The organism is Acinetobacter sp. WCHAc060033 (assembly GCF_004209125.1).
Taxonomy (GTDB): domain Bacteria; phylum Pseudomonadota; class Gammaproteobacteria; order Pseudomonadales; family Moraxellaceae; genus Acinetobacter; species Acinetobacter wuhouensis.
This window is the reverse complement of sequence record NZ_SGSW01000006.1, coordinates 1-57,671: the sequence shown is the minus strand read 5'-3', so window position 1 is coordinate 57,671 and position 57,671 is coordinate 1. Positions and strand designations below refer to the sequence as shown.

The window sequence follows — 57,671 nt, the reverse complement described above, 5'->3', positions numbered from 1 at the left end:
TTCCATATCATCTTGTAGTAGCGCCGTGGACTGCTGACCTGTTGCATTGGTCACCACCTGCACCGTTGTCCCCTCAGGAATTTCAATGCCTGCTTGGCTCAGTTTGGTGATGTAGCGAATCGGTTTGTCATAGTTGACTAAATAGCCTTCCTCTACAGCACGAGTAAAACTGTATGTGAATACAGGCTTACCAAAAATCTCTGTTGTATGTAGTGCTGGCGTTGCTGTTAAACCAATTAAGGTTGCATCAAAATAATCTAGGACACGTTTATAGGTCGACAAATACTGTGCTTCATCACGAATCGCTTCTTCACCCTCGGTCATTTCCTTATCTAAAGTATAACCTCGGTGTGCTTCATCAATGATAATACAGTCATAGTAATCAATCGGTAGTGGCTCATCACCATTGAATAAGCGATGTACCAAGCTTTGCACTGTAGCCACTTGGACCTCAGCACGTTTTCCTGTGTCTACACCTAAATCCGCAACTGTGTAAATTTGAGAAAGTGTTTGACCTTGCTCAATCACTTCTGCGCCAAAAGCATCAAATGCTTGTGTACCTAAGGTTGAACGATCTACCAAAAATAAAATATGCTTAAAGCGTTGGCTTTTAATCAGACGATACATCAAACCAGTAGCCAAACGGGTTTTACCTGTACCTGTCGCCATTGCGAGTAAAATACGTTGCTGATCCCGAGCAATCGCATGTTCAACTGCTTTAATCCCTTCACGCTGATACTGACGATCATTGAATGGCAGGATCTCGGTCTGTTCTAAATATTCATCTGCACGTTCAATATCTTGCTCAAGTTTCCACTTCAACCCTTCTGGGGAATGGAAACCTTGTAATACCTTAGAAATATTGGATGGATGTCGTACATCACGGAACCAGATTCCGCCCTCATCAGCTAAACGCTTAGACTGCTTTTGACCATTGCAGGCATAGACAAAAGGAATATGGTAATGCTTATCTTCCGATACCCACGGCGTATTGGCATAGGGCTTTTCTAAGTCATCAGCAAATCTAAAACCCTGTGAGTATCGCTCTGCCTGAAGAATATATTGGCTCACAGTTTTATCGAGCTTTTTTGATTCAACTACAGCAACAGGTTTTAAGCCCTCAAACAGTATGTAATCTGCAAAGCCCTCTTCACCATCAAGCAATGTTGGATATTCTGCAATTGCAAGGTTTAAACCTTTTTGTGGACGCACGCCGTGGCTATATTTGAGAAGTTGTGTATCTGCTTGCCAACCTGCCCTTATCAGTTGTAAATCAATGAGCTCACGTGTCTCAGCTTCAGACAATTTAAATGAAGCATTAGCTGTGCTGAATTGCTCATCTTCAATAGGCGTTGTTAAAGTCATTGTAGATGCTTGTTCTTCAAATACTTTAACCTTGGCTTCATAAGCAGCCAGTTGAGCCTGCAATGCCTGTTCTTCTATCTGTTGCTGTTGCTTTAACTGTTGGTTTTCAGCTTCAAGCATTGCGAGCTTGTGTTGAATTTCTGTATTAACGGCTTGTTTATCTTGTGCTGTACGTAATTTCTGTTGTAGCTCCATGAGTTCAAAGCGCATACGCCTTGCTTCAAGCGTTGGGTCAATTGGTGCTTGAAACTCTGGGAACACTTTGGTTTTTTGGGTAGTCAGAATATAAAGCCACTGCGCCATGCGATATGACAATCTTAGTGAGGTCAACGCATCACTATGATTGGTTTCAGCATCATGTGCGCCTTTATTGCCATTCATACGTAAGGTATGCAATACCGCAATAAAATCAGTTTTGAGCTGAAGTTTGTTTTCTAGTAAACGTATACGTGAGTGAAAATCGGCTTGTTCAGGTATTTCAAGTTGATTGGCTTGGGCTACTTTATTAACCAGAATCTCAGCAAATTTTCGGGTCTGTACAAGTGTATGTGCTGGTGCTGTGTAATATGCCGCTTCTGCACTGACCAATAAAGCATGCATCAAAGGATCTACATCCTTTAAGAAATCAAACTGAGACTCAGCCAAATTCATCATATTATTTACAACTATCTGTACTTTATTATGCTTTTATACAAAGCTCCCCTTCAAACAAGCATATCAGTTCACATTATTTTTATTAAGAAAAATCTTTTGTACATAAGTCTAATTCAGGATTAAAAAACCACCCGAAGGTGGTTAAATAAATTACCAATAGTTTTTATCCCATAAGCGCCAATTGTCAGCACCTAATCGTTTTTTAGCTTCATCTTTTAAGAACCATAAAAAATTGTTGTAATTTTCAGGATCTTTCATAAGACATCCAGCACTGAACTGATGACAATTATCCATGAAAACATTGTAGTTCCTTGTATTACCAATCTTTGATTCAGCAAAATCGGCAGCTTCGTCACATCCTACTGCCTGCACTATCACCTTGGCAAGAAACATAAATATTAAATCCTGTAGTCCACCCAGATAGAAACTCTTTCGGGCTAACAGCTTCAATAAAGCCATGCCTATTTAAATGAACAATTTCATTATTACCAATATAGATCCCAGTATGTTCAGCTATTCCATTTCCCAAGGTTAAATCGCAATAAACTACAGAACCTCTTACTGGCTGCACTCTCCCTTTTATTTCATCAATAACATACTCACCAACGTGCTTCACGGCATGAGCAACAAGTACACCTTGTGCAACAACGGGAGCTGCAACCGTTGTTTTTGTTGCAATTACAGCAGCGGAAGTAACCAACCCTGTCGATCCAGCTATTGTCGCTCCTGTCACTGCTCCAGTTGCTGCACCTGCAGTAGTTGCAGCAGTAAGCCCCATCACGCCAGCTGTAGAAACACCTGTGACAGCAGCAGCCCCAGCCATCACTCCCAAAGCTGCACCACCAGTTGCAGCAACAGCCGTTACTGTTGCAATTGTCGTTAATGATAACTTTCTAAAAATAAAATTGGTCACTAGCAAACTTATACGCACTAGATCAGATAAATTTCAAATCTTAGATTGCGACAAAATGTCGCTGTATTATCTGAAAGTTTATAATGTGTAAGATAAAAAAATTAGAACTGATTTTAATTTTCCCAAAATAAAGATGATTAAAAAATAATCAAAACCACTTATTTAACAGTCCTTTTTAAACAAATCCATATAAAAACTTAAAATTCTGTTTATTTTTTATACATCTCTACCGTTACACTATAAAATTAACAAAATTTATGTGCGTTACACTATAGAAAACGCTGCGTTACACTATAAAATTTTAGGCGTTACACTATAAAAACGGGTTTATTTCATGTGCGTTACACTATAAAAATTGGTGCATTACACTATTTTCGACGATCCGTTACACTATAAAAAATAGTGCATTACACTATTTTCGACGATCCATTACACTATAAAAATAGTCGTATCTTGTTTAATTTTTAATTTATTTTTTGGCTTAGATTGACACAAAATGGCAGAGGTTTGACTCAAAAATGCCGCCTATCTACCACTAAAAGGAAGTTATTGACAACGATTGGCTATTTTTGTCTTGTGAATAGCACAAAAGTGTTTAAGAATGGCTAATTCATGAAGATTTTTGGCATTTATTGGCATTAAAAATATAGTTATTACCAAAAAACAAAACCCTATTGTCTATGGATGGCATTGATTCGAAAGTAAACGTATTTTGATTTTCAGAAATCGAATTCTCAACATGGAAATAATAATTAAATAAATTATTATTCTGAAAATATCTATTCAATTATCTCTTGAATCTAGAACAAGAATTCACAGAATGAAGTAGTAAAAAATTAAACTCCATTCTCTCAGAAGAAGAAAATATTGCATTTCTATATTCTTCGATTCATAGCAATTTCGCTATGCACACGAAGGATACCCTCATGTACATCCAATACAATCGCCCGCCCTCATCCCATCCTGGCCCTGGTGGCAATTGGCCCAGCACAACAGGTCGCCCATCAGGTGGTGGCCGTGGTAATGCCAAGTAATTATTAAGGGGAGCAATCCCCTTAATCCAGGATTACCGATGAAAAAGTACAGTAATAACAAAGAACTGAACAAATTTATTCGGCAGCTTATCAAGGATGGTATCGCATCTTTTAGACCTGGCAAAAAACATGATTTTTTGCTTGTAAATCAGATACAAAGGATTACGATACCAGGCACACCTAGTGACCGAAAAGCCTATTTAAACTTTAAAACAGACATACGCAGAGCTTTACAATGCCAAAGAATACCTTTCCAACAACTATAGAAATTATTCGTGATTTATTTAGTCACATGGATACTAAGAGCCAACTCTCAGAGACGAACTCTAAACACTTAGATGGTTCATCAAACAAACTATTCACTTCACACTATGATGTAGACTTATTTTTAGATCAGTTATGCCCAAAAGAATTTTCTGATCGCACAGATTTACAATTCATAACATTGCTTAAACGTAATGTTTTAGACCGCTATAATGCAATGCTAATACATGCTCGCTTAACTGCATTGATGAATGTTGATTCTATTCGAACTTCACTATGGTCGAATTACTTAGTTCCATCTCTTCATCAACTCATAACCTTTTGCATTACACAAATGGGTATCACTAAGCACTGGAAAGGCGAAAACTTTATTCAAGAAAGCTTAAGTTATCTAAAAAATAATGATGAGAACTTTGCTCATTTTTGGAAAAGTGACGTATTAAGTCCTGATGACAAAAATTACATTAGTAAATTTGGTCGCCCAGATGCATTACCTACGCCGTCGACCTTAAAACGCCTATTTTTGACCGATACAGAAGCATCGCAGGCACATTATGAGCTGTTGTGTTTTGCGCGATTACTACAAGCCTTAAAAATTAAATATGGGTTCTCCTTGCAACATGGAAACTTTATCCAGTTTTTAGCCGAACAACACAACCAAAAATTGAAGTCTCATCGTATTTCGCAACATGACACCCAAGCACTTACATTTAGAGCGATGGCTATTGCCAATGCACAAACACATTTTCCTTTTTTGATGGAAATCCCTCTTTCATATCAAAAACTAACTCAAGTATTTTTTGATAAAACGCATGTTAAACGTATTGATCAAACCGATGCTCGTTTAGCATCAATGGTCTATAGCTCAACAGGTGAGACAACTTTTCAACTAAATACATTGATGGTAAATCAAATAGATAAGTACCTTACTGAGCACCAAGAAGTCGGTCATCTTCTTCCATATATACATTGGGCTAAAGCAATTAATTTGGTATATCAATATCAATTTAAAGAAGCACTCACTGAATATAAACTGTGCTTAGATGGTTTGTTATATCGTGATATGCGTTACTTAGAAGTACTGCTGAATGAGATGCTTTGCATTACTTCACTTGTGGAAAGCCAAAATAAACTCATTGGAAAGATTTCAAATTTAGCGATCCTATTTGACCTTAAAGTTGGAATCTTTGACCCAATCGAGCGCCCTGACCGCTTTAAAACTGACTTTGTTTTTGAAGAATGGGAAAAAGAGGCAACCCTGGTTGGATTCTTTAAATATTTTACTGCCGATACTTTTAGCGACAAAGGTACGGAAATTAAAAAATTAATTCCAAAAATCGGCAGCCTTGCAGTTCCTATGGATATTAGCCCTGACTTTAAAAAAGTGAATGCAAGCATTTACATTGATATTGAACAAAGACGTAAATGGCCTCAACTTCACTACTTTGTCGCTATCGGAGATTTTTCTACGGCTAGAAAGCTCATTGAAGCTGGTGCCAACATAAATGCTTTAACTTCAAATAACGACAGTATTGTGCTATTGGCATTAAACCACATTACAGCTAAATCAGATGAAACATACGCATTCATCCAATATGTATTCAAATGTGGTTTTGATAAAGAGCTTTTAAATGAACGCACAGCAAAAAAGCAGACCTGCCCCTTAAACCTCGCTGTTGAGAAAAATCTACCAAAACTGGTAAAACTCTTATTGGAAAATGGGGCTAATTCTAATAATACAGGTCTTTATGGTATTTCCATGCTTTACCAGAATTTAGGTGTGATTGGCATATTGAATGGTCATAAAGTTGAACAAGCCAATGATAAATATCATGCAGATTCGATTAAACGTCATTCTAACGGAGGCAGTGATATCGAAAGCTACAAACAACTTCAAAGCCTACCAAACAGTGATCCGAGAAAGGCCTTATTTGAAGAGGTGAAAAAAATGTCTCTTGGAGACAAAAAAGTTTGCGATGCATACGAGATTTTTGAATTACTTTTACAATATGGTGCCGATCCAAATCAAAGCACAGTTCAGCATCCAATTAAAGGCTATACCCCCTTCATGTTAGCTGTTGAAAAAGATAATGCTTATGCTATCGATCTTATGCTAAAGCACGGCGCTCAATTGGAACAAAGCTATGTAAAAGCAGATGAGGGACGCCGTATTTTTTTAAATGACATCGCTGACTTCTTCAAAGCGAATCAAGCAAAAGGACTAATTTATCAACACTAAATAAACAAGGCAGTACCCTAACTTTATTTAGTTAGGGTACTGCCTGATACTTAAGCTGCAAAATGCTCTAGTAATTTAGTTTTCACATAAGCATGATTTTTACTAAAATCAGTCACAGTCCAAGTGGCGTATTGCTGAAAAATTCTTATTGAATTACTGAATAATTCAATATTTCCTTGGAAATATTTTTGCTTTTTATCAGCGTAATCTCGGTTATTTTGAGAAGAGTTTTTTCGTCTCGACAGTAATACTAAATTACCCAGTCTGTCTTTAGCATAATCCCTCTCCTCCTCAGTAAAATCGTGTAACCATTGGCTATCAACCTTAGGTGTTTGAGGAAGAATATGCTCAATACTAATGGTACTTGGGAAATCTAATTTAGTAGTATGACCATGCAAGATACAGTCCAATTTAAGCATAAGATATTTAGCAGCTCTCCTACCATAAATTTTCTTATCTAATTCATGAGCTAATTCTGTTTGATCTATATGTTCTTTCAATAATGCAATAACTTCTTCACTAGTTTTAGAATCTATAGTTTCCATCCAATGATTTACATTTTCTATTCGGCTTGTGGGGGTCAAACCTATCAACCAATCATAAGCAAACGCATTGTCTAATGATTTTACAAAATCGATTAATTCATGATTACCAAATTTATCGTAATACTTTAATAACGGCGCAATCCAGAAATCTGACTCAAATCCTGCTTTCATCATGATAAGTAAGTTATTCAATTCAAAGCTTTTTGATAGTTCATAATGGTGATTATCAAAAATTTCTATGTAATGCTTTCTGTATTTATCAACGAAGTTAAAAGTATCGATACCCTTATTTAACAAAGGAGGTAAATTTTTAGTAATTTTATTTGATCGATCATACTCTTTGGGTGCATAAATATTGTCCTCATATTCTTTCAGAAGACTAACAGTGGCTTTCTTTTTAACTAAAATAGAACGTAGATGAGATAAAAACTCATCAAAATCCTCACCAAAATAATTTTCGGCTTCTTCCCAGTTTTTTGCAGCTTTAACTCTTTCATCATCCGAGACGAGAGCCAAGTTACTTGCTTTTAAAATATCGCTACTACGAAGTTTAACACCGCGATTATTCATGACTGTAAATAGTCTAAAAGCATCATCCAACTCTTCTGATCCGACATAAATCATCAAAACATTATTAAGTAAGAATTTAACAAACTGATCAAAATTTTGATTATGTTCAAAAAACTCTCGTATTTGGACAATATTTTTCGACATATTGATTACAGAAAGATCTGTGTCTTTACCATAACCCTGAATGAGTGATGAGTTAAGCTTACGTGTGGTGCCATCATCCTTCACATAAGTATTAATAAAATCTTTCACCTCCTGCCTAATATCGAAAACTATTCTCAATCGTTCAGGAATATTTTTAAATGTATTTTTCTTTTGAAAAATAATTTCTTTACATGTTTCAAAACAATCCTTATCACTAGTTAAATCGCGAATTACAGCAATAAGTAGAAAAAGTGTAGTTAATCGTTGTTGCCCATCCAGAACATCATACTCATCATAATGAGTATTGTTTTTTTCCAAAGTTTTCTTTTGTAAAACCATTGATCCTAAAAAATACTGAGAATTTTCATCACGATTCATTGCATCACACAAATCCTGTAAAAACTCAGCTATTTGATCCTTACCCCAAACATATGGTCTTTGATACTCAGGTACTCTGTACCATTTTTCAAAAACTTTACCAACGAATAGTTTTTCACTTTCAATCATTTTATATCTACTTTTTCAACAAAATTAATTAATCAAGCCATATGTAAAAGAGCTTTAGTACTAAGATGCTTAGCACACTTTTAACTAGCTTAATTACAGTATTCAGCTATCAGTATTCAAGATAGGTAGTTTGACGAGGGCATCAAGTACAGGTAAACGCTTACTAGAGATATACTTTATATCACCCACCAAATACACTGCGTCACGAGCTCGTGAAATCGCTACGTTAATACGACGGTCATCAGCATAAAAAGTTGCAGGCCCAATGTTACGTACAAACGAGAAGAAAACAACATCAGCTTGACGTCCTTGAAATGCATCAACAGTATCAACCTCTACTGCAAGTAGTTCCCCATAATCACATTTCTTTAATGCTTGACGTAAAGCTTTGCATTGAGCACGGTACGGTGTAATCAGTGCTACACTAATCTTTCTCTTTACTGAATTATTTTTTAAGCGGTTACTCATTTCAGTCAATTTTTTCAAGATAATGTCTATCTCAAATTCATTGATCAAGATTTTCTTTTCTTTACCTCTTTGTGCTGGTACTCGATATCCCGGAGACTTATAAGTTAGCCAACCAAAATCCTGAAATTCATGATTAGTTTCCTTTCTATAATGATCTAACTCACCTTTATAAAAATGCTCAGAGATAAATTGGCCAATGTGTGGAAGCATCCGAAATTGCTTTCCTAATGTTCCTTTCATATTAATTGGCAAGTTATCAAATAAGCGGTCAATTACACCATTACGAATTAAACATTCCTTTTGTGCATCCATTTTTTCCAGAACTTCAGACTCTTCTGTACAAAAGGTAGGAGGTAATTGTTTATGGTCCCCCACCAAAATACATTTCTTAGCAACACTCATAGCCATAAGCCATTCAGGCATAGTTGCCTTGGAACATTCATCAACGATTGCTAAATCAAACGTCTGACTTTCACTATCCATCAAATGGTCGATCTGATTACACGTAACACCTATCACTTGGTGCATTTCTGCTAAATTCCGTGCTTGCCAACGAGCAATGGATACAACATCGTCATCATTATTGGTTTTAGAGGCATTTAGCCCATTCCATAATTCCATAGTCAGTTCTGGAGCTACGCCATAAGCCTGATGCCAAAGAGTATCTGCCCGTGTCAGAGCATCTGCCTCTCGAGCTTTTTCAGATTCGAATTCAGTAATACTAAATTTTGGATATCGTAAAATTGATTTTATAAGCTCTTGACCAATTTCATTCGACAGACGATCTATTGCATTATCGACAGCCACATGTGTTTCAGAACTAATCAAAATTCGAGCATTGGGTTTAGCCTTAATTAGTTGCAGAATTATCTCTACAATTGCTGTCGTCTTTCCCGTTCCTGGTGGACCTTGGATAAAAAAAAGATCTTCACTTGCCAAAGCTTTTTGAATTAACTCAAATGCAGCATCATTTGGTTCATAGCTTTTCTGTATTGGTTGAGTTGCACAAATAGACATAGACGAGCATTCACGTGCTTGAAATTCAGCAATAAACTCATCAATTTTTTCTTGTGCATTTGAACCTTGTTTATTGTTTCTTTTATTAACATCAATATTAGATTGATCATTCATTAAAGTAAAAAGCTTATCCCCATCAACGGCGTTATTGTTGTAATAATAATGCAGGATTCGATTATGATTGATATTACAATTGGTGCCTGCACGGAAACCTAACAAGCACCGTATTTGACGCTCAAGCTTGGTTCTAGTAGCCCGATCAACATTAACAAGCAACTCTGTAAGATATTCCAACCAATGATCAATGTGATCAATAAAGTCAATTGCCTGTTTAGCTTCAACGGACAATTGAGAATTATGTAGCCCCATTTATGCCTCGACGAATTTTGTATTTAGAAGCATTTCTACCCCTGCAGGATTTTTACAGCCCAATTTATTAAGAAGTAAACGGCGTATACCTGGAGTCTGTATCTCATCAATAGATAAAGGCAACTCAAATTTATTGTTCAGCAATTCAAAGATAATATTCATATCTGTATGGATAGTGAGTTCACCAAGATTATTTTCCAACATATCTGCTGTGATCAGGAGATCGATAGCTAAAGCAATTCTATGAAGTGAGAACTGAGGTAATACAGAAAGAAGTTTATCTTTGGTGTTATATCCACTCATCACTGCTTTCGTGACTGCAAAGACAGCTTCCTCAATAGCAAAGTGTCTCCAATAAAGCTGTAATTCGACTTTAGACATATTTTTCACTCCTCTTTTGTTTTTGTTTATTCTCCCAATGTCTAATTTTTTGTTTGGTGGTATTAATTCCAAAGATAAACCAAGCTTCTGATTTATGATCTAATGCTAGCATTTCATATAAAGTATCTATCATAGTATCTGGATGGAAAGGTTTAATGCGCTCAATATAACCAAGTAGTTCGTTGCGTCGATCATATAAAAAAGAACGAGCTGCTTTAAGTTCTTGTCTTTTATTATAAGCTTCGTCATGCCTTTTTTTTAATTGATCACGCTTTGCTTTATCACTAGAAAAGCTATCTGAATACACCTTAGTATCATGTGCAATTTTTACCAAATCTTTATACAATTTGAATTCTTCTTTAATATCATTAAAGTCACGATTGGCATCATCTACAGCTGAGTTTGCGATACGAAGGACTTGTGTGATCTCTTTTAATGTCCCACCTTCACGAAGATGTCGCATCCACATATTAACGTATTCAAGATCACAATCTTTAAAGGCATAATAAGCTTCAAAACCTTTAGAAATATAATTCCACTTCTCAACACATAGCTCATATTCTTTTTTTAAAGTATTTTTATTATTTTCATGCTCTTCTTTAGCCTCTTTCTTCTTTACAGATAAATCGCTATATTCTGCACGCAGCTCATTAGCTTGCTTTAAAAGCACACTACGATGACTTTGAAGACGTCTAAGCTCATTTTTAAACTCTTCGTAGTTAGATTTAGAAGTACGCTCAATACGTTCATTCGTTTTTAAAATAAAATTATTTTTAACTGTAAGCTCACGATTGGCTGTTAATTCTCTCCATGCGTGTCTTTCCTGGCTCTGAGAGAGCTTCTTTAGCTCAAACATATACGCATCAAGTAAATTAATTGTGGAAAATAAATTATTCATTTTTTTTGAAAGGATATTTAGCTCTTGTTGGTAGAGATCCATATACATCCATGAATCCACACAACAAAACATCAAATCTTGAAAATTATTAAGTTTAGGCAAATAACCAGTTGTAATAGTTAATTGTTGATTCATAAACTCAATATGTTCTTTAAGCTCTATATTTCTCTTCTCTTGATGAGATTTTATCTTCTCCGAATAGTCTCTTTTTTTAACTTGAAGTCGCTGTTTTACAGCCTCTTTTTCACGATCTAACTCACGAATTAGAGATTTAGTACGGGCCTCTTCTTTTTCCAACTTTGAGCTAGCCCACCAATGAACAAAAGCTTTAATCATAATTCCCCCTTATTGCATTTCTAAAAATTCACAGGCTAGATCCCAGCCAGTCCTATGGGGAATAAGTATTTCCATACGTGTGAGAATCGTTTGTTGCATCATTTGCTTTATAGCGGCATCTGTTTGATCCGAGATAGTCAAATCTTTAATTTTCTTTTGTAGTTCTTCAAGTTCATCTGCAAAAGCTTCTGAACGTTGTTGATCTTGTTGTTGCTTACGCAGCTCAACATCCATTAACTCCGTATGCTCGATATAAGTCTTACGCACAGATGTAAACATTAAATATTGCATTTCAAGATGTTGATTAAGATCTTTACTCATTGCATCAAACTGATCAAATGCTTGCTGTGTTATGCTCGCTCTAGCCGTTTCATACTGTAAGTCGATGGTCGTAATCGCATCCTCATATTGCCTAGCTAACTCTTCCATCATTTCACGTTCTTGTTCAGGCAGAGCATTAAGCTGGGCATATATGCTACTTTGAACAGCTCGCAATTGATTCTTACGAACTCCATATTCTGAAATTACAGAAATTGCACCACTCAGTGGTAGCATGTCACTCCAATTAAAAGTCAACTCTGACAGCTTGCCAACTTTACCTACATAAGTGGTAAGATCGATTTGTCCACCATTTAGCAATTCAAGAGCAGATTTCAGTTCAGTATTGGCAATCGCAACACCCTTAGATGAGAAATGATTAACATATGCACCAGCTGCAACAGCAAATCCAATCGCAAATACAGTGCCACAAGCCATTACACCTAATGCACCTAAAGTAGTTCCCCCAATTGCATAACCAGATATCGCCGCTGGTATAACAGCACCAAGGTAAGAACTTGCTCCCACTCCCAAGCTAAATGCCAAACTGCTACCAACGACCTGCACAGTACTGCCAATCGTGGATGAAGCAAATTGAAGATTGTCAATTTCACCTTTTGAAAACTTATAGATGTTTTGAGCTAGCTGAAATGTAATTTGGGCTACGGCGGCTGCAACGTTGCCTTTAACAAGTTGCTTACCGAGTGTTTGCCCTATCGCCTTACCCGTTTGCTGAGTTGCCGCATCAACCATGGCTTGGCCTGCATGCTGAATACTAGTGACCAACAATGCATTACCAGCCCCTTTGACTGAGCTAGCTACAATACGCTGTGCTATCTCCATACATTGATCCATCGTTAAAGGATCATCGCTACGCAAAACTTCTAGCAAGATCGTTGCTGATTCACTAACAGCACCACCAATCGCCCCTGCCTTTGCTGCATTACGATATTGCATTGCGTTAAACTCAGAACGTACTCGCTGCTTATCTTTGTATTCAGGCCCTTCTTGATTTTTTTTAGTTTCCTGTACCAATTCTTCAGCACTACCTTCACCCTTCCGATTCAGACCTGTGCTGGACACTTTACCATCACTCGATGTCAGTTTATCTGTCGCATTATCAGCAGTATCCTGATAACTCTTAGAGACTTCAGGACGTATTTCTTTATTTCTCAGTGCCTGTTTACGTGACGCCGCTTTTACAGAGTCAACCTGATCTTTTGGTACAATTTTACCAACACCATCGTATTTTTCTGGTGATAGTGCACCTGCTGTCTTTTCACCATCTTTATAAAATTTAACTTGATGTTTCGTTGTACCATCTGGCGTTACTACATGGATATCTGCGACAGGATCGTTATGCATTCCAACATCTAGTGTAGCCCGATGATTATTATGCCCCTTAGCTGCAGCTTCAATATTAAATGAGCCGGCATGATGTGCTTCCGATGCAAAACCTTGCTGAACATCAATTGTTTGACTGGTAAATCCCCCATTTTTATAAGAGATTGCATCTTTTATCCCTTTACTATACTCACTCAAAGCTTGGTTTAAAGCATCACCCTGTACTTGGTTCCATGCGCCCTGAAAATAAGAAATACTCTGTCCTGTAATATCCTGTGACTCTTTGTTTTTTTTCATAAAGCTCTATCTATGCTATTTAACTTTTATACTGCTCAATATTAATTATAAGTAATATCATGTGTATCTACGATCTATCTCACCAAATTCCAATATAGTTGATCTTCTAATTGTTTTAATTCAGTAATATTCATATTCGTTCCAAATAAATTTAATCTGCTTATCCTCTTTGAGCAGTGATTGTTCCAGTTATGCTTTTTGCAAAGACAAGATGAATTTCTGAATCATCTCTCTCTCCAACTCAGGTAACTCTTGAATTGATTTAGCAATTGGATCGTTACCTACATCTGAACAACGTTCTATACGCCCTAGTAGATAGTCAGCAGACACATTTAAGACAACCACGAGCTTATAAAAATTTTCTAAAGAGGGCTTGCGAGAGCCAGCTTCAATATGGGAAATCGACGTAGATGGAATACCAGACTTTTCAGCAAGTTCTTGCTGAGTCAATTTTCTTTGTTTTCTTATTTCTTTGAGCCGAACACAAAACAACTCAGAATCCATTTCAGCCAGCATAAAACACCATAAATCGACAATAAAACTTGACTATATAGACAATTTTCAATATATATATTGTCAGTATTTTATTGTCTATTTCGACAAAAAGACATCATCAAAAGAAATTAAAAGAGGAAATTTAATATGAAGAATAGTGTATGTGCATGAGTGCCTTATCTCGACAATAAAGCACTCATGCTTTTCATCTCACATCACTGAAATGAAAGAATGTAAAATTTCGACGTTTTACCTTTGCATTCTTTCATAACAGACCATTGAAGTAAATTCACTTTAGGAGTCTAGTATGAGCAACTCACCAAGCCATCTACCTACTTTTATCCACCCAGCAATTCAAAACTTAAATATACGTCATATCTCTAAGATGATTGCGACCAAGATTATTGAGAATACGGCGCTTCAAATTCAATTTAATAGGTCTTTCTGCCAAGAACTTGGAGTTGCTGAACACCTTAATACTTATCAGGCTGTTGCATACTTCACAGACAACCAATATTTTGAAAAATATGGTTTTAATAGATCTGGACTCATCACTATGCAGGAAGTCTACAATGAGGTTTTATCAATGTTTTACACAGCCATACAACATGAATAAATCCTAGTTATTAGAATCAAGAGCATCCTTAATCCCTTTCCCAAATAAGAGTGCCCTTTATACTTAATATTAAAATTAACCTGAATCCTGGTTAAGCCAATGATTCACTACAAGGATGAGACATTCTGCAGGTCATGCATTTGATCTTACAGCCGGAGTTGCAGATACTGTTTCCTAAGATTGAAAATACTCTCATCAGATTGCAGATGCTATGAAAAAGCAGTTTTAGGACTTAATGTCTCAATTGATTTGGATGGAGATTGGAAGAGGTTTAAAGATGAACCATATTTTGAATTAACATGATCTAAGTACCCTGAGTGAGAAGACAGCCTTTAGCCTTAACAGGCTAAAGGCTTTTATTTAAAGTGGTTGGCTTATAAAGTAGAACTTTGTCTTTTGCTCATCCAGTAACTTATGCAACCATGCAGGCAAAGAGGACTGATAAAGCAATATCCACTCTTCAGATATAAGCTTCTTCTCAAGCTTTTTAATCATATTCAAATCAACAATCTCTTTTCCCAAAAAGAGTAATGCTGATATAGCCACTCCTACACGGCTGTCAAATGGATGTTGGAAAAATTTGCTGTTTTTAGTATGCAGCAATCTTACCCGAGTGCCGCCAATCTTAAATTCACGAGAGTTACCTGAGGTATAAAACACATCCATCACTGGAACCTGAGTGCTTAATTCAAGACGATTTGCGGCCATACCCCCATGAACTTGGATGAGTTCACCATTTTTTTCAGCAATCACTTTGACCACTTCATAAACATCAGGACTCAAGTATCGCCCCTTCAACATACGGTTTGGTTCAGGTCTATAATAAACACCGTGCTGAATGCGATTAATCACGCCTTGCTTAGTTAAACGATGGAGCTCCTGATAAACCACCTCAGTCTTACCAAGCTGTGTAAATTCGTCCACAGAAAAGACATGTCCAAGGTGAAATCCTTTCACTCGTTCTTGAACCGCTTTTGCAATATTAAACATAGCTTAAGCCCCAAACAGACTATAAAAGGTGGTTGAAACCATAAGGGAATTACCGCACAACCTATGTCTTCAACGACCAGGTTCGATTTTACACATTTCTTTTACATGATTGGATCAAGAAGGATTCAGGTTAAATTAATATATTTAATATCCCTTACCAGCCCAAATCTTTTTTATCTACTTTTTTCATCGCCGTTGATTTTGAAGCTTTCCGCCTCTCCTTTCCTTTTAGTTTTAAAAGTTGTATTGGTGATAAAGGTGGTTCTGGCAAAAAACTATCCAAATCGTCTAAGGCATTTAGTGTATAGAGAATTTGAATAAGATTTTCGAGCGTCACATTCCCAATTTCGGCATTCAGAATTATTTTACGAGATAAACCCGAATGTGCAGCCACATCAATTTGACGCAAATTTTTATTCAATCTTAATCTTTTGAGTCTTCTTCCAAACTCTTCTGCAATATATCGAGGAGAATCTGACTTACTTAACATGCACCCTCCCTGAGTCCCTAAAAAGGTACTTAATAATCTATTTTTAAGCTTTAAGTACCATATTGGGAACTTTGTAGAAGTTAGTAAAAAGGCATAGAATTCCTATGCCTTAGTCATTCCCAACTCAAGAATACCTTATTTTGAGTAACTGTTCTTTGTCTTCTTCAGTTAACTCTCGTTTTCCATAGAGTTGCTGAAGTATCTCATCCATTCCGACGTATTTGAGATGCAAGTACACGCAAAGCGCCGTATTACCAACAAAGATATAAGTCTTTCCCTCTATTTTCAGCCAAAAACCATCCCCCAATATCAATGCTTTCTTATCAATATTGAAAATAATATCTTCTATATCGACTTGGTTTACTTCCATATTGATATACGGCTGATATAGCTTGGTTACTAATGCATATTTCTTATTAATGGAACCTTTTCCAGATTTTTGAGCCATGTTTAAAATCCTTTTTAGTTTTTTAAATTTTCTCATTTTGACCTCGGCATCTTTCTTTAAACCCTTGATACCAGACTTCAATTTCTTCCCGATCAAAATAGACAGCTGCTTGACGAGATTGCCCCATTTTCAAGGGTTTTGGGAAGCTGTCATCTTTCTTCATTAAATTTCGCAATGCGTTTCTTTCTATACCTAGAAGCTTACATACAGTGTTGTAACTCAATAAGAAAGGCTTTATCTGAACAATGCTGAATACTTCAGATTGTTCAATTTTTTCAGTTAATTCAGATTCATTTTTATTAATCACACAACCCATTTTTAATCTCAAATAAAGACATTAAGTAAAGCGTAGCAAAGACCAAAAATTGAAAATTATTTTGAGATAAAACTGTAAAAAAAAGTCACTATGAAAAGTGACTTTGAATATTAAAAATAAAAAATTAGACAAAAGAATTGATGTAATCAGACCACCATTGCATCAATTCTATTCTTTCTTCAAAGTGCTCAGCATTGTCGTATATACCTTTTGTTCCTTTTTTGACATGTGCTAGAGCTGCTTCAATTACTTGTAATTTACTGCTTAAAGCTTCATTAAGCGCAGTTGAGGCAAGATGTCTAAAACCATGAGGGTCTTGTTTACCCCCATAACCTAAAGACGCCAAAGCTTTATTAAATGCTCCATCTGAAAGTGGTTTCGTTCGTGTACCCCTTCCTGGAAAAAGATAATCCGATTCTCTTTGAATTTGCTTTAGCCGATAGATAAGCTTTACCGCTTGCTCAGATAATGGCACTTTATGTATTTTTCTAGTTTTCGTAAGCTCTGCTGGTTTAATCCAAATTCTTTTGTCTAAATCAAAATGCTTCCATTCAGCCAACCTCAGCTCTCCAGGTCTTGGAAACAAAAGCAACATTAATTCCAGCCCTATGGCAATTGACTCATTTGTATATGATCTTATACTTTTTATTAGGTTTGGTAATTCTACAATATCAACAAAATTAAAATTATTGCTTTGATATTTATCTAAACGTTTTTTTAAATTTTTAACAGGATTTTCTTTAAATCCATGGCTCACCTCAGCCCAATCATAAGCATCTTTAATATAATAAAATAGTTTTTCAGCTTGGCTCTTAATTCCTACTTCTCTTTGTAAACTCTGAAAAAAATCAAACCATTTTTTAGCTGAGATATATCTAAAATCATGCTGACCAAAGTTGCTATAAATATGGTTTTGAATAGATGCCTTTGCTTTTTGATAGGTTTTTTTGTCCCAGTTTATGAGCTTTGTATTGAGCCAACCTTCCATTAATGTCGTCAGAGAATATGTTTGGGCTTCCTCTTCTCTATTTTTGAAAAATGTACCTTCTTCTATTTCATTTAAGAAGGTACGTGCAATTTTTCGAGCTTGGCTAGACTTCACTTTCGGATATTGACCTAGTCCTTTCCAAGTCCATATTCCAATTTCATTCTTATATCTGAACTGCCAACTTTTACTGCCATTCGCCTTTACTAAAAAATATAAATTTGGACTGTCCCATAATCGATAGTCTTGCATTTCCACTTCTAGTGCAGTAAGAACTGTATCTGCCAAATAACCTTTTTTCTTTAACTCGGTACGTCTCATTACTATGTCTGAAAAATTACGTTAATAGCAGTTGATCACAGCTCTTAAAATCTCCAGAGATTTTTTATTCTAAGTTCAAGAAAAAGGTTTACTTTTTAATTGACCAATTCATCTAAATAATCAGCCCACCACTGCATCAACACACGGCGTTCATCTAAATGCTGTGATTTATCATAAACACCCTTGACGCCTTTTTTCTTATGCGCCAAACATACTTCTATCACTTGTTCTTGATTACTGAATTTGTCATTCAAAATGGTACTTGCAAGATGTCTAAAACCGTGAGGATTTTGTTTTCCTTTATACCCCAAGCGATTCAGAGCTAAATTAAATGTCATATCACTAATCGTTTTATTGACAGAAAGACGGCTCGGAAACAAGAACTCAGACTCTGGCTGAATGGATCTTAACTCTGTGAGTAATGTAACTACTTGCTTAGATAGTGGAACTTGATGTTCCTGACGTGTTTTGGTCATTTCTGCAGGTTTGGTCCATAAGGCTTTTTTAAAATCGAATTGCTCCCACTTTGCCATCCTTAACTCACCTGGACGTGGGAATAGTATAATAAGCAACTCAAGACCAATGCCGATGGCGCGCTTTTTATTATTACGAATTTTCTTAAGTAAAGCTGGTAATTCATCAACAGTCACGAAATTCATGTTCCCTGACTCGTAGGCATCTAGATGTTTGCTCATGCCTGCTATTGGATTTGAATTTATCTTGCCTTTAAACTTTGCCCAGTCATAGCAACCACGTACGTATGAAACCAATTTCTCAATCTGAGTATGAATACCTAAAGTACGTTGTAGTCCTTGGAAAAAATCAAACCACTCTTTTGGTGTAATCTCTTTGTAATTACCTTGACCAAACACTGGAATAATGTGCTTCTCAATAGATTTTTGAGCTTTCGTGTATGTTGCCTCACCCCACTTACTTGATTTAGTGTCCAGCCACTCTCACATTAGGTTTTCAAAGTAAAAGCTTTCAAGCTCTTTTCGTTCCTCGAGCAGTACTTTCTTCGACTTCAGACTTTCACCTTTAGAAAGAGTTGAAGTAAATTCTCGTGCTTTTTGACGAGCAAGTTGAGCACTCACTTGAGGATAAGCACCTAAGCCCATCCAAGCCCATTTACCTTCAGAATTCTTGTAACGATACTGCCAATTTTTAACACCTGATTTTTTGACTAAAAAATATAAGCCCGCACCGTCCAGTTCACGATAGTCTTTTTCTTCAGATTCTAAGGATGCTAAGGTTTTTTCACTAAACGGTCTTTTCTTTATATCTTTCCGTAACATGTATTACACCTTGTATCACCGAGTTAGATTATTAAACAGTGATACACGTGGTGATACAAATAGGGCTGTACTATACAGATCCATATAAATGCATAGAACATAAAAAAAGCCCCTAAATTATTGAATTTAGGGGCTTTTAGTGACTATATATGTACATATAAATACATCTATAATCGAATTATGGTAGGTATATCCAGACTCGAACTGGAGACCTCTACGATGTCAACGTAGCGCTCTAACCAACTGAGCTATACACCTGAAGTGCTGAGAATATTATCATTTTTTTATAATATCTCAAGGTTTATTTTCTTTGCTTCAATGCGTCAGCACATTCTTTGAGCAAAAACTTAAATTTTTGAATATCTTGCTGATTTTGAGTCGGTAAATAAACGATATTTTGGAAAATTTGATTGGCTTGTTCAAAGCAATCCTGCTTCCCTGAATGTTGAGATAAACGCTTCATCCATTGTTGAAAAGTCTCTGATTCCGCTTTTTGAAAATCAGGCTCTAGATTCTGATTAAAATTCAACATGATCTGTTCAAATGCTGACAATTGTTGACGTTGATAAAATTTGCTTACTCCCCAATACACAGCCAATAAGCCTAAAATACCGAATATAAGCACAAGCCCATAACTATAGGAGGAATCTAGCCCTAACTTTTTCATCCAACTATTTTGCTTTTCTGCATCATAGCCAACGACCTTACTTTGCCATTGATAACTGGCGTAATCACTCCAAATTCTTAATGTTCTTAATACAGATAATTGTTGTAACCTTAAATTTGAATAGGTTGCGTCACCAAAAATAGCGGAATTATCACGCATCATATTTTGCATGCCTTGGTTTAAACGCATTGGTGCAATGATTGCCGTTGGGTCAATACGATGCCATTGTCCATCTTGATACACCTCTGCCCAAGCATGCGCATCGAGCTGACGCACCTCCCAACTTTGACCATCAGGCGCCAACTCTCCTCCTTGATAGCCAGTTACTACACGAGCTGGAATACCCACATAACGCATCAACATGACAAAGCTAGACGCATAGTGTTCACAAAAACCTTGTTTAGACTGAAATAAAAATGCATCTATACGATTGCTGCCAAGTGTTCCAGGGCTAAGCGTGTAAATAAACTTTTCCTGCTTATACCAATTTAGAATATTTTGAATATAAATTTGCGGATTCGATTGACTTTGCTGAAACATTTTTAAGGCAAATTGTTGCGCTTGACGATCACTATTTTTTGGATAATTAAGATTATTTTTAAATAGAAATTGGACAGATTTTTCATCTACAACATCACGGACTTGATCACCAATCCATTGTAATTGAATCGGTTGAGTACGCTGAACCAATCTTCTCGGTGTAATCGACCAATCTTGATGTAAATAAAAGCGTTGCTCAACAGGTATTGATTTGTCTAAACCAGTTATCCATTGCTGGGTTGGATCAGTCGCTAAATATTGATAATGAAAGCCACCTACTTGACCTTGTATATTTGTCAATGATTTAGGCTGCTTATTTGCACCATCACTTGTCCAAGTGATTCCATCATAATGATCTAATACCAGTGCTCTCCAATAGAGTTGATCACGTTTTGGCAACTGTTGCATATCACCAATAATACGAAATGCTAAAGCACTCGATTGTGAAAGTTCTGCAATATCACCTGGCGACATGGTATCGCTCAAACCAGTTGTCGCTTTATTATTGGGAATAGGAATTTGCCAAAGCGGTGGCAAACGTGGGAAAAACATAAACAATAAAAGAAAAAACGGTAGAGCTAGACCAATAAATTTCACAATATGTAATGAATCAGATCTCAATGACTGAAATACAGATTGTTGAATATCGAAATGTGCTGTTTGAACACGGTATAAACCAACCAAACAACTGATCAGACAACACAGAACCAGAAGTGCCATCCAAAAAGCTTGGCTATGTAGAAATAAACTTGCACTGACGAATAAAGCAAAATTAAACAGGATGATAAAATCACGTTTATTCTTCGTTTCTAATGCTTTAGCAAATAAAAATGTAGACAGTACAGCTGTCCCAGCTTCTACACCTAAAAATGTTTTTGCATCAAAGTAAATAATGACCAATGCCAAAAAAGCAAAGATAAGTTTTGGATATTTAGGAAAATCTATAAGCGCATGTTGATTATATTTATAATAATAAAACCCTAATCCAATAATGTTGATTAAAAATAAAATGGATAATGCAATAGGTATAAATGCAACTTGAGCAAGCCAAATTAAGCTCAAGGCAAGTAAAATCGAGATTTGTATAGAACGATTCATCTTCAAACCTCAAGCCTGTGCCAAAAGTATTTTGACATGATTATAGTGACTTAGCCCGACGCCATTTTCAGTTTGTGCATAAGGAAGAATGACACAATATGGCATCTGAACTTGCTCACATTGATCAACCAATTCCATCATAAAACATAGCTTTTCTTCATGATCTGCACTCGGCATTTTGGCATAATCAATATAGACCGCATGTGCATCAACCAAATCTTCAAACTGCTTTACAAATAAACCTTGCCCACGCGATGCATGCTTCCACGAAATACTTTGCAAAGAATCGCCTAATTTAAAATTTCGGAGTTCTTTAAACTCGTCATAATCAGGTTCACCCGTATTTGAGGAATGATTAAAATTTAATGCTAGAGGTTTTGCTTCAGGTGCAATCCAATAACTTTCTGTTAAATAAATATATGTCCATGCCCGAACCAAACCCAGCGGATAGGTTGAGAAAATTTGAATCGCAGGAACTTTAAATTCTCCACGTTGTTTGGGAATAAACTTTAACTCGACAATTTTCTGCTTTTCCGCAAAAAGTTCAGATTGAATTCTCTCATCGATTTTTTTAATGTTGCTTTTAAAAGGTTTAGATTTAGAGCGCTGTGAACTAACGCTGGTTTCTGTTAAATCAGTTGAAATTTGCGAATCAACCTGTTCTATTTCTTTGATTTTAAAGTTGAGAAATTTCGGTGTTGCCTTTGCTTGTTGCAGAATAACTTTCACTGTAAAAGCTTCATTCACTCGCCCAACTTCATCTGCAATGACTTGTATCGTCACAGCATGCAATTGCTTAAAACTCAGGTAAAAACTGATACATAGGATGGCGCTGATTAAAAAGCAGAAAGCCAGGATCAGATTATTAGCATAATTAATCCCAGCAATAAAAGTGATTAGAATCAGTACTAGATACAAAAAGCCTTGTTGGTAAATAAAAACCAAGACTTCATTTTGCTTCAGCGTACGAATACTGGTATAACGAAAACGAAGATGTAGCCATTTTTCAAAGCGTTGACGTAGCATAATGATGCTCCATTAACCCTTAACTGCAACTTTTTGCATCAACGCAAAACTTTCGGACTCACCTAAACCAATACGGTGAGATACCACAGCGACAAAGACTGCTTGTATATCATCTGCAATGACAAAGTTACGTTTTTCAATCAAGGCATAGGCTTGAGCTGCTTTCTTTAAAGCCAATACACCTCGAGTAGACAATCCATGACGACCTTTGCGAGTTTCTTCTGCTAAATCAAGGATATAATCCAAAATTAAATCATTCATCGTAATTTGATTAACATTACTTTGTAATTGCAAAATTTCTTGCTGTTCGAATATTGCTTTTAAATTTCCAATCAAATCATGACGTGAACTTTGTTGTAAGAGCTGTTTTTCTGCTGTTCGTGATGGATAACCAAGTGACAAACGCATCAGAAAGCGATCAAGTTGGGATTCAGGTAAACTGTATGTTCCACTTTGGAACAATGGGTTTTGTGTTGCGATCACCCAAAATGGTTTAGGCAATTCATAACGCGTTCCATCTACAGTGACATTCCCCTCCTCCATGGCTTCTAGAAGCGCACTTTGGGTTTTGGGGCTACAGCGGTTGATCTCATCAGCAAGTAAAATTTGCGTGAAAATAGGGCCATGTTTAAATTCAAATTGATGTTCTTTCTGATTAAACATATTGATACCGATCACATCACTTGCCAGCATGTCATTGGTAAATTGGATACGTTGAAAATCCAAACCTGCAAGATGTGACAAACTACTTGCCAATGTCGTTTTCCCCAAGCCTGGCAAATCTTCAAACAGTAAATGCCCGCCAGCTAACAGACTGCATAATGCGAGTTTAGTTTGCTGTTCTTTATCTAAAATAATTTGGTTGATTTTCGTTAAAAATTCATCAATTTTTGGGTAATAGGCAGCTAAATCTGAATATTCATTGGCACTATTTTGTTCCGACACTTTTTGCGCTGTTGTTCCCCAAATCACCTTTTATTCCCCAATAAAAATTTTAAGCAATTTGATTAACATACACGGTTTTAAGGAATACTCAAAGCAAATACAAGGGCTATTTCTATTTTACACTTTTGATATATAGCTTAATACATTTGAGCCATAGGTTGACATTGTAGCGGTCAAAAATAAATATCTTCACTTAGGTAACAGGCTTTCCCAATATACCAATCAGTTTATCAATAACACCCAAAATAAATAAATTTCAATAAAAAAAACGGCATCCTAAAATGCCGTTTTTTGTCTATTCAAATGTCAATTAACACGGACACTTCTTCAAGCCGCCTTTCGCAGATGGATAACGTGCATCGACACAATAGCGATGAAAAGTCTTTTCATCCATCACATCAAGATCAGGATGGTTTTTTTTCATGTGTTCCAAATAGTTCTGATAATCTGGAACACCCACCATCAAACGGAAACTTTGCTGTAAACGCGTCCACAGCGTCGCAATGCGCGACCAATTTTTAGGATTAAAAATCAGGTCTTTTTGCGACATAATGGTCATCTTGATGATTTTATAAATCACCGTCTTTCCACCTTTGGCGAATTTAAGATTCATCTTACTCACCTCTCAAACCGATTAATGTTTTGCTGAAGTTACAATAGTTTCTTCAGGATCTGCATAAACTGCTGGAGCTTCATTTACAGTTGGAGTAGGACTTGCTAAAGCACGACGAATCACACCAATCGCTGCAATTACCATAATAATTGCCACAATCATAAAGAATGCACAAAGTGCGGCATTAATTTGATTCGACAATACAATGGTTTGCATCTCTTCAAGCGTTTTCGCAGGTTTTAAAATCTCACCTTTGGCAATTGCAGCAGAGAACTTATCCGCTTGTGCAAGGAAACCAATCTTTGGATTTGAATGGAATATTTTTTGCCAGCCCGCTGTCATACAGGTGATGAATAAGAAAACCGTAGGAACAATTGTCACCCACACATATTTCTCTTTCTTCATCTTGAATAAAATGACTGTACCGAGAATCAATGCCATTGCTGCCAACATCTGGTTACCGATACCAAATAGAGGCCATAAGCTATTGATACCACCCAATGGATCAACGACACCTTGGTATACAAAGAAGCCCCAACCTGCAACAGCAACAGCCGTACCGATTAAATTACCGACAAAGTTATGCGAGTTTTTAAGCGCAGGAATAACAATACCTACAGTATCCTGAACCATAAAACGACAAGCACGCGTACCTGCATCTACAGCAGTTAAAATGAATAGTGCTTCAAATAAAATTGCAAAGTGATACCAGAACGCCATCATTGAACGATTATTGAAAATCTCTGTAATGATATGTGCCATACCAATTGCAAAAGTTGGCGCACCACCAGTACGAGACAGAATCGTAGATTCACCTACTTCTTTTGCAAGTAATGACAATGACTCTGGTGTTACTACAAAGCCTAGAGTACGAACAGCTTCTGCAGCTGATTCAACTGTTGTTCCTAACACTGCTGCTGGCGCATTGATTGCAAAATACACACCTGGCTCAAGTACTGTTGCACAGATCATTGCCATAATTGCAACAAATGATTCCATCAACATACCACCATAACCAATAACACGAATATTGGCTTCGTTATCGACTAGTTTTGGTGTTGTACCTGAAGATACCAATGCGTGGAAACCTGAAATCGCACCACATGCAATCGTAATGAATAAGAATGGGAACATTGAACCTGCAAATACAGGGCCAGTACCATCAACAAAATGTGTCACCGAAGGCATTTTGAGCATTGGCATTGCAACCATGATACCCACGGCTAGACCAACGATCACACCAATTTTCAAGAATGTCGATAAATAATCTCGTGGTGCAAGCAATAACCAAACGGGTAATACTGAAGCAACAAAACCATAAATGATCAGTGCCCAAGTCAACTCTTTACCAGTCAAAGTAAAGAATGGTCCCCAATAAGGATGTGCAGCAATATCACCACCATAAATAATGGCAGCCATCATCAGTACAAAACCGATGATTGAAACTTCAGCAATTTTTCCTGGGCGTATAAAACGCATATACACACCCATGAATAAGGCAATCGGTATTGTCGCTGCAATACTAAATACACCCCATGGACTATTGGTCAGTGCTTTAACGACAACAAGCGCTAATACAGCAAGGATAATGATCATTACCCCCAAAGCACCTAGCATCACGATCACACCCGCAAATGAACCAAGCTCTTGCTTCGCCATTTCACCTAAAGAGCGCCCATCACGACGTGTTGAGATAAATAACACTAAAAAGTCTTGAACAGCACCTGCCAGTACAACCCCGACCAAAAGCCAAATTGTACCAGGCAAATAACCCATTTGAGCCGCGAGGATCGGACCGACCAATGGACCTGCACCTGCGATGGCTGCAAAGTGATGACCGAATAAAACATATTTATTGGTGGGAACATAATCCAAACCATCTGCTAAACGATGTGCAGGTGTTAGGCGTCTTGAATTAAGCTCAAAAACTCGAGTGGCGATAAATAAACTGTAAAAGCGATATGCAATGCTATATACACAGACTGCGGCAAGCACCAGCCAAACGGCGTTTACATGCTCCCCTTTACTGACCGCAAGTATCCCAAATGATACTGCGCCAATGATGGCGACAATCACCCAAACCAGTTTTGATAAGGGTGATGATTTTGATTGAATATTTTCCATTAAAACCTCACATCTTGATTACAAAAAGCAGTTCCATTGTTTTTATAAAGCGTAATGCATTTCCGTGTGACTCTTTCCCTGTGGACTCTACTCCTCATATATTTATTTTCATCTAAGACTTAAGCAGTAAAACTGGTTTGAATATGTACGTTTAACGTGACATCACAATGACCTCAGTCTGAGCATTGTATTCTTTTAATTAAATCGTTTTAATATTCAGACTATTTGACTCTACTATTATTCACCTAGCGTCGATCTACGACTTTAGTCTATAACTCTATTTTTTTTGTAAAAATTACATTTCTATAAAAATTTTCTATTTTTATTATGTTTTTATCCAAAAAAAAGGATAGCTTTCGCTATCCTTTGCATCATCATTTTATATCAAAAATGATTAAGCACGTTCTAAATAGTCACCAGTACGGGTATCTACACGAACACTTTCTTCTTGTTGAACGAATAATGGAACACGTACAACAGCACCAGTTTCAAGTTTAGCTGGTTTACCGCCACCGCCAGAAGTATCACCACGAACACCTGGATCAGTTTCAACGATTTTTAAAACAACGAAGTTTGGTGGATTCACTGTTAATGGAACACCATTAAACAACATGATTGTACATTTTTCGTTAGAATCATCTTTCAACCATTTCGCAGCATCACCCATTGCAGTTTTATCCGCTGCAATTTGCTCGAAAGATACAGGATCCATGAAGTTCCACATTTCACCATCGTTGTAAAGGTAATCCATTTCAACTTCTACAATATCAGCCGCTTCTAAAGAATCACCTGATTTGAAAGTTTTTTCGAGAACTTTACCAGACTTAAGATTACGTAGTTTTACGCGGTTAAATGCTTGACCTTTACCTGGTTTTACATATTCGTTTTCCATGATTGAACATGGGTTACCATCCAGCATAACCTTTAGGCCAGCTTTGAAATCGTTTGTAGAATAATAGGCCATGAAAGGCTCACTCCGAACTTACTAATTTAAATCTCTACTGAGATACTGCAAAAAATCACCCGATCTATCACAATACAAAACATCAGCGTAGAGAATGTATTTTACGTTTTTCGTATTCTAAATGAGCAATACATCGTGAAGCAATGAAAAATTACCCCAGATTGGTCAGATTGAGGGTAAAATCTCCGATTCATTGGCTTTAGTCTAAGTTAAACACGATGAATCTATAAATTAAATCAGCTTAATGACTTGATTCAGACCTGTTTAAAAATTTCTTCGTGACGAAAAGCAATTTCCAAATTTTATTTTTATCATAGATGGCATGTTGAATTACCTTTATCAAGAGCAAAACTGGCAAGCTCAAATGAGTGACCTCATTACAGATCCCCTTGAACTATTAGAAGTACTCGAACTTTCAGTAGATCAGCTATTGTCAGGTGCGATTTTGGCATCGCAACAATTTAAATTACGTGTGCCACGTGCTTTTGTGAGAAAAATGGACATTGGTAATCCTTTGGATCCCCTGCTTCTGCAAGTTTTACCACATCACCTAGAACTAGAAGAACATGAAGGCTTTGTGACTGATCCTTTAGGTGAAGAGCAAGCCAATCAGATTCCAGGAGTCCTACATAAATATAAATCACGTTTTTTGCTGACCTTAACAGGTGCATGTGCTGTTCATTGTCGTTATTGTTTCCGTCGTCATTTTCCTTATCAAGAAAATCTACCCAAAAGTGAAGATTGGCTTAACATCAAAAATTATTTAGAAGCACATTCTGAAATTAATGAAGTGATCCTCAGTGGTGGTGACCCTTTAACTTTATCTAATCGTAAATTAGCACTTTGGATAGAACGTCTAGAATCTCTCAAACAAATTAAAATCTTGCGAATTCATTCACGTGTTCCGATTGTCATTCCTGAAAGAATCGACGAAGAACTGGTTTCTTTATTGAAAAACAGTAGGCTACGTGTAATTCTAGTGGTACACTCAAACCATCCTGCTGAGTTAGATGATTTGACCTGTTCGAAGCTATCCTACTTAGCAAAACAAAATATTCTTGTGTTGAATCAGGCTGTTTTACTGAAAGGTGTGAATGATTCTGCACAAACTTTAGTTGATTTAAGTCAGCGACTTTTTGAAGCACAAATTTTACCTTATTATCTGCATGTTTTAGATAAAGTAAAAGGTGCACATCATTTTGATTTAGGGGCAGAAAAAATTGATCACATTTATAAGGAAGTCTTAGCGAGCTTACCCGGTTATCTAGTGCCAAAACTAGTACGTGAGGTTGCGGGAGAAAATAATAAGACACCGCTTTTTGGAGTCACAACCTTTTAAGAGTTGAAAATACTCATGATAAATAAAGAAATTTCTGAAATTTTTCAAAATATCACGGTTTTACAAAGAGACAAGTTGAGTTTTGCTGATAGTTCAGTAGAGTCTGTCACTGCTTGGGTTGCGACATTATCAATCATGCAACTCGGGGATACATCTCAGTCTGTATTACAAGCGATTTGTGAGATTAGTGAATTGAATTGCAGTGAAACTCTGCGCTTTGATCTGATTCAAATCTTACATCCAATTACAGAAAGTATTTTATCCAGCTTAGAAAAAAATATTTTAAATCAAGGACTTTCTCAATCTGAAAGACTTGATCATATTGTTGATTTATCTTCAAGAATTCGTACTTATTTTACCAATGTTTATATCAACATTGTACAACGTAGCCATCAAGAACTTACTTCAAATAAACTTTCATTTTTTAACTTTAAGCAAAAACGTAATCTAAAAACAGCACGTACACTTGCGACTTTTTATGCCCTAGAACAACTCGGTTTGTTATTGATTCAGCAACAAATGATTTATAGCGGACGCTTAACACATCAGTGGTTAGCGACACACCACCTTTATGAACTTGCAGTTAAAAACCAAGAACACAATATCAATATAAATCAGCTACAAGGTACACATTTTACCATTCAAAATATTCAACAAGCCTATGCGCAAGTATTGTTGTTGGATATTTTTAATACGCATCAGATTCGTCCAACAGAGACTCAAGCACTGTATCAATGTACTTTTGATTGGGTGAAATTGGTTCAAGTATTACCTCGTGAAACCATGCTTTCTCGTTATATCGTCGATGGTTCTAAAGACGTTCCTCCGATCTATAATCGCAAACAACATGTTAATTTTCATACCAGTTTATATATTTCAACCCAAAACTTACTCGAACACGTAAACTCAACTATTCATAGAGAATCTGAGTACTTATCTAAAAATGAGCAGCTTTACTTATCTGCTGCGCTTAAATTTCACGTTCAAAATGTTTTAGGAACAACCACAGAACGTCAACATGAGCGTTATGAATATTCTGCGCAACTACAAATGTGTTTCAGCATACCAACAGCGCATTTTTACTTATCAAAAGCAAAAAACTTTGCCGAAACTTTAAATTTAAATAGCAATTACGGACTCCAATCTGAGTCCAATAAGCATTCATCTATTGCTTCGGGTTCTGACGTCGCTTCAAACTTTAGTGATATTAAACATTTAGACCGTGAAGCAAAGCAAATATATCAAGCACAAGTCCTTGACATCAGTATGAATGGCTATCGAATTCGTTGGGACAATGTGGCCCCTAAAAGTTTAAGAACCGGTGAGTTCATTTTAATCAATGAAAGCCTAAATAATAAATGGAAAGGTGCGATCATTCGTTGGATTAAACAATCTGTCAACAAAACGTATGAAGTTGGTTTAGAGGTATTGGCTCAAGACATTTATCCTTGCGCTGTCAAAGTACCTGCCGATCGGTCGACTGTAAATTTTCACCCCTGCCTAATGGTGATCGTACAAAATTTAAACGAATCTGATATTTCAATCATTTTGCCAAACTTACCTTTTTTCAAAGAGCAGCAAGCCATTTATTTGCGCTTAGAAACAGAAGAAATTAAGGTCTATTTAACGAAAACACTGTTAATTACACAAAGTTTTGCTCAATATGAGTTTGAACTCATGAATGATGAACAGAATCATTTGATTGAACAATTCATTCAGAAACAATCAACCAATTTGAATAATCAAGATGTATGGGAAGCCTTGAAGTGAGAAATTTATTACTATCGAAGAAACTAAAACTCTCTGAAACTCGATTGCTCATTATTGATGACAACCAAATTCGTTATAATGAAATCATTGAGTTATTTCAAAGTAAGAATCATCAAGTCCAAGCACTCCTGCTCGATGAATTGAAAAGTTTCGAGAAGCAACTCAATACAACTTGGGATCTCATCATTTTTGGCCGTGCTTACGATATTAAAATTGAACAAGCGATCACTCTAATTCAAGCATCTTCTGAAGTTGATATTCCTGTTTTATTTTTAAAACCTGAAGATTATCAACCAGAACAGTATCTCTCTTATATCCAAAAAGGCATTTATGATGTCGTAAATCTTGAATATACTGAGCGTTTTTATGTGAGCCTTATTCGAGCTTTATCTTATAGTCGAACGCAACAGACAAAGAACCACCTTTTAAATGACCTTGAAAATGCAAAAAATCAAGCCCAAGCGCTGGTTGAAGAACAACACAAAGCTGTTGCGATTATTCAAGAAGGCATCCATACCGAAGCCAATGCTGAATACTTAAAACTATTCGGCTTAAGTGATGAATCTGAACTGATTGGATTACCACTCCTAGATATTTTAAAGCCTAAAAATCTCAATGATTTCAAACAACGTTTTAGAAAAATAACTCAAGGTCAATTTGAGTTTGCACGTTTTGAAATTGACACACTAAATGAAAATGCCAAAACAGAGAATCCGCTAAAAATTGAGTTTTTACCCACAAATGAGAATGACAGCATTCAAATTGCGATTGAAACGAATACTGTAGCTCAAAAGTCGACAACTCAATCGTCTGACCTTCCAAAAAAAGGGCTATCATCAATCGCTAGTTGTTTTCAACACATCCATTATTCACTAATTAATCAACCAGCAAAATCAAATGCTTTGATTATATTTAGCTTTGCCAGTTGCCCCGATCAAGTGCTGAATGCCAATTGGCAAACTGCTTTCGAATATTTAAAAGGTTTTAAGAACTTCATCAAGGAACAAACTAATACTACAGTTCATCAAATTGATATGATGATCTATGCTGTCGTATTACAAGCAGAATCTGATGCTATTTTAGAATCTCGTATCCAAGGCTTACAAGCTTTAGAAAAGCCACAATTGCTTGAGCTGAATGGCACAACATATCCATTAAACATAAAAATTGGCTATGCAAATATTCAACAAGATACTTTTATAGAAGCAAATTTTGAAGCACTTTTAGCACAAGCTTATGACCAACGTTTAAATAAAACAAACTCCGTTTTAGACCAACAGCTGAGCGCAACATTACAAGAAACAAAAATTGAGTTAGCTGTCGTTGAGCCTAAACTTTCAATCGAACCACAGTCTGAACAAGTTCAACCGATCTCCTATGAAACCAGCTCTTTTGAACTTGAACCTAAAGCGCATGTGCAAATAGCCGATGCGCCTATCGAGTCCAATGAAAAGCCTACTCAAGCAAGCCCTATTTTCAAAACTTCACCAGTTTTAGAAAAAATTTCGCAATCACTTGAAAAAGGCGAAGTTAAATTAAAATACCAACAACTCTACGATAAAGAAGATAGCAATCTAAACACCTATGAAGTTAGCAGCGGTTTTATCTTTGAAAATCAGTGGAAAAAAGTAAGTAATCTTGTTGAATTAGATGATGATATTGAATTATCGATTAAACTAGATCGTTGGATTTTGGTTGAAGCATGTAAACAATTACATAATTTCATTACCCAATACCCAGAAGCAAAATTAATTGTGAATTTAAATCGTCATGTATTATTCCATGATAAACAATTCCCTGAGCTAATTTCTAAACTTTTAACCATAGTTGGAAGCCGCCAATCGCATCCATTGATCTTACAGTTTGATGAAGAAGATATTGCGAAGAGTGTCATTGAGTCACAAAAGCAAATTCAGGTACTCCGTAATCACGGCGCTGAAATTTCAATTCGTCGTTTTGGTGCCAGTATTTCAAGTGAGTCAATTTTAAAACAAATTGATGTAAACTTATTAACACTTGATGAATCATTTACTGAAAAGTTAAATACCGATAAAGGCATGACTGAATTCCAACACACATTGGAAAGATTCCATGCGATTAAACCCGTTGAAATGTTATTGAAAAATTTAAATGATATGGGATCTTTTGCCAATGCTTGGAATGTCGATGTCCGCTTTCTACAAGGTGAATATTTCCAGAAAAAACTGGATCATTTAACAGATGTACAAGATCAGTAAATAGTTTTTTTGAAGCAATCAATACCCTCTTTTCAGATTTGAATCGAGGGTATTTTTATGTTGTTAATTTTTATGCCGTTATTTTTTAAAATAATTACTCAAATCTCAAGCACAAAAAAACGGGCTAAAGCCCGTTCTTTTTTGTTTCGGGTATTAACGTTTAACAGAACGTGACATACCAGCAAAACGTTGTTTGAATTTATCGATACGACCGCCAGTGTCCACATTCTTTTGTTTACCAGTATAGAATGGGTGGCAAGCTGAACATACGTCTAGGTATACAGTTTCTTTACCTAAAGCTGAACGAGTTTCGATAACGTTACCACATGAACAAGTAGCAACTAAAGTTTCATATTTTGGGTGAATATCGGCGCGCATGGTCGATTCTCCTAAGTTAAGAAAGGTTTCGCTGTCATCGCAATTGATCACTCTCAAATTGAGGAAATAAGCGATTTAATTAAATCATTCATATTTAAATAAATCCGCAGATCAACACCATAACAGACCATTTCTTTTGAGCCCACCGAGACTATAAGTGTCAGAGCAAAGCACAACAAGTGGGCAGTATTATACCCACTCTTTAGCAATAATGCGACTAATCTAAGACAGAATCTTCCTGAATTTTGACATTTTCATGATCTTGCTTAGACCAATAGTTTGCAATGACGCCACAGACCATCAATTGGATTTGATGGAAGATCATAATTGGTAAAACAATCATACCAATCGGCTGTCCAATAAATAAAATCTGTGCCATAGGAACACCGCTTGCCAATGTTTTCTTCGAACCACAGAAGAAAATAGCAATCTGATCAGGCTTATTAAAACCCAACCATTTCGGGATATACAATGCCAACAACATGATGATCGTCAAGAAGACTGAACACGCCAAAGTCAAGTAAATCAAAGTTGTCCAACTCACTTGATGCCATAAACCTGCAACGACTGCACCACTAAAAGCACCATAAACCACCATCAAAATCGTACCTTGGTCAAAAGTTCTGACGATACTCGGTACTTTCTGCATCAATGGAAATACATAAGGTCTTAATAACTGCCCTGCGATAAAAGGCACAAGCAACAATAAGGTAATTTCGATAATTGAAGATGTCGGATCATAATCATGTTTAGATTGACCAAAAATGAACAGACTCACCATCACTGGGGTGATGAACATCCCAATTAAGTTGGAAAACGAAGCACTACACACGGCTGCTGCAACATTCCCTCGTGCAACGGATGTAAATGCGATTGAAGATTGCACTGTCGATGGCAAGAAGCACATAAACAAGAAACCCCAATAAAGCTCTTGCCCAAGCAAAGGCAATAAAACAGGTTTAGCCAACAAACCTATGATTGGAAATACCGCAAATGTAAATGCAAAAACGACTGCATGTAGTTTCCAATGCAAGACACCCTCAATGATTGCTTCACGAGATAACTTAGCGCCATGTAGAAAAAACAACACTGCGATTGCAATCGTGGTTATTTTCCCAAAAATGTCAGCAGCTTGCCCATGCACAGGTAGAAATGTTGCTAAAACCACCATTACAATCAGCAAAATTGTGAAGCGATCTAAAGCAAGCATTTTTAATACATTCATATTAAGCATCCTATCTTTTGAATGAAATAAAAGCTTTTAAAAAAGCCCAACAAGATCAGTTTTACCTAAAGGTAAACTTTCATCTTACTGGGCTTATTGAGTTTAGCTACTTTTTGAGCAAAATGTTCACTATTTAATTTAAACACTTAAACTTTATATAATATGTTTTACATAAAACCTGCTTCAACCTATGTAAGCAATGAATAGATTTTAATTGTTTCGAGCATCTTGATCTTGTTGAATCAATTCGACTTTATAGCCATCTGGATCTTCAACAAAAGCAATTACAGTCACACCGCCTTTCATTGGACCGGCTTCACGTACTACATTTCCACCACGTGCTTTAATCTCTTCACAGGCTTTATATGCATCGTCAACACCAATAGCAATATGTCCATAAGCATTGCCCAAGTCATAGCTTGATGTGTCCCAATTATGGGTGAGTTCTAGTACAGTGTGATTTTCTTCATCACCATAGCCAACAAATGCCAAAGTAAAACGCCCTTCTTCATAATCACGTTTACGAAGTAAAGTCATACCGAGCACTTCAGTATAAAACGCCAAAGAACGTTCTAAATTGCCTACGCGTAACATGGTATGTAGCATGCGCATGTCTATTTCACCTATCTATTTAAACTAATTACTTTTTAATTGATTCAACAACTTTTCAACCCATATGACCAATACTAAAATTGGGAGTCCCATTAAAAAGGTCATAAAGAAGAATGTTGAATATCCAAAATTTGTGACTATTGTACCCGAATAACCACCGATCATTTTAGGCAAAAGCAACATTAATGAACTGAAGATTGCATATTGCATCGCAGTAAATGAAACACTGGTTAAACTTGATAAGAAAGCAATAAATACAGCACCAGCCAAACCTGAAGCCAAATTATCAAAAATAATACCCATCACGAGCCATATTTTGCTATACGGTACAATCACCTTACCTTTGAGTTCTATATCATCAGCTTGATTGGTATTTACTGCTGATAATTCGCCCATGCTCATTCGTGAACGTGGTTGTATGTCAGAATGATTTGCGAATGCATGTTGAGTATTTAACGTACTTTTTTGTCCTTTGAATGCTATATCAGCTTGTACAGATAGCTGTTGTTGCCCATTAAACTGCGCACCTGGAATAACCACACTCCAATTTTTCTGATCCAGTTTTGCTTCTATTGGTGGTTGATTACCAAGTTTAACTTGCAATTTGCTCAATTGATCTTGTTCAGATAAATTAGAAACAACACCACGAACAATCACATCTTTGCTACGTTCATCTTGATACAGCTGATTGTCACCGCCAATCGCCTGAACAAAAATCTGTGGGTCTTGATTTGAATTATAATTTTGCACAGGAATGGTTAAGCTTAATGGCTGCTCATAATCATCTGGTTTTGATTGCACCTTAACTTCTTGCACACCTGCAAATGACTTCGCGGGTACTTTCAAAGCCCAGTTTCCAACTTCATCGGGTTGTACTTGGTACTGCGCTTGTCCAACATGCACATGAACATCGTTCATGGTTGAACCTGACTTGACCAAACCGACGAAAATCAGATTGGTTGTACTGGCAATAATTGCACCGACCAACATCATCTTCATAATGTTAAAGCGCTGTGCCATTAAACCACCTAGAAATCCTCCAATAATCACAAAGAAAATCGCAAAAAATTTATTGAACCAAGCGATCTCTTCCTTGTCGAAATTAAGATCCAAGTAAAATAAATTCGCGACTACACCTGCAACAATATCTGAAATACGATAAAAACCTATCAGAAGCAAAATCGCGAGTGCAACTTTTAAACCATAACGTTTGAAGAAATCTAAGATCGGAGAAAGCCATGTTTCAACAACAATATTTTGATCAATCAGTTTTGTGCGCACCAATAAGAAAACAATTAATACAGCAGAAGCGACGCTAGCAACAAAACGTAAAACTTGCACAATGAAACTTAAAAAAGCATCATCAACACTCAAAGCTGAAATCAAACCACCTATTTGTATAAAACTAAATACAAAAACAGCTGTAGAAATAATGAATACGATAAAAAGTTGAAGATAGTCTTTTGTTTGATATTTTTTTTCTTCAACTTGCACAACAGGTTCATGAATGACTAATGTTGTAATCAATCCTACAACCATTAAAGATGCCATGAGCAAATACGTTGATCGCCAAGCCTCATAAATATAGTTACCCATCGACGTCCCAAGCGAAGCCGCAAATAATAACGCGCCGAGTTGAGTAATGATTGTAGCGATGCGATAACCTGCATTATAAGTCGATGCTAATACCGTCTGAACATTCGGATCTTGCGTTAATTCAATACGATAAGCATCTACAATAATATCTTGAGTCGCTGAAGTGAAACCTAAAAATACTGCCGAACATGCCATAAAAGTTAAACTCGAAATAGAGCCAACTTGTCCGCCATGAATACTCGGATCAGTAAATGCCATCATACAAATCGCGATTGTTACCAATATTTGCGAAAGCAATAACCATCCGCGTCTTTTTCCAAGTTTTTTCGTCAAAAAAGGTAATGGCAATTTATCGATCAACGGCGCCCAAATAAACTTAAACGCATAAGCTAAAGCCGCCCATGAAAACATGGTAATCGCACTACGTTGGATTCCAGCTTCGCTTAACCAAAACGATAACACTGAAAAAATAAGAAAAATTGGAATCCCTGAAGAAAAACCTAAAAACAGCATGATTAAAGCACGGCGATCTAAAAATGCGGTAAAGGCAGATTTCCATCCTGAAGATTGTATTGTCATTACGTTCTTTTTTGTCTTAAAAGCAAGAATGCTATTCAACCGCTTAATGCCGAGAGTTTCAATCATTTTTATGCAACAGATGATGCCTTTTACAGATTTTTCCGCTTTTGGCGCTTGATCTTTCCCTCCATTCCTGTATACCTTTAAACTTTCAACTCACATTTAGTTTTGGATTTCACCTGTGACCCAAAGACACGATCAAATTAGCTCTACCGTTTCAAATATTTCAACTGCAACCACATTACAAAAAACCGAAAATACATTACCTTCAGCTTTTGATCAGACGGAAATTCAGAATACATTGACACAGACAGCCTTAAAATCAGAACAACTGACCCATATTCCAAACTTAGCGAAGATTCCAACATCAACAAAAAGAATCAAGCCTTTAAATAACTTCTTGGGTCAAGATCGCGCAAAAGCTTCAGTAGAAGCAGGCATTGCCCTACCTTATTCTGGTTATAATATTTTTGCCGTAGGTACAGCAGGTCTTGGTAAAAAAACCATGATCAAACGTTTACTACAGCAACATGCCAAAACCATGCAAACGCCTGATGATTGGGTTTATGTTTATAATTTCAAAAATGCACGTCAACCAATCGCATTACAATTCCCTGCAGGTCAAGGAAGCAAGTTTGAAGCACTACTCCATCAAACTTGGCAAACGATTGTTAAACAGTTAGAACGTCGTTTTAGTGCAGAGACTTATCACAATCGCATTGAACGTATTCGCCAAATTACAGGTAATGAACAACAACTGGCTTTGGTTGAACTGACTAAAGAAGGTGAGGAACTTGATCTAAAATTGGTGAATCGTAACGACGAACATATTTTTGTTCCGATTCATGTCAAAGATGACAAAGTTTTGGAAATGTCACAGGAAGACATTAATGCACTCGATAGCAAACAGCGTGCAGAAATCAATTCCAACATGCGTTATATGGATAAAAAACTAGAACGCTTAGGTTTACAACTTGGCGATTTAGAAGATGATGCCCGTGACCAAGTGTCAGAGCTGAATCGTGATATTGCTAAACAAGTCGTTATTCCACGAATGGAACAAATTTTAGCGAAATTCAAAGCTGTTGTTGGGCTTGAACAATACTTAAAACTTTATGCTACAGATATTATTGACAATGTTGAAACGATTTTAGACCAAGAAGGTGAAGAATTTTCACCTGCCTTGTTTAATCGTGTCCCTGCACGTTATCAAGCCAATGTCGTCGTCAGCAATAAACCGAATTCTGGCGCGCCTGTCGTTTTTGAAGACTTCCCTACACATTACAACCTATTAGGTCATGTTGAGCAACTCACTCAAAATGGAACAATTACCACAGATTTTACTTTGATCCGTCCTGGTGTCTTACATCAAGCCAATGGTGGTTTTTTAATTTTAGAAGCTGAACAGCTTTTAGAACAACCTTATGCATGGCAAGGTCTTAAACGTGCTTTAAAGTCAGGACAACTCAAACTTTCATCCTTAGAACACATGCTGACTTTAACTGGTAGCATCTCGATTGAACCTGCACCAATTCCACTGAATTTGAAAGTCGTATTATTGGCTGAACCCGAAGTTTATTATCAAATCCTAGAAGTTGAACCTGAACTTGGCAGTGTCTTTAAAATTCGTGCAGACTTTACCGACACCTTACAACGTAATGATGACAATGAACAAGCCTATATGCAGCTCATCGCAGATTATGTGCAACAAGATAAATTACTCCCTTTTGATCGTTCTGCCCTTGCAGCATTACTAACAGATTCAAGTCGTCAAGCAGAAGATCAAAGTTCATTGTCATTGCATGCTTTAACTTTGGGTGATTTGATTCGTGAATCACATCACCATGCTGCACAAGCCGATGAAAAATTAGTCACATCGCATCATATCAATACCGCACTCAAGCATCGTCAATATCGTTTAGGCTATTTGAGAGAGTTGTATTGGCAAGATCTTTCACGTGGTACGCAGTTGATCGAAACCCATGGTCATCGCTTAGGACAAATCAATGCCCTGTCTGTAATTCAATATGCAGATGTTGAATTTGGCTTGCCTTCTCGTTTAACCGCATCAGTTTATCAAGGTGGCGGTGATATTCTCGATATTGAGCGTAGTGTAGAACTGGGCGGTTCATTGCATGCCAAAGGCGTGTTACTGATGTCGAGTTTCTTAAAAGCACACTTTGGTCGTGAACAAATCCTCCACTTCTCTGCGGCGCTTGCTTTTGAACAAAGTTATGGTCAAGTCGATGGTGATAGCGCAACTGTAGCTGAATTGTCTGCATTAATTTCAGCCATTAGCCAGATCCCAATTGATCAATCTTGGGCAATCACAGGTTCAATGAACCAATTGGGTCAAGTTCAGCCGATCGGTGGCGTGAATGCTAAAATTGAAGGTTTCTTTGATGCTTGTAAACTGCAAGGTTTAACAGGCAAACAAGGTGTCATTATTCCACGTCAAAACATGCAACATTTGATGTTGCGTCAAGATGTGATTGATGCGGTCAATGAAAATCAATTCCATATTCATGCGATTGACACTATTGACCAAGCTTTAGAAATTTTAATGGCACGTCCTGTCGGTACACTCGATAAAAAAGGTCGCTACACCAAGGGTTCAATTTATGCTGCTGTGATGGCGCAATTGGAATATTGGCAAGCACTCGAAGACGGGATTCAAATTGAAGAAAAACCAAAGAAAAAGAAAAAAGACAAGAAAGTAAAGAAGGAAAAAAGAGAGAAAGCTGATAAAGTTACTCAAGTTGATGAAAATCAACCAGAAGTTAGCGCAAAGCAAAATAAGCGGAAGTAGTCCTTCCACACAATACAAGCCCTGTTAATTCATGGCTTGTATTGGCTCAAAATATTGTGATGTGATTGTATAAATCACAAACAACAAAAAAGCACCTTTCGGTGCTTTTTTACATCTTCAGCAATTAAGCTTCAGGTGCTGGGCTATATTGTTCTACTAACGGTTTTAATTCACCATTTTGGAACATTTCTAGCATAATATCACTACCACCGATCAACTCACCATTGATCCATAATTGTGGGAATGTAGGCCAGTTTGCAATTTGTGGCAACATAGAACGAATATCTTGATTTTCTAAGATATTTACATAAGCAAATGGACGACCAATTTGGCTTAATGCTTCAACTGCACGTGCAGAGAAACCACACTGTGGAAATTGTGGTGTACCTTTCATATAAAGAAGTACAGCATGTTTAGCAATTTGATCGCGAATTAACGCTTCTGTATCACGTGCTTGTTCAGTCATTGATTAAATCCTCAACTCATCTGCCCGCATTATACCTAAATCCTACACAAAGAGTATGACTTCAAGATTATTTCCAATTTTATTTGTATTTAGGCTTTATATTTTCTGAATATTTTGGTTAGATGATTGCTTATATTTTTCATTCCTGACAGATAAGAGTTCGTCATGACTAACATTACCCTCGCTCCAGTCCAAACTGATCAACCTTCTCATTTGATGCCTGTATTCAGCCGTCAACAGATCAGCTTTGTCCGAGGACGAGGTTCTTATCTGTATACCGAAGATGGTACCGAGTATTTAGATGCTTTAACAGGGATTGCTGTTTGTGGTTTAGGACATGCGCATCCAGTCATTGCAGACGCCATTGCAGAGCAAGCTGCGACATTGATTCACACCAGTAATATTTATGAAGTACCTTGGCAAACTGCAGCAGCACAAAAGCTTGCTGAAGTGTCTGGCATGGAAGAAATTTTCTTCTCAAATAGTGGTGCAGAATCAAATGAAGGTGCGATCAAAATTGCGCGTAAATTTGGTCATCTACAAGGTGTAGCCAACCCTAAAATCATTGTTGCTGATCATTCTTTCCATGGTCGTACCCTTGCAACGCTTTCTGCGACAGGCAATAAAAAAGTGCAAGAAGGTTTTGCACCTTTGGTTGAAGGTTTTATCCGCGTACCTTTTGGTGATGTTGAAGCGATTGAAGAAGCTGCAATTAACCATCCTGACATTGTGGCAATCCTAGTTGAACCGATCCAAGGTGAAGGCGGTGTAAATACAGCACCTCAAGGCTTTAGCTACTTAGAAGACATTCGTCGTATTTGTAATCAGCATAACTGGCTCATGATGCTCGATGAAGTTCAAACTGGTAATGGTCGTACAGGTAAATACTTTGCATATCAACATACCAATATCGTGCCTGATGTGATGACGACTGCAAAAGGTTTGGGGAATGGTTTCCCAATCGGTGCTGTCATGACCCAAGGTCGTGGTGTAGGTGTTTTAACTGCTGGCAATCATGGTTCTACCTATAGCGGAACACACTTAGGTTCACGTGTTGTTTATACAGTGATTGATTTGATTCAAAAAGAAAATATTGTTGAAAATGCTGCCAACATTGGTTCTTATCTAGTTGATCAATTCCGCACTCAACTTGCAGATCAAAATGTCACAGTACGTGGTTTCGGTATGATGATCGGGATCGAATTACCTAAAGACTGTGGTGAGTTGGTGAATATTGCACGTGATGAACATCATTTAATTATCAATGTTACTTCAGGCAATGTGGTACGTTTGCTTCCAGCACTCAACATGAATCATGAACAAGCTGATGATTTGTTGAAGCGTTTAGTTCCTGCGATTAAGAAATTTCTTGCTTAATTAGAACGTTATATAACATCGGTTTTAAAACTAAGGGCTATTTGATATAGCCCTTAGTTTTTTTGAGTCATTATAAATGAGGTAAATTCCAAACATATAAAAGCCGCTTTAAAGCGGCTCTCATAGTAAAACTGGTTTAGATTAATTGTTATGAAGCTTCTTGGAAAATTCTGCCACCAGGTAGTTGGCTAAAATATTGTTTTAAAGCATCTAGGCAACGATGAATTTTCATTGGTTGTTGTTCACGTTTCAATGTCACAGCACTTAATGTGAATGTTGGTAACTTCCATTCTGGAAGCACTTCAACCAAGGTGCCATTCATCAATTCTTTTTGTACATCTAAATAAAGAATACGTGCAATACCGTGACCGTTTTGGCACAGTGATTTTGCAACAAATACATTATTTGTTTGAATACGATGCTTCATTTCTAGATTTACAACTTCACCAGTTGCACCGTGCTGAAATGAAAAATGCTGTGAATTTTTCATAATATTGATCGGAATCAAATCATGATTCTGTAAATCTTCAGGACGAGAAATTGGCGCAGTTTGATTCAAGTAACTTGGCGATGCCACCAAAATTTGATCTACGCGTGCAAGCGGTGTACAGCTCAAGTTATTCGCATCTTCGATCTTAGACGACATACGAATCGCGATATCAATACGCTCTTGGATTAAGTCGATATATTGATTATCTGCTTCAAAATGAACCATTAAACCACGATGTGCAGACATCCAATGTGATAATGCAGGAACAACATGTGTTGCACCTATTTCTGGGGTGGTCGCTATGCGTAAATCACCGACTAAATCGTCTCTCAACTCATTAATTCTGATTTTTCCACGCTCAGCCGCAGCGAGCATTTCTTGGCAACTGTGGAAAAAAGCTTGACCAGCCTCAGTTAAGCTCAGCTTACGAGTAGAACGATGCAACAGAGTAACTTCCATTTCATTTTCTAACGATCGAATTTGCTGACTCACTGCGCTTGTTGTAATGCCAAGATCACGCGCGGCACCACTAAAAGAGCTTTTTTCAACAACACAAGCAAATACACCCATTGCTCGAAGTTGATCTAACATAAATTCCCCTCTGAAATTATGAGCTACTTCACATTTTTTATTTAAAGCAACTCATTGTATTATACGAAGAAAATTATACTTTGCATCTAATTATTTAGTTAATTGGTAAAATATTTACCGGATTGATAGGTTTACCATCTAAACGCACCTGAAACTCCAACATTGTGCTACTTGCACCAGAAGCCCCCATTTCTGCAATCTTTTGACCTGCTGTCACATTTTGTCCACTTTTGACCATCATTTTACTATTGTGCGCATAAGCAGTGATATAACCATCTATATGTTTAACAAGAACAAGATTACCATATTCTTTTAAACCATCAGCAGCATAAACGACTTGCCCATCTGCAGCAGCAAAAATTGGATCTCCGATATTCCCACCGAAACGAATACCTTTAATATTGTTTGCTAAATTATAATTTGCAATCACCGCGCCATTGGATGGTTTTACCCATTTTAATCGTGTTGATTGAACCGTGGTTGCTGCCTGCTGAGTCACTGTATTTTGTTGAACTGGTGCTGTTGTAGCATTCTGTACAGGTGGCGTGTAGGTCGATTGCTGAGTTGGTAGATTGATCGTTTGACGTTGAATCTGTGGTTCGTTATTGATCAATGCTTTTGTTGTTGAACGTGTCGAGTTTGAACCACCTTTTTTCAAACGTAGCGATTGCCCAACATAAATCCGATATGGTGCTGCAATATCATTCATTTCAGCAACACTCAAATAACTCAATCCATAACGCATAGAAATACCACTTAGCGTATCTCCTGAGCGAACTGTATAATAATCGGGTGCAACAGCATAACGTGTTGGGTTATTAATCTGAGGCTTGGATGCACAACCTGTAATGAGCACTGTAGATGTTATAACAACGACAGATAAAATTGTTCTTATCCATTGCTTAGGCATTTGAATTTGAAACTGAGACCGAGCCACAAGCATTGATTTCCCTCTCTACAATCTTAAATTTAAAATATTTTGCTAAGAGTAGCAAAAAACACACTCATTTCACTGTTTAACAGTGCTTTTTCACAAACTTATAACACTCATACATCAAAATGACTATGTGAGAGCTGAGATTGTAACGTTTCTAGAATCCCATAATTCGTTGCATCCATCTGAATCGGAGTAATACTGACATATCCATTTGCAATCGCAAAAAAATCAGATTGAATATTAACCATGTTCTTTTTAGGGTCTGTTACGGCTTCACCTGCCAGCCCAATCCAATAGACTTGACGACCACGTGGATCAACTTGACTAGTAATCGGTTTTGATTGAATACGGCGACCTTGATAAGTAATTTGCGCACCTTGAATTTCAGCAACATCTGGAATATTAATATTGAGAATATGGCGTGGTGGCAATTCTGGTAAACCTTTGGCAATGAACTGATACACCCAATTTGCCGCTTGAGCATAGTCATTCGGGCTTTCATAAGCGCGGACATTACTTCCTGCTAAAGATACAGCGATTGCAGGTTGCTTCATCAAACGTCCCTCAAATGCAGCTCCCACTGTTCCTGAATATAAAACATCATCACCTAGATTTGCACCGCTATTGATTCCACTCACTACCAAATCGAATTCGAAATCAAATAGACCGTTCATAGACAGATAAACACAATCCGCAGGTGTGCCATTGACTGCCCACATATCTGGTGCAACTTGGATCGGGCGAAGTGGTCGATCTAAAGTTAGCGCACTGGAAAAACCACTACGTTCACTTTCTGGTGCAACAATCACTACACGACCTAAAGGACTTAATGCTTTGGCTAAAGCTTGGATACCTGGCGCAAACACACCATCATCATTGGCAATCAAAATATTCACAAAAACCTACTTACTCATTCATCGTTACAATTTAAATTAAATGACTCACGAGTTATTCAATTCAAATTTATTCAATAATTATATATAGTTACTAGCTCAATTTTAAATCTAACTTGTGACTAAAAAGATGATTACACGTTCTCTTACTCGTACAATTTCTATTGCTTTCATCACGCTTTGCACACAATCTGCATTTTCAGAAACTTTAACGCAACAAGAGTCTGATCTTTTAGCCAAAGAAGATATTGCTGCAACGCAAGTACTGACTGAAGTTTGCCCTGCTTTACTGGGTAATAATCCAATATTTCAAACTAAAATTGATGCGCTTACTCAAACATTATTAAAGGATTTATCAAAAACTACAACTTTAACCCAACTTCAACAAGACGCTGAATACCAAACTGCTTTAAAAGAAGCACGTGCCAACACAAAAGAAGTTGATCAAGCTGAACAAAAAATGGTTTGCCAAGATGTCATTGATTTAGAATCATAATACAAAAAAGTTTAAAGCATTTTAAATTTAAGCTGAGAAGTCGCTTCATTTGATCTCTCAGCTATAAATTCGAAAAAATATTAACCAATACTACAACTTCGATACATTTTCTCTATCGTTTTCACTGTTTTTCACTTTAATCTATGTCCATTCTTAAATTAACTATTGATTAGGTTCATCATGCATATGTCTTTAAAAATGCTTTCAATTAGCCTTATTTCAGCAAGTACTTTTTTGATCACACCTGCATTTGCAGCATCAAAAAAAGCTCCTGCTCAAGAACAAAATATTGATGTATCTCAAGATCAAGCATCTTTAGAAGAAATTGCAACTGTATATAATCTTTCAAAACTATGCCCATCACTTGTGAAGGACAAAGCAACTTTTGAAAAAGCTTATGAGGTAGAGTTGAAAAAAGTGTTGCCGAATGAAGCAAACCCTAAAACTTTTGTTCAAACCTTGGCAAAGCAAAAAGATTTTCAAGCGAAATTAAAAGATGTTCAAAAAGCATCAGCCAAATTCAGCAAGAAAGAGAATGCTGAAATGTGTCAAGAAGTTGCTGATTATCGCTACTGAATCTAATTGGTTACAATAAGTAAGAAATAAGCCGACTTTCCTTATAGAAGTCGGCTTTGCTTTGCCCTAAAATGCTAGCCTGTTTTGTGCTTATATAACGATTGGAACGACCTAGAATGACCCCAAAAAGCGCCATTGCTGCATTATTACTTTTGCCTTCATTTTCTTATGCAGCAACCGTCTTAACTACCCCGCCAGAATTAAATAATAAATCGTATGTCTTAATGGACTATGAGACAGGGCAAATTCTCGCGTCAAAGAGTGAAAATGAAAAACTCGCGCCTGCCTCAATGACCAAAATGATGACCAGTTACATCATTGAGCAGAAACTACTAAAAGGAGAACTGACAGAAGACGAAAAAGTTCGTATGAATGAGTCAGCTTGGTGTAAAGGGAGTAGCACAGAATCATGTATGTATGTTCCATTAAATGGTACTGCAACGGTTCTTGAAATGCTTCGTGGGATTATTATCCAATCAGGTAATGATGCGTCTAAAGCAATGGCTGAACATATTTCAGGTAATGAAGGTTCTTTTGCTTATGCAATGAACCAAGAAGCAAAACGTATCGGCATGACGAATACCAACTTCATCAATGCAACAGGTATGCCTGCTGATGGTCACTACTCAACTGCAAAAGATATGGCGCTTTTAGCGAAACATATCATTCATGACAGCTCAAAATACTACCCGATTTATTCTCAAAAAGAGTTTACTTTTAATGGAATTAAACAAGGTAACCGTAATGCCTTGCTTTATACAGATCCAAGTGTAGATGGTTTAAAAACTGGTCATACAGATGAAGCGGGTTTTTGTTTAACCACCTCTTCTAAACGTGGTCCAATGCGTTTGATCTCTGTAATCTTTGGCGCACCTTCAATGAATGAACGTGCGAACCAGACCCGTTCACTTCTTGCTTGGGGTTATTCAAACTTTGAGACTGTGAGCGTTCAGCCTGCCAACCAAGTCCTTGCTAAAGCAAAAGTGTACTTCGGTAAAGACAATGATGTTCAAATTGGTTTAGCTGAAAACTTCAACGTGACCATGCCTAAAGGTCAAGCCAATAACATCAAAACTCAAGTGACAGTTCAACCGAATTTGAATGCACCTTTAAAACAAGGTCAAGTTGTCGGTAAATTGACTGCAACACTGGATGGTAAAGTGATTGCTGAAAAGCCTCTTGTAGCGCTAAAAGCTGTTGAAGAAGCTGGTTTCTTCTCTCGCATGATCGACCATATCAAAATGTTCTTTAGCAACTTATTTTAATTCGATGTGTTAATTCAGCATGAATTAATCGCTTCTAAAGATTAGACGAAAGCATCCATCTCAACGATTTGGGTGCTTTTTCTTTTATAATCATGAACAATTACTTTTATAGACATGGAGTGTATCAATGAAAAAGAATATTCGTCCTTATTTAGAACATCATCCAAAAATTGACTCTACATGCTACATTGATGATTTATCAGTTGTCATTGGTGAAGTTTCTTTGGCTGAAAATGTGTCTGTTTGGCCATTTGCTGTGATTCGCGGTGATGTGAATAGCATTAAAATAGGTCGCAACTCCAATGTCCAAGATCATTGCATGCTACACGTCAGCCATAAAAATGATGCTAAACCAAATGGGTCACCGCTGATCATCGGTGAAGATGTCACGATTGGTCATCATGTCACACTACATGGCTGCACGATTGGCAATCGCGTCTTGGTGGGTATCAATAGCATTGTTCTCGATGACGTGATTATTGAAGATGATGTGATGATTGGTGCGGGTTCTTTAGTTCCACCACGTAAAGTTTTGGAAAGTGGATATTTATATGTCGGAAGCCCTGTACAAAAGGTTCGTCCTTTAACCGATAAAGAAAAAGAGTTTTTACCCTATTCCGCAAGACATTATGTCAAAGTCGCGAATAATTACATGGGTTAAGTGATTTGGCGTGGAGAAGCATTTTCCTCATGCAATACAGCATCACCTAAAGCCATTTAATTCAGAATTTATTGATAAAAAAGAGCCTTTCGGCTCTTTTATTTCACACACCATTTAGATTAACCAAAACGACCTGTGATATATGCTTCTGTTAACTGATGATCAGGTTGTGTAAACACTTTCTCAGTTGAGTTCACTTCGATCAAATCACCCAAATGGAAGTAAGCTGTACGGTCAGATACACGTGCTGCTTGTTGCATAGAGTGCGTAACGATCGCAATGGTATATTGATTAGACAGTTCAGAAATAAGCTCTTCAACTTTTGCCGTAGCGATCGGATCGAGTGCAGAACAAGGCTCATCCATCAAAATCACTTCTGGGCTAACAGCAATCGTACGTGCAATACACAAACGTTGTTGCTGACCACCTGAAAGACCTGTACCTGGTTGGTTTAAACGATCTTTCACTTCGTCCCAGAGACCTGCTTTACGCAGACTATTTTCTACAATTTCTTCTAGATCGTACTTATCTTTGGCTAAACCATGCAGTTTAGGGCCATAAGCAACATTTTCAAAAATTGATTTAGGGAATGGGTTTGGCTTTTGGAACACCATACCCACTTGAGCGCGAAGTAACACGACATCTAAGTTTGGATCGTAAATATCTTGATTATCTAATCGTACTTTACCAGTCACACGACAACTATCAATCGTATCGTTCATACGGTTTAAAGTACGTAAGAATGTCGATTTACCACAACCTGATGGCCCAATAAATGCAATCACTTCATTTTCATAAACTTGAAGATCAATACCCTTAATTGCTTCTGATTCACCATAGTAAACATGTACATCTTCAGCACTAAGCTTGACTGTTGTATTTTTCTCTTTCTTCGGTGACGACGCTTCAAACTGAGAGACAAAAGAAGTATTTGCTTGCTTTTGAGTTTGTTCAGTCGATGTAAATTGAGATTGTTCAGAATTCACGTTTATATCCTGCTTTAAGGAATTTTTAGTTTCTACAGTATTCATATATTCTGCCCTTTACCAACGAACTTCAAATTTCTTACGTAACCAAATTGCAAAGCTATTTAGTCCGACCATCAGCGCTAAGAGCACAATAATTGCAGCAGCGGTACGCCCTTCGAAGAAGTTACGTAGTTCGTTACCTTGCCATAAGTAAACTTGAACAGGTAAAGCCGTTGCTTGATCCATTGGTGATACTGGAATATTGGCAACGAAAGCGCTCATTCCGATCAATAGTAACGGAGCAGTTTCACCCAATGCATGCGCGATACCAATAATTGCACCCGTCATAATTCCTGGTAAAGCCAAAGGCAATACATGGTGGAATACAGTTTGTAGACGTGATGCTCCGATACCGAGGGCTGCTTGGCGAATTGATGGCGGTACAGCTTTCAATGAAGCACGTGTGGTAATAATCACTGTTGGTAAAGTCATTAAACTAAGTACCAAACCACCCACTAGCGGTGCTGAAATTGGTAAATGCATCCATCCAATAAAGATGGCAGCACCCAATAAACCAAATACAATCGAAGGCACAGCTGCGAGGTTATTAATGTTTACTTCAATAATATCGGTGATGAAGTTCTTCGGTGCAAACTCTTCTAGATAAATCGCACTTGCAACACCCAGTGGAATAGAGATCGCAATCACGATGAGCATCATGAATAATGACCCCATGAATGCACCTGCTAAACCTGCTGTTGCTGGTGAACTTCGTGAGTCTGGATTACTGAACATTTGTGTATTAAACGTACGGCTAATCACACCCGAAGCTTCCATTTTATCTGCAAGTTGACGAATTTCAGGATCTAATTGTTGCTGTTCATCTGGAAGTGTACGATCAATATTTCCTGCTAGCCAAACATCAATATTGGCATCTGCAAGGAAGTTTAATTCAACTTTTTTCCCAATTAACGCTGGATCTTTAAATACCATATCTCGGATACGATATGACTCAGAACTGGTATATAAGCTAGAAAGTTCATCACGATGGCTTTCTAAAGATGGATCTTTTGCAATCAATCCATTCACGATTAATGCATCCCAATCCACCATCCCCATTTTGGTTTGCCAATCAACATAACGCTCTTGGAACACCGCTGGCGACTCACCCACTTTCTGAGTTGGTTTAGGACCTGCATCAATCACTGTTGGATCAAAGTAAACAGGAACCGTCATACTGGCTTGCCAAAATGCAGGTAAGCCTTTATACAAAATACTGCCAAATAATATTGCAACAAATGCAAGACCCGTAATAACCGCTGAAAAACCAACTATGCGAAATACTTTTTCTTTACGATGGCGTTTTGACAAAGTACTGGCAATTTTTGCCTTACGTTTTTCACGCAGTTCTGCTGCTGCTTGAGGATCAAATACATTTTGATCCATAGGAGATGTATTTGTACTCATTCGTATTGCTCACGATATTTACGCACAATATAAAGTGCGACAATGTTTAGACACAATGTAATAGTGAATAAGGTCAGACCCAATGCAAAGGCAACCAATGCCTGTGGACTCGCAAAGTCAGTATCACCCGTTAATTGTTTTACAATCGTCACGGTTACAGTCGACACTGCTTCAAGTGGGTTGATATGCAGTAACGGACTGTTCCCTGCTGCAAGAACCACAATCATGGTTTCACCTACTGCACGAGATACTGCTAGTAAAAATGCACCTGTAATACCTGGCAATGCCGCAGGTAATACCACTTGGCGGATAGTTTCAGATTTGGTCGCACCTAAACCTAAAGAACCATCACGTAGTGAACGTGGTACTTGGGTAATAATGTCATCTGAAAGTGATGATACGAATGGGATAATCATAATCCCCATTGCAAAACCTGCTGTTAAAGCACTGGTTGCATTGACTTCGATACCCACTGCATCACCAATAGATTTGAAGATCGGACCAATCACCATCATGGCAAATACACCATAAACGATTGTTGGAATACCCGCTAAAACTTCAATCGTTGGTTTTGCCCATGAGCGGAACTTAGGCGAGGCATATTCCGCTAGATAGATTGCAATCATCAGTCCTAGAGGGACTGCAACTAATAATGCAATACCACTGACCATGAGTGTTCCCCATAGCAATGGTAATAAACCATAACTACCTTCTGCATTCCCAGAAGTGCTAAAGCCTGGATTCCACTCAGTACCAAAGAAGAAATCAATTGGACTCACAAATTGGAAAAAGTGCATTGCCTCACTGAACATCGACATCACGATACCGACAGTAGTGAGAATGGCAACACCAGAACAAAGAATCAAAACGATATTAATGGTTTTTTCAACTTCGTTACGCGCACGAAATTGTTGCGTAATTTTTTTACGCGCCCAGACTAAACCGAGCATTGCAATACAGACGACGACTGCAAATTTAGCAAATGCCCCAATACGTTCAAATTTTGACAACTGCTCTGCGGCTGCAACTTCATAAGCAGCTGGTGTATCCGTCACACCAAATCCTGAAGCAATCGCTTGAACACGCTCTACCAGAACATGTACCCCTGCTTCATCTAATGAAGAAGCAATATTTGCTGGAACATTTTTTAAAATAAGATGTTGTAGAACACTTGGTTCTACTAAGTTCCAAACAATCAAAATTAAAAAAGCTGGGATTCCACACCACAACGCCACCAAAGAGCCATAATAGCCTGGACGTGAATGTAAAATTGCAGTGTTATTTCCCTTACCTGCTAGGCTTCGGCTTTTACGTAGCCCGATTTGATATGCGATAGCGATTAAAGCTAATAACACGCCAATGAGTAGCAGATTCATGTATTCTCCACCGTTTTTTCAATTTTCATTATTTGAAAAAACTCTTCTTAGCAATGAAAGCCGATGGTAGTCTCCCACCATCAGCTTAATTGTTCGGTTTTATTATTTACCAGCTTTGAAACCAGCAAGTACTTTTGCACGTTCTGAGTCAGATAAAGAGATCAAACCTGCTTTATCTAGTTTAGAACCCTTACCAGAAACTTTCTTGCTCAAGAAGAATTCAGTAAATTCTTTTAAGCCTTTGATTGCTTGTAAATGTTCACCTTTTACATAGAAGTATAAAGGACGAGATACTGGGTATGTACCATTTAGAACAGTTTGTTCAGATGGAACTACATTGTTTACAGTAGCAACACGTAATTTGTCTTTGTTTTGATCATAGAAACCAAGACCAAATACACCTACTGCACTAGGAGAAGTTTTTAAACGTGCAAGTGTTTCAGTATAATCACCTGCAATTTCAATCACTTTACCGTCTTTACGGAAGTTTGAACATGCTTTTTTCTGAGCATCTTTATCTAACTTTTTGAAGTAATCATACGCTTCACAGCCTGATTCAACCATTTTCTCTTGGAACACTTCACGTGTACCGTGGTTAGATGCAGGAACAACTAAAGTAATTGGTTCATTTGGCAATGATTTGTCAATTTGATTCCAACGTGTATATGGGTTAGGAACCAATTTACCATTTGATGGTAATTCAGCTGCTAAAGCTGCAAATACGTGTTGTGGACGTAATTTATACGCTGCTTTGTTTGAGTTAGACGCGAAAACGATACCGTCATAACCGATTTTAATTTCTTGGATTTTATTTACGCCTGCTTTTTTACAAGCTGCGATTTCAGTGTCTTTAATTTTACGAGAAGCATTTGCGATATCAATTGTGTTATCGCCCACACCTGAACAGAACTGTTTTAGACCAGCAGAACTACCGCCTGAGCCAACTACAGGTGCTTTAAATTGAGGGAAAGTATTACCAAATTCTTCTGCAACGATACTTGCAAAAGGAAGTACAGTAGAAGAACCAGCGATTTGAATTGTATCACGAGCATTTGCTGTAGTTGCTAGTGCTGCCCCTGAAACTGCTAAAGCAAGTGCGATATGATTAATGCGCATTCTTTTCTCTCTTAAAATAAGCTGCGATATTTGAAAGACGCCACTTCAGTTTTTTGTTGTGTCGTGCTTTTCCGATAACTGCATTTTGATTTTAAAATATGACAAATAAGTTACAGCTTTATTACGCTTTTGTGATAATTGACGATTTGCATTTGATTTAATTAAAAATCTTTAAAATTCAATATGTAATAAACTGTATTTAATTTTTAAAATATAAAATTTTTCAGCTTCGAATTGTAATATTTCATGTTGATGTCATAAAACTACGATTTAAAATTATGCAAACACACGTCAAGTCACGTCGTACAAACAAAATTTAAGCATCTTTTATCGGCTAAAATATACAAAAAATGAGCAGTGAATATGACCAGTATAATGTCCAGAATCTCCTTACTTAGTCGCAAAGAATGGCACGAAACCTTTCTAAAAATGCTCAGTTCGACCAGTATGCTGACTTTTATTATCTGTATGAGTTGTCTGATTATTTACATTTTATTGTCTGAAATAAGTCAATATTTTATGATTCAAAATATAGTGATTAGCTTTAGTTTCATCAGCCTTTTTATATTGATCATGCAAACTTTCCGCTCAATGTATCGGGTCTATTATTTACCTTTAATGAACAGTTGCACACAAAGCTATCAAAAAATTATTTTCTTCTGCTGTAGTTTTTCGATGATGTTGATCATTTTAAGTTCTTTCTTACTGAGTTTTAGCAAAATGTTAAAGGATTATTACAACTAGAACCTCTTTATTGGTCATTTAGATTTTATTGTCGCCATTTCTTCATATTTCTCATATCTGCACAGCAAAAGCACAATTGAACAAAAATAAAGCAACAACCTTTATTAAAATTGCACTCTGTGTTTAAACGATTAAAATGCACCTATACCAACCCTGCGACTCCAAATTAGGTGATAAACATGCAACAAATGTGGTCAGACATCGATGCTTATATCGAATCACATTTAATTCCTGAAGATCCAATCCTGACTCAGACCTTAAAACATACGGCTGACAGAGGATTTCCAGATCACCTCGCAGTTGCAGCCAATCAAGGTATGTTGTTGCAAATGCTGATTCAAATGAACAAATGTAAACGTGTTTTAGAACTTGGTACTTTTGCAGCTTATAGCACCATGTGGCTAGCTCGTGCACTGCCCGATGATGGTTATATTTTAACGATCGAAGGTCGTGATACCCATGCCGCTTTAGGGCAAGAAAATATTGATAATGCCAAACTTAAACAAACTGTAGAATTAAAATGTGGTCGGGCTGCTGATATTCTTAAAGCTTTGCCTGCAGATACAGAAGCTTTTGACTTTATCTTTGTCGATGCGGATAAGCAAAGCTATCCTGAATATCTAGAATTAAGCTTAAATCTTTCACACTCAGGCACAGTGATTGTATTGGACAATGTGATTCGTGCCGGAGATATTCTTGACTCTAAAAATGTTAAGCCAAGTATCGAAGGCATCCGTGATATGTATAAAGCTATGCAAAACCATCCGAAAATTTTATCTTGTACTGCATTGCAAACAGTTGGTAGTAAAGGTCATGATGGTTTTGCAATCGCAATTGTAAAATAAACCCTAAATATTTTACTTTTCAACTAAAAAAGACTGCGACTACATCGTGGTCTTTTTTATTTTTAATTTTCCTATTTTTATACCACTGAATACTTCATATATTTGAGTTATCCCCTGAACTTGTTTGTAGAATTGTGGATAACTCAGTTATAGCTTTTTAAACCAATGAATATTATGAAATTTATTTAAGAGATTATTTTTTAATCAGTTAAAATATGCAATATTTAAAAAACTATTGCTTTTGAAAAAGCAAGATTTATCGAAATTATTTTTATCATTTAAAAATATAAAAGCCGTAAATTTGTAGATTTACGGCTCTGTAAAAACAACTATTGAATTACGTAATTTACTTAACTATTCAATAATTATTAAAATAATTTACTCAAAAACAATGATGAAATAAATAACGATTGATCGTAATTTTCATCAAAACGGTCATCAAAACTTTCATCAAAAAACAGAACCCTATTTAGTCACCAATAATGGAACAGATGAATTCCTAAAAATCGTTGTTGTAACACTACCGAGGAAAAACTGATGAATCTTACTATGACTAAATGCACCTAATACAATCAACTGGATTTGATGCTGATTTTGATAATCTAGAATATTTTCAGCGACATCACCATAACGATATTCAACAACAACATCCAAACCTGCATCTCTTAAACGTTGTGCAGGTTCATTTAATATTTCAGGATGATCTCCGACATAGACTAAATGGCATTGCAATAGCCGTAACAAGTCACTTTTCTCTACACGTTTAAGCATTTTTTGACAGGCTTCAGAAAGCTCATAGGCAAAAATAAAGCGTGTCGGCGGCTTAAAGGTTTCGCCTACAGTTAAAACCGTACTTTTCGTGCCACGAATAAAGTTTTCGACATTACTTCCTAGTACTTTATTCTTTTCAGCAGATCGCTCACCAACACGACCGATCACGGCAATATCATCTACAGTGAGTTCACTAAAACTTTGCTCAAGGAAATCACCTTTCATTTGAATTTGGCTGGGTGTAATCCCATATTTTTCTTGAATCATTTCTGAAATGTGCTTCAGTAAATTATTACTATAATCAAGTGCTAATTCACTTTGCTTCTGCTCCAACTCGGCAAGCTCTTTGAGTAACATGGCATTGCTTTCAAAACCAATAACCCCACTAATTTCACCTAAATGGTAACTTGCAGGGTAATAGTCCAAAACTTGCAATAAAACCAATTCACGTCCAGTTTTTTGCGCAATCCAAGCAGCTGCTTCTGCCAGTGCATTGATACATGGAGAAGAATCAATACACGCCACGACTCTATTCATTTTAACCTCGCTTTAGCTTTCCAGCTCTGGGTTTTCTTTATTTAAAATTAGCATAAGTTTTGGCAAGTTTGGACAGCTTTATGTAATCAATCCTTATTTTTATTAAGGATTTGTACAAAGCGTGAAATCACTCACGAAATCGAATAAATCGCGCAGGATTCCCTGCCACGATCTCACGTTCCGCAACATCCTTTGTCACCATACTATTCATTCCCACGACTGCTTTTGAAGCAATTTTCACACCATCTTTGATGCCTACATGTGCGCCTAACCAGACATCTTGTCCAATTTCGATGCCTTTCGATGTTACTGCTTGTTGATAAATCGGTTGCTCTAAATCCATACCGTGATCAAAGGCATAGAGATGGCAATAGGCAGCGATACGCACTTGGTCATGTAGTTTAATTCCTACACGCCCACCATCTAAAATGCAGTGATGATTAATCGCAACTTCATTGCCAATTTCCAATGGTCCATGCAAGGTACAATCCGCAGCAATAAAGGTATTATCACCGATAATAATTTTGCGTCCAGGTTCAGCGAAGATGTGTGCCAATGGAGAAATAAAGCAATTTTCACCAATTTCCACGGTTTCCATTGCCATAAGATAAGCTTGATATTCTTTTTGCCACTGCACTGCCCAATCCTTATTTTTGGGTTTGAGTGAATAATAAAGCCACGGCATATAATTCAAACGATGCTTATGTTGCTCACGATACTTCAGTAATGGATCTTGTTCAGTCATCGTTTTCTTCTACCAATTTAAGTTGTTCACGTCCTGAGAGGCGCTGCCTCGCAAGAGAGGACGTATGCACACTATTCGTCTAATAATTTTAACTGTTCACGTCCTCTAGTCACATCTTGGATTTTAAGTTTTAATGTGTCAATTTGATGGATTTGTAATAAGGCATCGACCTGCACACCTTCAGCAGTATATTGTTCTGTGTATTCAATTTGTTGGGTATTCAATTCATATTGAAAGATTGCCCATTCGTTAAATTGACATTGAAAATAAACTTTTTTCTTTTCTATTAATTCTATTTTTTCAGCGAGTAATAGGCACTGCCCTGCACACCCTCCATAGGCACGGACTAAACCACCTGTACCGAGTTTGATTCCACCATACCAACGATTGACTAAAACAATGGTATTGGTTAATTCATTACCTTCAATGGTTGCCAGTATTGGACGCCCTGCTGTGCCTGAGGGTTCACCATCATCATTTAAACGAACATTGTGCCCTATTTTCCATGCCCAGCACTGATGTGTGGTGCTAATGTCGAGGTGCTTTTCTAGAAATTCTTTGACCTGTTGTTCATTTTCTACAGGTGCAGCGATCGCTTGAAAGCGACTCTTTTTAATGTCCTCTTCAAACGTCGTTTCAGTTGCTAAGGTAAAAGCCATAAGGAAAATAAAACATTTAAACTCAATAGACTGTGATTATAGCGTGTTATTGCATAAATGACGGCTTTGAATCGTTTATTTATGGATGAATCGAATTTCATGATGCAATAAAAAACCCTAAGCGAACTTAGGGTTTGGTTTTTCAGTTTAATTTTAAAATATAAGCTGTTGATTCGTTAGCAAATTATCCAGCGTTGTATTTACATTTTCAAGGATTAAGAGATCTGTCTTAGCTAAAGGGCCAGTAGAACCATCACGATCAATAGAGATTACCGTATTAGCACCATCATAGCTTGTAAATACGTATTGTCCGATATTCCCCATATTAACCGTACTGTCTAATAACTCACTAATATCAATCTTATCAGCTTGGCTATCTGTCGCAGTATTACCTACATGAAAATCTGTCCATGTGTCTTTGCCATTTCCACCAGTAGCATCTGTATTAGACAATAATTTGAAAATGACAGTATCGGAGCTACCTGAAGTCGAAATAGTATCATTACCCGCAGTGCTATATAGCATGTCTTGATAAATAGACCCGACAAAC

At 37.0% G+C, this 57,671-nt stretch carries 47 protein-coding genes, 1 tRNA gene and 1 pseudogene (1 of these 49 running past the window's edge); 12 read left to right on the top strand and 37 right to left on the bottom strand.

Annotated features, from left to right (window positions below; all coding sequences use genetic code 11):
- Both hsdR and EXE10_RS21745 read right to left on the bottom strand, forming a co-directional pair.
- A protein-coding gene (gene hsdR, locus EXE10_RS03795) for a type I restriction-modification system endonuclease (protein ID WP_130112408.1) crosses the window boundary here: on the bottom strand, window positions 1-2,019 show its 5' portion. The gene continues 1,440 nt to the left of window position 1, outside the view; 2,019 of the gene's 3,459 nt are visible here — the first part of the coding sequence; its start codon is at window positions 2,017-2,019; its stop codon lies off the left edge, out of view.
- A gap of 352 nt (window positions 2,020-2,371) precedes the next feature.
- Window positions 2,372-2,938: a hypothetical protein gene (locus EXE10_RS21745; protein ID WP_213073841.1), complete on the bottom strand. Its 567-nt coding sequence runs from the start codon at window positions 2,936-2,938 to the stop codon at window positions 2,372-2,374.
- Between the two features lie 1,539 nt (window positions 2,939-4,477).
- Between EXE10_RS21745 and EXE10_RS03780 the strand changes: the two genes are divergently transcribed.
- Window positions 4,478-6,469: an ankyrin repeat domain-containing protein gene (locus tag EXE10_RS03780; protein WP_228256778.1), complete on the top strand. Its 1,992-nt coding sequence runs from the start codon at window positions 4,478-4,480 to the stop codon at window positions 6,467-6,469.
- A gap of 50 nt (window positions 6,470-6,519) precedes the next feature.
- On the opposite strand, the gene EXE10_RS03775 is transcribed toward EXE10_RS03780, so the two are convergent.
- The 6 genes from EXE10_RS03775 to EXE10_RS03750 all read right to left on the bottom strand — a co-directional run bounded on the left by EXE10_RS03775 (window position 6,520) and on the right by EXE10_RS03750 (window position 14,179).
- Complete coding sequence (locus EXE10_RS03775) at window positions 6,520-8,235, bottom strand: DUF262 domain-containing protein (RefSeq protein WP_086194880.1); 1,716 nt, start codon at window positions 8,233-8,235, stop codon at window positions 6,520-6,522.
- A 102-nt stretch (window positions 8,236-8,337) separates the two neighbouring features.
- Complete coding sequence (locus EXE10_RS03770; protein ID WP_130112405.1) at window positions 8,338-10,089, bottom strand: DEAD/DEAH box helicase; 1,752 nt, start codon at window positions 10,087-10,089, stop codon at window positions 8,338-8,340.
- Entirely contained in the window at window positions 10,090-10,470 is a 381-nt protein-coding gene (locus EXE10_RS03765) for a hypothetical protein (RefSeq protein ID WP_086194882.1), read from the bottom strand.
- Entirely contained in the window at window positions 10,463-11,704 is a 1,242-nt protein-coding gene (locus EXE10_RS03760) for a hypothetical protein (protein ID WP_130112404.1), read from the bottom strand. The genes EXE10_RS03765 and EXE10_RS03760 overlap by 8 nt, the downstream gene beginning before the upstream one ends.
- A gap of 9 nt (window positions 11,705-11,713) precedes the next feature.
- On the bottom strand, window positions 11,714-13,663 hold the full coding sequence (locus tag EXE10_RS03755) for a hypothetical protein (protein ID WP_130112403.1): 1,950 nt from the start codon (window positions 13,661-13,663) through the stop codon (window positions 11,714-11,716).
- Between the two features lie 189 nt (window positions 13,664-13,852).
- A complete protein-coding gene (locus EXE10_RS03750) occupies window positions 13,853-14,179 on the bottom strand; it encodes a helix-turn-helix domain-containing protein (protein WP_130112402.1) in 327 nt (108 codons plus the stop codon).
- Window positions 14,180-14,465: 286 nt separating this feature from the next.
- On the opposite strand from EXE10_RS03750, the gene EXE10_RS03745 reads away from it, so the two are divergent.
- On the top strand, window positions 14,466-14,774 hold the full coding sequence (locus EXE10_RS03745; protein ID WP_130112401.1) for a hypothetical protein: 309 nt from the start codon (window positions 14,466-14,468) through the stop codon (window positions 14,772-14,774).
- Window positions 14,775-15,134: 360 nt separating this feature from the next.
- Here EXE10_RS03745 and EXE10_RS03740 read toward each other — a convergent pair whose 3' ends face one another.
- The 13 genes and pseudogenes from EXE10_RS03740 to efp form a co-directional block, all read right to left on the bottom strand.
- Window positions 15,135-15,764, bottom strand: coding sequence for a DUF6088 family protein (locus EXE10_RS03740; protein ID WP_130112400.1), 630 nt, complete (start codon window positions 15,762-15,764; stop codon window positions 15,135-15,137).
- 154 nt (window positions 15,765-15,918) lie between these two features.
- Window positions 15,919-16,254: a helix-turn-helix domain-containing protein gene (locus EXE10_RS03735; RefSeq protein WP_130112399.1), complete on the bottom strand. Its 336-nt coding sequence runs from the start codon at window positions 16,252-16,254 to the stop codon at window positions 15,919-15,921.
- A 124-nt stretch (window positions 16,255-16,378) separates the two neighbouring features.
- Entirely contained in the window at window positions 16,379-16,702 is a 324-nt protein-coding gene (locus EXE10_RS03730; RefSeq protein ID WP_228256775.1) for a hypothetical protein, read from the bottom strand.
- A 22-nt stretch (window positions 16,703-16,724) separates the two neighbouring features.
- Window positions 16,725-17,018 (bottom strand): helix-turn-helix transcriptional regulator, encoded by a 294-nt coding sequence (locus EXE10_RS03725; RefSeq protein WP_130112397.1) that lies wholly within the window; start codon window positions 17,016-17,018, stop codon window positions 16,725-16,727.
- Window positions 17,019-17,142: 124 nt separating this feature from the next.
- Window positions 17,143-18,324 carry a tyrosine-type recombinase/integrase gene (locus tag EXE10_RS03720; RefSeq protein WP_130112396.1) on the bottom strand — a complete coding sequence of 394 codons (1,182 nt, stop codon included), beginning with the start codon at window positions 18,322-18,324 and terminating at the stop codon, window positions 17,143-17,145.
- Between the two features lie 95 nt (window positions 18,325-18,419).
- Window positions 18,420-19,619, bottom strand: a pseudogene (locus EXE10_RS03715) (tyrosine-type recombinase/integrase).
- Window positions 19,620-19,800: 181 nt separating this feature from the next.
- Window positions 19,801-19,877 (bottom strand) — tRNA-Val (locus tag EXE10_RS03710).
- A 43-nt stretch (window positions 19,878-19,920) separates the two neighbouring features.
- Window positions 19,921-21,924 (bottom strand): transglutaminaseTgpA domain-containing protein, encoded by a 2,004-nt coding sequence (locus EXE10_RS03705; protein WP_130112395.1) that lies wholly within the window; start codon window positions 21,922-21,924, stop codon window positions 19,921-19,923.
- Between the two features lie 9 nt (window positions 21,925-21,933).
- Window positions 21,934-22,950: a DUF58 domain-containing protein gene (locus EXE10_RS03700; RefSeq protein ID WP_130112394.1), complete on the bottom strand. Its 1,017-nt coding sequence runs from the start codon at window positions 22,948-22,950 to the stop codon at window positions 21,934-21,936.
- A gap of 12 nt (window positions 22,951-22,962) precedes the next feature.
- A complete protein-coding gene (locus EXE10_RS03695) occupies window positions 22,963-23,922 on the bottom strand; it encodes an AAA family ATPase (protein WP_130112393.1) in 960 nt (319 codons plus the stop codon).
- Between the two features lie 283 nt (window positions 23,923-24,205).
- A complete protein-coding gene (locus EXE10_RS03690; RefSeq protein WP_087552003.1) occupies window positions 24,206-24,508 on the bottom strand; it encodes a YbdD/YjiX family protein in 303 nt (100 codons plus the stop codon).
- Window positions 24,509-24,529: 21 nt separating this feature from the next.
- Complete coding sequence (locus tag EXE10_RS03685) at window positions 24,530-26,632, bottom strand: carbon starvation CstA family protein (RefSeq protein WP_068976020.1); 2,103 nt, start codon at window positions 26,630-26,632, stop codon at window positions 24,530-24,532.
- Window positions 26,633-27,026: 394 nt separating this feature from the next.
- Entirely contained in the window at window positions 27,027-27,596 is a 570-nt protein-coding gene (efp, locus tag EXE10_RS03680; protein WP_068976021.1) for an elongation factor P, read from the bottom strand.
- A gap of 322 nt (window positions 27,597-27,918) precedes the next feature.
- On the opposite strand from efp, the gene epmB reads away from it, so the two are divergent.
- Genes epmB through EXE10_RS03665 form a run of 3 tightly spaced genes read left to right on the top strand, consistent with a single transcriptional unit; the run spans window position 27,919 to window position 32,942 of the window.
- Window positions 27,919-28,935, top strand: coding sequence for an EF-P beta-lysylation protein EpmB (epmB, locus tag EXE10_RS03675; RefSeq protein ID WP_130112392.1), 1,017 nt, complete (start codon window positions 27,919-27,921; stop codon window positions 28,933-28,935).
- A gap of 15 nt (window positions 28,936-28,950) precedes the next feature.
- Window positions 28,951-30,705 (top strand): GTPase, encoded by a 1,755-nt coding sequence (locus EXE10_RS03670; RefSeq protein ID WP_087552001.1) that lies wholly within the window; start codon window positions 28,951-28,953, stop codon window positions 30,703-30,705.
- Window positions 30,687-32,942 carry an EAL domain-containing protein gene (locus tag EXE10_RS03665; protein ID WP_130112391.1) on the top strand — a complete coding sequence of 752 codons (2,256 nt, stop codon included), beginning with the start codon at window positions 30,687-30,689 and terminating at the stop codon, window positions 32,940-32,942. Before EXE10_RS03670 ends, EXE10_RS03665 begins: the two co-directional genes overlap by 19 nt.
- 153 nt (window positions 32,943-33,095) lie before the next feature.
- Here EXE10_RS03665 and rpmE read toward each other — a convergent pair whose 3' ends face one another.
- The 4 genes from rpmE to EXE10_RS03645 all read right to left on the bottom strand — a co-directional run bounded on the left by rpmE (window position 33,096) and on the right by EXE10_RS03645 (window position 37,332).
- On the bottom strand, window positions 33,096-33,320 hold the full coding sequence (rpmE, locus tag EXE10_RS03660; RefSeq protein WP_068976025.1) for a 50S ribosomal protein L31: 225 nt from the start codon (window positions 33,318-33,320) through the stop codon (window positions 33,096-33,098).
- A 217-nt stretch (window positions 33,321-33,537) separates the two neighbouring features.
- Complete coding sequence (locus EXE10_RS03655; RefSeq protein ID WP_068976026.1) at window positions 33,538-34,545, bottom strand: bile acid:sodium symporter family protein; 1,008 nt, start codon at window positions 34,543-34,545, stop codon at window positions 33,538-33,540.
- A gap of 210 nt (window positions 34,546-34,755) precedes the next feature.
- Entirely contained in the window at window positions 34,756-35,157 is a 402-nt protein-coding gene (gloA, locus tag EXE10_RS03650) for a lactoylglutathione lyase (RefSeq protein WP_130112390.1), read from the bottom strand.
- 24 nt (window positions 35,158-35,181) lie between these two features.
- Entirely contained in the window at window positions 35,182-37,332 is a 2,151-nt protein-coding gene (locus tag EXE10_RS03645) for an AmpG family muropeptide MFS transporter (protein ID WP_130112389.1), read from the bottom strand.
- Between the two features lie 202 nt (window positions 37,333-37,534).
- On the opposite strand from EXE10_RS03645, the gene EXE10_RS03640 reads away from it, so the two are divergent.
- Complete coding sequence (locus tag EXE10_RS03640) at window positions 37,535-40,141, top strand: Lon protease family protein (protein ID WP_416346095.1); 2,607 nt, start codon at window positions 37,535-37,537, stop codon at window positions 40,139-40,141.
- Window positions 40,142-40,265: 124 nt separating this feature from the next.
- Here EXE10_RS03640 and grxD read toward each other — a convergent pair whose 3' ends face one another.
- A complete protein-coding gene (grxD, locus tag EXE10_RS03635) occupies window positions 40,266-40,607 on the bottom strand; it encodes a Grx4 family monothiol glutaredoxin (protein ID WP_068976030.1) in 342 nt (113 codons plus the stop codon).
- Between the two features lie 165 nt (window positions 40,608-40,772).
- Between grxD and EXE10_RS03630 the strand changes: the two genes are divergently transcribed.
- Window positions 40,773-41,984: an aspartate aminotransferase family protein gene (locus tag EXE10_RS03630; protein ID WP_130112387.1), complete on the top strand. Its 1,212-nt coding sequence runs from the start codon at window positions 40,773-40,775 to the stop codon at window positions 41,982-41,984.
- A gap of 148 nt (window positions 41,985-42,132) precedes the next feature.
- Here EXE10_RS03630 and EXE10_RS03625 read toward each other — a convergent pair whose 3' ends face one another.
- The 3 genes from EXE10_RS03625 to surE all read right to left on the bottom strand — a co-directional run bounded on the left by EXE10_RS03625 (window position 42,133) and on the right by surE (window position 44,898).
- Complete coding sequence (locus EXE10_RS03625) at window positions 42,133-43,065, bottom strand: LysR family transcriptional regulator (RefSeq protein ID WP_068976032.1); 933 nt, start codon at window positions 43,063-43,065, stop codon at window positions 42,133-42,135.
- Window positions 43,066-43,159: 94 nt separating this feature from the next.
- Window positions 43,160-44,008, bottom strand: a complete 849-nt coding sequence (locus EXE10_RS03620) for a peptidoglycan DD-metalloendopeptidase family protein (protein ID WP_130112386.1) — start codon at window positions 44,006-44,008, stop codon at window positions 43,160-43,162.
- Between the two features lie 104 nt (window positions 44,009-44,112).
- Entirely contained in the window at window positions 44,113-44,898 is a 786-nt protein-coding gene (gene surE / locus EXE10_RS03615) for a 5'/3'-nucleotidase SurE (protein WP_068976034.1), read from the bottom strand.
- A 127-nt stretch (window positions 44,899-45,025) separates the two neighbouring features.
- Between surE and EXE10_RS03610 the strand changes: the two genes are divergently transcribed.
- The 4 genes from EXE10_RS03610 to EXE10_RS03595 all read left to right on the top strand — a co-directional run bounded on the left by EXE10_RS03610 (window position 45,026) and on the right by EXE10_RS03595 (window position 47,893).
- On the top strand, window positions 45,026-45,391 hold the full coding sequence (locus EXE10_RS03610) for an MCR_0457 family protein (RefSeq protein ID WP_068976035.1): 366 nt from the start codon (window positions 45,026-45,028) through the stop codon (window positions 45,389-45,391).
- Between the two features lie 180 nt (window positions 45,392-45,571).
- Window positions 45,572-45,967 (top strand): MCR_0457 family protein, encoded by a 396-nt coding sequence (locus tag EXE10_RS03605; RefSeq protein WP_130112385.1) that lies wholly within the window; start codon window positions 45,572-45,574, stop codon window positions 45,965-45,967.
- 116 nt (window positions 45,968-46,083) lie between these two features.
- Window positions 46,084-47,232 (top strand): D-alanyl-D-alanine carboxypeptidase PBP5/6, encoded by a 1,149-nt coding sequence (gene dacC / locus EXE10_RS03600; RefSeq protein WP_087551992.1) that lies wholly within the window; start codon window positions 46,084-46,086, stop codon window positions 47,230-47,232.
- A 127-nt stretch (window positions 47,233-47,359) separates the two neighbouring features.
- Window positions 47,360-47,893, top strand: a complete 534-nt coding sequence (locus tag EXE10_RS03595) for a gamma carbonic anhydrase family protein (RefSeq protein WP_130112384.1) — start codon at window positions 47,360-47,362, stop codon at window positions 47,891-47,893.
- 119 nt (window positions 47,894-48,012) lie between these two features.
- Here the strand turns inward: EXE10_RS03595 and pstB are convergent, their stop codons facing one another.
- From pstB to EXE10_RS03575, 4 genes are all read right to left on the bottom strand, one after another.
- Window positions 48,013-48,924 (bottom strand): phosphate ABC transporter ATP-binding protein PstB, encoded by a 912-nt coding sequence (pstB, locus tag EXE10_RS03590; RefSeq protein ID WP_130112383.1) that lies wholly within the window; start codon window positions 48,922-48,924, stop codon window positions 48,013-48,015.
- Window positions 48,925-48,936: 12 nt separating this feature from the next.
- Entirely contained in the window at window positions 48,937-50,328 is a 1,392-nt protein-coding gene (pstA, locus tag EXE10_RS03585) for a phosphate ABC transporter permease PstA (RefSeq protein WP_068976040.1), read from the bottom strand.
- Window positions 50,325-51,704 carry a phosphate ABC transporter permease subunit PstC gene (pstC, locus tag EXE10_RS03580; protein WP_068976041.1) on the bottom strand — a complete coding sequence of 460 codons (1,380 nt, stop codon included), beginning with the start codon at window positions 51,702-51,704 and terminating at the stop codon, window positions 50,325-50,327. Before pstC ends, pstA begins: the two co-directional genes overlap by 4 nt.
- A gap of 102 nt (window positions 51,705-51,806) precedes the next feature.
- On the bottom strand, window positions 51,807-52,820 hold the full coding sequence (locus tag EXE10_RS03575) for a substrate-binding domain-containing protein (RefSeq protein ID WP_087551990.1): 1,014 nt from the start codon (window positions 52,818-52,820) through the stop codon (window positions 51,807-51,809).
- Between the two features lie 923 nt (window positions 52,821-53,743).
- Between EXE10_RS03575 and EXE10_RS03565 the strand changes: the two genes are divergently transcribed.
- Entirely contained in the window at window positions 53,744-54,409 is a 666-nt protein-coding gene (locus EXE10_RS03565; RefSeq protein WP_087551989.1) for an O-methyltransferase, read from the top strand.
- 465 nt (window positions 54,410-54,874) lie between these two features.
- Here EXE10_RS03565 and EXE10_RS03560 read toward each other — a convergent pair whose 3' ends face one another.
- From EXE10_RS03560 to EXE10_RS03545, 4 genes are all read right to left on the bottom strand, one after another.
- Window positions 54,875-55,717, bottom strand: coding sequence for a universal stress protein (locus EXE10_RS03560; RefSeq protein WP_130112382.1), 843 nt, complete (start codon window positions 55,715-55,717; stop codon window positions 54,875-54,877).
- 127 nt (window positions 55,718-55,844) lie between these two features.
- The gene (locus EXE10_RS03555) at window positions 55,845-56,462 is read right to left on the bottom strand and encodes an acyltransferase (protein ID WP_087551987.1); all 618 of its coding nucleotides are present in this window, start codon (window positions 56,460-56,462) and stop codon (window positions 55,845-55,847) included.
- Between the two features lie 71 nt (window positions 56,463-56,533).
- A complete protein-coding gene (locus EXE10_RS03550) occupies window positions 56,534-57,121 on the bottom strand; it encodes an IMPACT family protein (RefSeq protein ID WP_130112381.1) in 588 nt (195 codons plus the stop codon).
- Window positions 57,122-57,274: 153 nt separating this feature from the next.
- Window positions 57,275-57,671, bottom strand: a 397-nt coding sequence (locus EXE10_RS03545; RefSeq protein ID WP_130112380.1) for a type I secretion C-terminal target domain-containing protein, incomplete at its 5' end; no start/stop codon positions are given.

Excerpts from the sequence above, each read along its gene's own strand:
- EXE10_RS03780 (WP_228256778.1), top strand. The coding sequence starts at position 4,478 with ATGAATGTTGATTCTATTCGAACTTCACTATGGTCGAATTACTTAGTT.
- EXE10_RS03665 (WP_130112391.1), top strand. The coding sequence starts at position 30,687 with ATGGGAAGCCTTGAAGTGAGAAATTTATTACTATCGAAGAAACTAAAA.
- EXE10_RS03630 (WP_130112387.1), top strand. The coding sequence starts at position 40,773 with ATGACTAACATTACCCTCGCTCCAGTCCAAACTGATCAACCTTCTCAT.
- EXE10_RS03725 (WP_130112397.1), bottom strand. The coding sequence starts at position 17,018 with ATGGGTTGTGTGATTAATAAAAATGAATCTGAATTAACTGAAAAAATT.
- EXE10_RS03605 (WP_130112385.1), top strand. The coding sequence starts at position 45,572 with ATGCATATGTCTTTAAAAATGCTTTCAATTAGCCTTATTTCAGCAAGT.
- EXE10_RS03655 (WP_068976026.1), bottom strand. The coding sequence starts at position 34,545 with ATGAATGTATTAAAAATGCTTGCTTTAGATCGCTTCACAATTTTGCTG.
- EXE10_RS03555 (WP_087551987.1), bottom strand. The coding sequence starts at position 56,462 with ATGACTGAACAAGATCCATTACTGAAGTATCGTGAGCAACATAAGCAT.
- pstC (WP_068976041.1), bottom strand. The coding sequence starts at position 51,704 with ATGAATCTGCTACTCATTGGCGTGTTATTAGCTTTAATCGCTATCGCA.
- EXE10_RS03620 (WP_130112386.1), bottom strand. The coding sequence starts at position 44,008 with ATGCTTGTGGCTCGGTCTCAGTTTCAAATTCAAATGCCTAAGCAATGG.
- gloA (WP_130112390.1), bottom strand. The coding sequence starts at position 35,157 with ATGCGCATGCTACATACCATGTTACGCGTAGGCAATTTAGAACGTTCT.
- EXE10_RS03740 (WP_130112400.1), bottom strand. The coding sequence starts at position 15,764 with ATGTTTAATATTGCAAAAGCGGTTCAAGAACGAGTGAAAGGATTTCAC.
- EXE10_RS03550 (WP_130112381.1), bottom strand. The coding sequence starts at position 57,121 with ATGGCTTTTACCTTAGCAACTGAAACGACGTTTGAAGAGGACATTAAA.
- grxD (WP_068976030.1), bottom strand. The coding sequence starts at position 40,607 with ATGACTGAACAAGCACGTGATACAGAAGCGTTAATTCGCGATCAAATT.
- EXE10_RS03745 (WP_130112401.1), top strand. The coding sequence starts at position 14,466 with ATGAGCAACTCACCAAGCCATCTACCTACTTTTATCCACCCAGCAATT.
- EXE10_RS03705 (WP_130112395.1), bottom strand. The coding sequence starts at position 21,924 with ATGAATCGTTCTATACAAATCTCGATTTTACTTGCCTTGAGCTTAATT.
- EXE10_RS03765 (WP_086194882.1), bottom strand. The coding sequence starts at position 10,470 with ATGTCTAAAGTCGAATTACAGCTTTATTGGAGACACTTTGCTATTGAG.
- EXE10_RS03720 (WP_130112396.1), bottom strand. The coding sequence starts at position 18,324 with ATGAGACGTACCGAGTTAAAGAAAAAAGGTTATTTGGCAGATACAGTT.
- EXE10_RS03700 (WP_130112394.1), bottom strand. The coding sequence starts at position 22,950 with ATGCTACGTCAACGCTTTGAAAAATGGCTACATCTTCGTTTTCGTTAT.
- EXE10_RS03690 (WP_087552003.1), bottom strand. The coding sequence starts at position 24,508 with ATGAATCTTAAATTCGCCAAAGGTGGAAAGACGGTGATTTATAAAATC.
- EXE10_RS03560 (WP_130112382.1), bottom strand. The coding sequence starts at position 55,717 with ATGAATAGAGTCGTGGCGTGTATTGATTCTTCTCCATGTATCAATGCA.
- EXE10_RS03565 (WP_087551989.1), top strand. The coding sequence starts at position 53,744 with ATGCAACAAATGTGGTCAGACATCGATGCTTATATCGAATCACATTTA.
- EXE10_RS03610 (WP_068976035.1), top strand. The coding sequence starts at position 45,026 with ATGATTACACGTTCTCTTACTCGTACAATTTCTATTGCTTTCATCACG.
- EXE10_RS03770 (WP_130112405.1), bottom strand. The coding sequence starts at position 10,089 with ATGGGGCTACATAATTCTCAATTGTCCGTTGAAGCTAAACAGGCAATT.
- epmB (WP_130112392.1), top strand. The coding sequence starts at position 27,919 with ATGTTGAATTACCTTTATCAAGAGCAAAACTGGCAAGCTCAAATGAGT.
- rpmE (WP_068976025.1), bottom strand. The coding sequence starts at position 33,320 with ATGCGCGCCGATATTCACCCAAAATATGAAACTTTAGTTGCTACTTGT.
- pstB (WP_130112383.1), bottom strand. The coding sequence starts at position 48,924 with ATGAATACTGTAGAAACTAAAAATTCCTTAAAGCAGGATATAAACGTG.
- EXE10_RS03730 (WP_228256775.1), bottom strand. The coding sequence starts at position 16,702 with ATGGCTCAAAAATCTGGAAAAGGTTCCATTAATAAGAAATATGCATTA.
- EXE10_RS03595 (WP_130112384.1), top strand. The coding sequence starts at position 47,360 with ATGAAAAAGAATATTCGTCCTTATTTAGAACATCATCCAAAAATTGAC.
- EXE10_RS03670 (WP_087552001.1), top strand. The coding sequence starts at position 28,951 with ATGATAAATAAAGAAATTTCTGAAATTTTTCAAAATATCACGGTTTTA.
- EXE10_RS03760 (WP_130112404.1), bottom strand. The coding sequence starts at position 11,704 with ATGATTAAAGCTTTTGTTCATTGGTGGGCTAGCTCAAAGTTGGAAAAA.
- EXE10_RS03645 (WP_130112389.1), bottom strand. The coding sequence starts at position 37,332 with ATGACAATACAATCTTCAGGATGGAAATCTGCCTTTACCGCATTTTTA.
- EXE10_RS03735 (WP_130112399.1), bottom strand. The coding sequence starts at position 16,254 with ATGTTAAGTAAGTCAGATTCTCCTCGATATATTGCAGAAGAGTTTGGA.
- efp (WP_068976021.1), bottom strand. The coding sequence starts at position 27,596 with ATGGCCTATTATTCTACAAACGATTTCAAAGCTGGCCTAAAGGTTATG.
- pstA (WP_068976040.1), bottom strand. The coding sequence starts at position 50,328 with ATGAGTACAAATACATCTCCTATGGATCAAAATGTATTTGATCCTCAA.
- EXE10_RS03755 (WP_130112403.1), bottom strand. The coding sequence starts at position 13,663 with ATGAAAAAAAACAAAGAGTCACAGGATATTACAGGACAGAGTATTTCT.
- EXE10_RS03685 (WP_068976020.1), bottom strand. The coding sequence starts at position 26,632 with ATGGAAAATATTCAATCAAAATCATCACCCTTATCAAAACTGGTTTGG.
- dacC (WP_087551992.1), top strand. The coding sequence starts at position 46,084 with ATGACCCCAAAAAGCGCCATTGCTGCATTATTACTTTTGCCTTCATTT.
- EXE10_RS03750 (WP_130112402.1), bottom strand. The coding sequence starts at position 14,179 with ATGCTGGCTGAAATGGATTCTGAGTTGTTTTGTGTTCGGCTCAAAGAA.
- EXE10_RS03625 (WP_068976032.1), bottom strand. The coding sequence starts at position 43,065 with ATGTTAGATCAACTTCGAGCAATGGGTGTATTTGCTTGTGTTGTTGAA.
- EXE10_RS03775 (WP_086194880.1), bottom strand. The coding sequence starts at position 8,235 with ATGATTGAAAGTGAAAAACTATTCGTTGGTAAAGTTTTTGAAAAATGG.
- EXE10_RS03575 (WP_087551990.1), bottom strand. The coding sequence starts at position 52,820 with ATGCGCATTAATCATATCGCACTTGCTTTAGCAGTTTCAGGGGCAGCA.